The 56,907-nt window shown below is 59.5% G+C and carries 55 protein-coding genes and 1 pseudogene (2 of these 56 cut by a window edge); 29 read left to right on the top strand and 27 right to left on the bottom strand.

Going from position 1 to position 56,907, the window contains the following annotated elements; genetic code table 11:
- Together E6W33_RS09020 and E6W33_RS09015 are read left to right on the top strand one after the other, a co-directional pair.
- Nucleotides 1-34, top strand: the final stretch of a protein-coding gene (locus tag E6W33_RS09020) for a hypothetical protein (RefSeq protein ID WP_136416583.1). It extends 230 nt beyond the left edge of the window; only the last 34 of its 264 coding nucleotides appear in the window; the start codon falls outside the window, past its left edge; it ends in the stop codon at nt 32-34.
- Between the two features lie 354 nt (nt 35-388).
- Nucleotides 389-589 (top strand): hypothetical protein, encoded by a 201-nt coding sequence (locus tag E6W33_RS09015; RefSeq protein ID WP_136416581.1) that lies wholly within the window; start codon nt 389-391, stop codon nt 587-589.
- Between the two features lie 40 nt (nt 590-629).
- On the opposite strand, the gene sodC is transcribed toward E6W33_RS09015, so the two are convergent.
- Nucleotides 630-1,172 (bottom strand): superoxide dismutase family protein, encoded by a 543-nt coding sequence (gene sodC, locus E6W33_RS09010; RefSeq protein ID WP_211097272.1) that lies wholly within the window; start codon nt 1,170-1,172, stop codon nt 630-632.
- Nucleotides 1,173-1,609: 437 nt separating this feature from the next.
- Here sodC and E6W33_RS09005 point away from each other — a divergent pair, with 437 nt between their 5' ends.
- The 8 genes from E6W33_RS09005 (at nt 1,610) to E6W33_RS26990 (ending at nt 8,203) form a co-directional block, all read left to right on the top strand.
- Nucleotides 1,610-1,891 carry a hypothetical protein gene (locus tag E6W33_RS09005; protein ID WP_136416578.1) on the top strand — a complete coding sequence of 94 codons (282 nt, stop codon included), beginning with the start codon at nt 1,610-1,612 and terminating at the stop codon, nt 1,889-1,891.
- 70 nt (nt 1,892-1,961) lie between these two features.
- Nucleotides 1,962-2,225, top strand: a complete 264-nt coding sequence (locus E6W33_RS09000) for a hypothetical protein (protein WP_136416576.1) — start codon at nt 1,962-1,964, stop codon at nt 2,223-2,225.
- A gap of 103 nt (nt 2,226-2,328) precedes the next feature.
- Nucleotides 2,329-2,607: a hypothetical protein gene (locus E6W33_RS08995; RefSeq protein WP_136416574.1), complete on the top strand. Its 279-nt coding sequence runs from the start codon at nt 2,329-2,331 to the stop codon at nt 2,605-2,607.
- Between the two features lie 26 nt (nt 2,608-2,633).
- On the top strand, nt 2,634-3,404 hold the full coding sequence (locus E6W33_RS08990; protein WP_136416571.1) for a protein phosphatase 2C domain-containing protein: 771 nt from the start codon (nt 2,634-2,636) through the stop codon (nt 3,402-3,404).
- Nucleotides 3,405-3,644: 240 nt separating this feature from the next.
- Entirely contained in the window at nt 3,645-3,854 is a 210-nt protein-coding gene (locus E6W33_RS08985; RefSeq protein ID WP_136416569.1) for a hypothetical protein, read from the top strand.
- Between the two features lie 126 nt (nt 3,855-3,980).
- The gene (locus E6W33_RS08980; protein ID WP_136416567.1) at nt 3,981-6,719 is read left to right on the top strand and encodes a serine/threonine-protein kinase; all 2,739 of its coding nucleotides are present in this window, start codon (nt 3,981-3,983) and stop codon (nt 6,717-6,719) included.
- A 164-nt stretch (nt 6,720-6,883) separates the two neighbouring features.
- Nucleotides 6,884-7,933 (top strand): nitronate monooxygenase, encoded by a 1,050-nt coding sequence (locus E6W33_RS08975; RefSeq protein WP_136416565.1) that lies wholly within the window; start codon nt 6,884-6,886, stop codon nt 7,931-7,933.
- 102 nt (nt 7,934-8,035) lie between these two features.
- On the top strand, nt 8,036-8,203 hold the full coding sequence (locus E6W33_RS26990; RefSeq protein ID WP_168798581.1) for a hypothetical protein: 168 nt from the start codon (nt 8,036-8,038) through the stop codon (nt 8,201-8,203).
- A gap of 387 nt (nt 8,204-8,590) precedes the next feature.
- On the opposite strand, the gene E6W33_RS08970 is transcribed toward E6W33_RS26990, so the two are convergent.
- The 4 genes and pseudogenes from E6W33_RS08970 to E6W33_RS08955 all read right to left on the bottom strand — a co-directional run bounded on the left by E6W33_RS08970 (nt 8,591) and on the right by E6W33_RS08955 (nt 13,410).
- Nucleotides 8,591-10,294, bottom strand: coding sequence for an EAL domain-containing protein (locus E6W33_RS08970; protein WP_247869584.1), 1,704 nt, complete (start codon nt 10,292-10,294; stop codon nt 8,591-8,593).
- Between the two features lie 511 nt (nt 10,295-10,805).
- Nucleotides 10,806-11,256 (bottom strand): annotated as a pseudogene (locus E6W33_RS08965) (tyrosine-type recombinase/integrase); the annotation flags it as partial.
- A 63-nt stretch (nt 11,257-11,319) separates the two neighbouring features.
- Nucleotides 11,320-12,147, bottom strand: a complete 828-nt coding sequence (locus E6W33_RS08960) for a class I SAM-dependent methyltransferase (protein ID WP_136416562.1) — start codon at nt 12,145-12,147, stop codon at nt 11,320-11,322.
- A gap of 42 nt (nt 12,148-12,189) precedes the next feature.
- A complete protein-coding gene (locus tag E6W33_RS08955; RefSeq protein WP_168798580.1) occupies nt 12,190-13,410 on the bottom strand; it encodes an acyltransferase in 1,221 nt (406 codons plus the stop codon).
- Nucleotides 13,411-13,685: 275 nt separating this feature from the next.
- Between E6W33_RS08955 and E6W33_RS08950 the strand changes: the two genes are divergently transcribed.
- From E6W33_RS08950 to E6W33_RS08935, 4 genes are all read left to right on the top strand, one after another.
- Complete coding sequence (locus E6W33_RS08950; RefSeq protein ID WP_136416558.1) at nt 13,686-14,705, top strand: histidine kinase; 1,020 nt, start codon at nt 13,686-13,688, stop codon at nt 14,703-14,705.
- Complete coding sequence (locus tag E6W33_RS08945; protein ID WP_136416555.1) at nt 14,702-15,502, top strand: LytTR family DNA-binding domain-containing protein; 801 nt, start codon at nt 14,702-14,704, stop codon at nt 15,500-15,502. The genes E6W33_RS08950 and E6W33_RS08945 overlap by 4 nt, the downstream gene beginning before the upstream one ends.
- A 129-nt stretch (nt 15,503-15,631) precedes the next feature.
- On the top strand, nt 15,632-16,993 hold the full coding sequence (locus E6W33_RS08940; protein ID WP_136416553.1) for a transposase: 1,362 nt from the start codon (nt 15,632-15,634) through the stop codon (nt 16,991-16,993).
- A 279-nt stretch (nt 16,994-17,272) separates the two neighbouring features.
- Nucleotides 17,273-17,635 carry a hypothetical protein gene (locus E6W33_RS08935; protein ID WP_136416551.1) on the top strand — a complete coding sequence of 121 codons (363 nt, stop codon included), beginning with the start codon at nt 17,273-17,275 and terminating at the stop codon, nt 17,633-17,635.
- A 353-nt stretch (nt 17,636-17,988) separates the two neighbouring features.
- On the opposite strand, the gene E6W33_RS08930 is transcribed toward E6W33_RS08935, so the two are convergent.
- The 8 genes from E6W33_RS08930 to E6W33_RS08895 form a co-directional block, all read right to left on the bottom strand.
- On the bottom strand, nt 17,989-19,455 hold the full coding sequence (locus tag E6W33_RS08930) for an IS66 family transposase (RefSeq protein WP_168798579.1): 1,467 nt from the start codon (nt 19,453-19,455) through the stop codon (nt 17,989-17,991).
- A gap of 188 nt (nt 19,456-19,643) precedes the next feature.
- Complete coding sequence (locus tag E6W33_RS08925) at nt 19,644-22,646, bottom strand: sensor domain-containing diguanylate cyclase (protein WP_136416547.1); 3,003 nt, start codon at nt 22,644-22,646, stop codon at nt 19,644-19,646.
- A 133-nt stretch (nt 22,647-22,779) separates the two neighbouring features.
- On the bottom strand, nt 22,780-22,992 hold the full coding sequence (locus tag E6W33_RS08920) for a DUF6444 domain-containing protein (RefSeq protein ID WP_136416545.1): 213 nt from the start codon (nt 22,990-22,992) through the stop codon (nt 22,780-22,782).
- A gap of 314 nt (nt 22,993-23,306) precedes the next feature.
- A complete protein-coding gene (locus tag E6W33_RS08915) occupies nt 23,307-23,873 on the bottom strand; it encodes a dihydrofolate reductase family protein (protein WP_136416543.1) in 567 nt (188 codons plus the stop codon).
- 527 nt (nt 23,874-24,400) lie between these two features.
- The gene (locus tag E6W33_RS08910) at nt 24,401-25,090 is read right to left on the bottom strand and encodes an ABC transporter ATP-binding protein (protein ID WP_136416541.1); all 690 of its coding nucleotides are present in this window, start codon (nt 25,088-25,090) and stop codon (nt 24,401-24,403) included.
- Nucleotides 25,083-26,312, bottom strand: coding sequence for an ABC transporter permease (locus E6W33_RS08905; protein WP_136416539.1), 1,230 nt, complete (start codon nt 26,310-26,312; stop codon nt 25,083-25,085). Before E6W33_RS08905 ends, E6W33_RS08910 begins: the two co-directional genes overlap by 8 nt.
- Complete coding sequence (locus tag E6W33_RS08900) at nt 26,309-27,556, bottom strand: efflux RND transporter periplasmic adaptor subunit (protein ID WP_247869583.1); 1,248 nt, start codon at nt 27,554-27,556, stop codon at nt 26,309-26,311. The genes E6W33_RS08905 and E6W33_RS08900 overlap by 4 nt, the downstream gene beginning before the upstream one ends.
- Nucleotides 27,557-27,729: 173 nt before the next feature.
- On the bottom strand, nt 27,730-28,434 hold the full coding sequence (locus E6W33_RS08895; RefSeq protein ID WP_136416536.1) for a hypothetical protein: 705 nt from the start codon (nt 28,432-28,434) through the stop codon (nt 27,730-27,732).
- Nucleotides 28,435-28,705: 271 nt separating this feature from the next.
- Between E6W33_RS08895 and E6W33_RS08890 the strand changes: the two genes are divergently transcribed.
- The 3 genes from E6W33_RS08890 (at nt 28,706) to E6W33_RS08880 (ending at nt 30,864) form a co-directional block, all read left to right on the top strand.
- Nucleotides 28,706-29,116, top strand: coding sequence for a hemerythrin domain-containing protein (locus E6W33_RS08890; RefSeq protein WP_136416534.1), 411 nt, complete (start codon nt 28,706-28,708; stop codon nt 29,114-29,116).
- 67 nt (nt 29,117-29,183) lie between these two features.
- A complete protein-coding gene (locus tag E6W33_RS08885; RefSeq protein ID WP_136416532.1) occupies nt 29,184-29,525 on the top strand; it encodes a zinc ribbon domain-containing protein YjdM in 342 nt (113 codons plus the stop codon).
- A gap of 229 nt (nt 29,526-29,754) precedes the next feature.
- The gene (locus E6W33_RS08880; RefSeq protein WP_136416530.1) at nt 29,755-30,864 is read left to right on the top strand and encodes an ATP-dependent 6-phosphofructokinase; all 1,110 of its coding nucleotides are present in this window, start codon (nt 29,755-29,757) and stop codon (nt 30,862-30,864) included.
- A gap of 16 nt (nt 30,865-30,880) precedes the next feature.
- Here E6W33_RS08880 and E6W33_RS08875 read toward each other — a convergent pair whose 3' ends face one another.
- Complete coding sequence (locus E6W33_RS08875) at nt 30,881-31,321, bottom strand: TlpA disulfide reductase family protein (RefSeq protein WP_168798578.1); 441 nt, start codon at nt 31,319-31,321, stop codon at nt 30,881-30,883.
- A gap of 23 nt (nt 31,322-31,344) precedes the next feature.
- Nucleotides 31,345-32,304 (bottom strand): transporter, encoded by a 960-nt coding sequence (locus E6W33_RS08870; RefSeq protein ID WP_211097271.1) that lies wholly within the window; start codon nt 32,302-32,304, stop codon nt 31,345-31,347.
- Between the two features lie 553 nt (nt 32,305-32,857).
- On the opposite strand from E6W33_RS08870, the gene E6W33_RS08865 reads away from it, so the two are divergent.
- The 4 genes from E6W33_RS08865 to E6W33_RS08850 all read left to right on the top strand — a co-directional run bounded on the left by E6W33_RS08865 (nt 32,858) and on the right by E6W33_RS08850 (nt 37,782).
- Nucleotides 32,858-34,015: an ABC transporter substrate-binding protein gene (locus E6W33_RS08865; protein ID WP_136416525.1), complete on the top strand. Its 1,158-nt coding sequence runs from the start codon at nt 32,858-32,860 to the stop codon at nt 34,013-34,015.
- A 181-nt stretch (nt 34,016-34,196) separates the two neighbouring features.
- Nucleotides 34,197-35,087: a branched-chain amino acid ABC transporter permease gene (locus tag E6W33_RS08860; protein ID WP_136416523.1), complete on the top strand. Its 891-nt coding sequence runs from the start codon at nt 34,197-34,199 to the stop codon at nt 35,085-35,087.
- A 2-nt stretch (nt 35,088-35,089) separates the two neighbouring features.
- A complete protein-coding gene (locus E6W33_RS08855) occupies nt 35,090-37,042 on the top strand; it encodes a branched-chain amino acid ABC transporter ATP-binding protein/permease (RefSeq protein WP_136416521.1) in 1,953 nt (650 codons plus the stop codon).
- Nucleotides 37,043-37,053: 11 nt separating this feature from the next.
- Entirely contained in the window at nt 37,054-37,782 is a 729-nt protein-coding gene (locus tag E6W33_RS08850; protein ID WP_136416518.1) for an ABC transporter ATP-binding protein, read from the top strand.
- 464 nt (nt 37,783-38,246) lie between these two features.
- Here E6W33_RS08850 and E6W33_RS08845 read toward each other — a convergent pair whose 3' ends face one another.
- The 5 genes from E6W33_RS08845 to E6W33_RS08825 all read right to left on the bottom strand — a co-directional run bounded on the left by E6W33_RS08845 (nt 38,247) and on the right by E6W33_RS08825 (nt 45,247).
- The gene (locus tag E6W33_RS08845) at nt 38,247-38,879 is read right to left on the bottom strand and encodes a hypothetical protein (protein ID WP_136416516.1); all 633 of its coding nucleotides are present in this window, start codon (nt 38,877-38,879) and stop codon (nt 38,247-38,249) included.
- An 87-nt stretch (nt 38,880-38,966) separates the two neighbouring features.
- A complete protein-coding gene (locus E6W33_RS08840) occupies nt 38,967-39,488 on the bottom strand; it encodes a hypothetical protein (RefSeq protein ID WP_136416514.1) in 522 nt (173 codons plus the stop codon).
- A 576-nt stretch (nt 39,489-40,064) separates the two neighbouring features.
- A complete protein-coding gene (locus E6W33_RS08835) occupies nt 40,065-41,351 on the bottom strand; it encodes a sigma 54-interacting transcriptional regulator (RefSeq protein WP_136416512.1) in 1,287 nt (428 codons plus the stop codon).
- The gene (locus E6W33_RS08830; protein ID WP_136416510.1) at nt 41,348-44,407 is read right to left on the bottom strand and encodes a peptidase domain-containing ABC transporter; all 3,060 of its coding nucleotides are present in this window, start codon (nt 44,405-44,407) and stop codon (nt 41,348-41,350) included. Before E6W33_RS08830 ends, E6W33_RS08835 begins: the two co-directional genes overlap by 4 nt.
- An 87-nt stretch (nt 44,408-44,494) precedes the next feature.
- Entirely contained in the window at nt 44,495-45,247 is a 753-nt protein-coding gene (locus E6W33_RS08825; protein WP_136416508.1) for a peptidylprolyl isomerase, read from the bottom strand.
- A 352-nt stretch (nt 45,248-45,599) separates the two neighbouring features.
- On the opposite strand from E6W33_RS08825, the gene petA reads away from it, so the two are divergent.
- The 5 genes from petA (at nt 45,600) to E6W33_RS08805 (ending at nt 49,227) form a co-directional block, all read left to right on the top strand.
- On the top strand, nt 45,600-46,196 hold the full coding sequence (gene petA / locus E6W33_RS08820; RefSeq protein ID WP_136416506.1) for a ubiquinol-cytochrome c reductase iron-sulfur subunit: 597 nt from the start codon (nt 45,600-45,602) through the stop codon (nt 46,194-46,196).
- Between the two features lie 86 nt (nt 46,197-46,282).
- Entirely contained in the window at nt 46,283-46,687 is a 405-nt protein-coding gene (locus tag E6W33_RS08815) for a four-helix bundle copper-binding protein (RefSeq protein ID WP_247869582.1), read from the top strand.
- A gap of 2 nt (nt 46,688-46,689) precedes the next feature.
- Nucleotides 46,690-46,914: a hypothetical protein gene (locus E6W33_RS26985; protein ID WP_168798577.1), complete on the top strand. Its 225-nt coding sequence runs from the start codon at nt 46,690-46,692 to the stop codon at nt 46,912-46,914.
- A gap of 106 nt (nt 46,915-47,020) precedes the next feature.
- A complete protein-coding gene (locus E6W33_RS08810; RefSeq protein ID WP_136416504.1) occupies nt 47,021-48,463 on the top strand; it encodes a nodulation protein NfeD in 1,443 nt (480 codons plus the stop codon).
- Nucleotides 48,463-49,227, top strand: a complete 765-nt coding sequence (locus tag E6W33_RS08805) for a slipin family protein (protein WP_136416803.1) — start codon at nt 48,463-48,465, stop codon at nt 49,225-49,227. The genes E6W33_RS08810 and E6W33_RS08805 overlap by 1 nt, the downstream gene beginning before the upstream one ends.
- Here E6W33_RS08805 and E6W33_RS08800 read toward each other — a convergent pair whose 3' ends face one another.
- Both E6W33_RS08800 and phaZ read right to left on the bottom strand, forming a co-directional pair.
- Nucleotides 49,228-49,674 (bottom strand): bacteriohemerythrin, encoded by a 447-nt coding sequence (locus E6W33_RS08800; protein WP_136416502.1) that lies wholly within the window; start codon nt 49,672-49,674, stop codon nt 49,228-49,230.
- Between the two features lie 166 nt (nt 49,675-49,840).
- Complete coding sequence (gene phaZ / locus E6W33_RS08795; protein WP_136416801.1) at nt 49,841-51,079, bottom strand: polyhydroxyalkanoate depolymerase; 1,239 nt, start codon at nt 51,077-51,079, stop codon at nt 49,841-49,843.
- 211 nt (nt 51,080-51,290) lie between these two features.
- On the opposite strand from phaZ, the gene E6W33_RS08790 reads away from it, so the two are divergent.
- Nucleotides 51,291-52,073, top strand: a complete 783-nt coding sequence (locus E6W33_RS08790; protein ID WP_136416500.1) for a lysophospholipid acyltransferase family protein — start codon at nt 51,291-51,293, stop codon at nt 52,071-52,073.
- On the opposite strand, the gene E6W33_RS08785 is transcribed toward E6W33_RS08790, so the two are convergent.
- Nucleotides 52,047-52,808 carry an alpha/beta hydrolase gene (locus tag E6W33_RS08785; RefSeq protein WP_136416498.1) on the bottom strand — a complete coding sequence of 254 codons (762 nt, stop codon included), beginning with the start codon at nt 52,806-52,808 and terminating at the stop codon, nt 52,047-52,049. The genes E6W33_RS08790 and E6W33_RS08785 overlap by 27 nt on opposite strands.
- A 209-nt stretch (nt 52,809-53,017) precedes the next feature.
- On the opposite strand from E6W33_RS08785, the gene E6W33_RS08780 reads away from it, so the two are divergent.
- Both E6W33_RS08780 and E6W33_RS08775 read left to right on the top strand, forming a co-directional pair.
- Nucleotides 53,018-53,584: a GNAT family protein gene (locus E6W33_RS08780; protein WP_136416495.1), complete on the top strand. Its 567-nt coding sequence runs from the start codon at nt 53,018-53,020 to the stop codon at nt 53,582-53,584.
- A 106-nt stretch (nt 53,585-53,690) separates the two neighbouring features.
- The gene (locus tag E6W33_RS08775; RefSeq protein WP_168798576.1) at nt 53,691-54,152 is read left to right on the top strand and encodes a CBS domain-containing protein; all 462 of its coding nucleotides are present in this window, start codon (nt 53,691-53,693) and stop codon (nt 54,150-54,152) included.
- 21 nt (nt 54,153-54,173) lie between these two features.
- Here the strand turns inward: E6W33_RS08775 and E6W33_RS08770 are convergent, their stop codons facing one another.
- The 4 genes in view from E6W33_RS08770 to E6W33_RS08755 are tightly spaced (each overlapping or abutting the next) and all read right to left on the bottom strand, a layout consistent with a single transcriptional unit that may run on beyond the window.
- On the bottom strand, nt 54,174-54,686 hold the full coding sequence (locus E6W33_RS08770; RefSeq protein WP_136416490.1) for a hydrogenase maturation protease: 513 nt from the start codon (nt 54,684-54,686) through the stop codon (nt 54,174-54,176).
- The gene (locus tag E6W33_RS08765; protein ID WP_136416488.1) at nt 54,683-55,993 is read right to left on the bottom strand and encodes a nickel-dependent hydrogenase large subunit; all 1,311 of its coding nucleotides are present in this window, start codon (nt 55,991-55,993) and stop codon (nt 54,683-54,685) included. Before E6W33_RS08765 ends, E6W33_RS08770 begins: the two co-directional genes overlap by 4 nt.
- Entirely contained in the window at nt 55,986-56,771 is a 786-nt protein-coding gene (locus E6W33_RS08760; RefSeq protein WP_136416486.1) for a sulfhydrogenase subunit delta, read from the bottom strand. The genes E6W33_RS08765 and E6W33_RS08760 overlap by 8 nt, the downstream gene beginning before the upstream one ends.
- Nucleotides 56,771-56,907, bottom strand: partial view of an FAD/NAD(P)-binding protein gene (locus E6W33_RS08755; RefSeq protein WP_136416484.1) — the 3' portion only. It continues 694 nt past the right edge of the window; 137 of the gene's 831 nt are visible here — the last part of the coding sequence; its start codon lies beyond the right edge, outside the window — the gene reads right to left on this strand; it ends in the stop codon at nt 56,771-56,773. The genes E6W33_RS08760 and E6W33_RS08755 overlap by 1 nt, the downstream gene beginning before the upstream one ends.

The following is a 56,907-nucleotide window of genomic DNA, read 5'->3' as shown; positions in this document are numbered from 1 at the left end:
GACACAACTCGCAAGCGCTCAGGCAATCCTGTAGGCAAGAGCCTATCCCGGCAGGAAACAACCCCGTGCCGAGACCCATTGGGGCACAGGGATAGGCTCTAAGTACCTGCTCATAAAAAACTGTGAGATGGATGTGGTCCATGTCGGATGCGATGCAAGGCGCCTGACCCGACGCAGTGCGAGCACTGCCAGGGGCGGGCAACGCAGTAGCGCGCCGACCTGGGCCATAGGCAATCACAGTTTTTTATGAGCAGGTTCTTAGCAGCCTGCGAGGCGGAGACATTGCGATCTCCGCTGTCGTAGCTCAAGTGTGCGAACTGAACAAGGCAGCCCTGCGCTTGTCTTAGGTTGGATACCTTTCGTCCGTTTTCACCTTGAGGAAAAAATCATGGCCCACATCGTTATCAAAGACCTGCCGGACAGCATGGAACTCGATCGCAAGGCAATGGTTGCGATCGTCGGCGGCGCGCGCACGCGCGGCCGTCAGCAATCGCTTGGCCGGACGATATTCCGCACGACACGCATCGTCAACTTCCCGACCGGGTTCGCGCAAGGCGCGCTGACGCAAAAGAATTCGTCCGCCAAATAAGAAATGCAGGCATGGATGACATCGCATCCATGCCGCCGCATCATTGAATCACACCGCATACAATGCGCGGTCCGCCACCACCGAGAGGAGCCGGCTGGTCCGCGTGATTGTCCCCGCCTGAATGAATCATCAGCGATCGCCCTTTCAGATCGGCAAGCTTCAATCTCGGCGCGAGTTCCGGGTTGTTCGCGTTGCCCGCAGCATCGACGTATAGCGCGGGCAGATCGCCAAGATGGCCGTCGCCCCAGGGCAGGCCGTGACGCTTGGTGGACGCCGGGTCGTAGTGCCCTCCCGCTGCCAATGCCGTCACCATCTTCCCGTCCTGCTCCTTGGGCTCGCAACTCGGGTTCTCATGAACATGGAAGCCATGCAGGCCGGAGGGAAGCCCGCTAAGCGCGGGCGTAAAGACCACGCCGTACTGGGTCTGGGTAACCGTGACTTGCCCGGCAGATGCGCCGATGCCTTTCTCGTCGACGATATTCATTTGCACAACCAGCTCGGTTGGCGCCGCACCTTCGGCGTGCGCCAGGCTGCCCAGCAGGAGCATGGCCGCTCCCGTCAACATCTTCCATCGCGCTTGCATGATCTTTCCTTTCTTGTTTATTCAAACCATTGTGGATTCAGTCCGTCACGTACAGATGGCGCGTCCCGGTGCGGACATGTAGGCGTGTTAGCGGACGACTTTAGCAGCGACGTTCCTTGTCTGTTTGATGAAGCTCAGCGCAAGGCCGTGCTTACACCCGGCAAGACTCTCACGCCGGGAAATGAGTGTCGCGCCAGAACAAACAGTTCCGTTTCGTACTGTTGGAAATGCACAGTCACCTGATGCATGAACGGTCTTCAACATTCATCGCAAAACACGTGGCGATCTTCAATTTTCTCTATTGCTTTCAATGACTTGCGAGTCATCCCTCGCATCTTGAACGGACCTGGCACAGTCCCTGCGATATCCCTGTCGAGTGCAACAAAACGCTCACCAACCAATCCGAACCCGAATCACTTTTTTAAAGGAACATCACCATGAAAACCCTGACCATCAAAGACCTGTCCCGCACCGAAGAACTCGACCGCGACGCCATGGCAAGCGTGCACGGCGGCACCGGCAAGGGCTCCTATCCCTCCTACTGGGGCGGCCCCTCCTACAGCGTCGACAAGAACGATTTCTCCTTCGACGCCAGCCAGTTGCTGTCGCAGAGCCAGAACACCGTCGTCAACAACGGCAACAACGTCGCCTTCGCCGACAACATCACGGCCAACGTCAACCCGACGCAAACCGGTACCAACAAGATCAACTTCGGCTAATCGATGCGCGGTGGGGGCACTGCAAATCTGATGCCTCCACCCGATTTCAGAGAATTTAAGGAGAACTCGCATGTCCAATATCGTGATACATGACCTGGCTGGAAGCCGGGAACTCGACGGCAAGGCGCTGTCGGGCATCCGCGGCGGAAATTCCTGGATGAAAGGGCTGGGGCCTGTCGCCAATGTGAATGTCGACGTCAACCAGAACATCGCGCAGCTGCAGAACATCAACGTCAATGCACTGAACAATGTGGGTGTGATCGGCGCCGGCTTCGGACCGCTCAAGCTCGATGTCAGCCCGACGCAATTCGCAAGCGCTCAGGCAATGTTGTAAGCAGTCAGCAGCGACGGTTCAAGGATCGCCGCTGCATTTGCCTTGCAGCGTTTTGAAAACGACAGGGTCGAACCAACTCGACGAAACATTTTGGAGACAGGACATGGCTGCAATCACCATCAAGGACCTCCGCACCGACCGGACGCTGGATCGTGGAGCGATGTCATTCATCCGCGGCGGCGGCGCATCGTGGGTCTATGGCTGGATCCGGCCCTATGTCAACGCCACGCCCAGTTTCGGCCCGGTGATCAACTTCTACCAGATCAACAACTTCGCGGATCAGATGATCAACCAGATCCAGGTCGTCGATGTCAACAATTCCGCGCCCAACTCGAATATCAACATCGGCCTGGACGAGAAGAGCACCAACAACAAATCTTGACCAGCATTGAACCGCAGAGGTTTTTTGTGTCCTGTGAAGCCGAATTTGGATGGACCTCATTCTCATGCTCGCATACGGGCATGGTCCGTCAGATCAACGAGGATGCCTGCCTCGACGAGCCGGCGCGCGGCCTCTGGGTCGTGGCCGACGGCATGGGTGGCCATACCCTGGGCGATCTCGCCAGCCGCATGGTGGTCGAATCCCTGGTCACCATCCCGCCGCCCGACAGTCTGGAGGACTTCGTCGCCCGCGCGCGCGAACGCCTGCAATCGGTCAACCGCAACCTGCGCGCGGAGGCGGCCATGCGCGACGTGCAAATCATCGGCAGCACGGTTGTGGTACTCCTCGCCTGCGGGCGTGAATGCGCCTGCCTGTGGGCCGGCGACAGCCGGATTTATCTCTGCCGCGCCGGCCGCCTGCAGCCGCTCACGCGCGACCACAGCCAGGTGGAAGAGCTGAAGCTGAGCGGCACGCTGAGCGCCGAAGAGGCGCTGCATCATCCCGCACGCAACCTGATCACGCGCGCCATCGGCGCAGCCGATACGCTCGACCTCGATGAAGAAATGCTGGAAGTCATGGACGGCGACATGTTCCTGCTGTGCAGCGACGGCTTGAGCAATGAGGTCAGCGAACAGGACATGCGCAGCGCGCTGGTGACCCGAAATTGTCGGCAGGCAGCGGAGACGCTGCTGCAACTCGCGCTCGACCACGGCGGCAACGACAATGTATCCGTGGTCGTCGTGCGCGCCGAAGACTTGTACAGCACCGAAAAGACCGTTCTCAATCCGGCGCTCTGATGCCTTGTGGCCCACGCGCCGACAAATCGCTCAAATTGCGATTCAGATCAATCCCTGTCCGCATAATCCGACGATCATGTCAGAGCCTGACCAGTGTCCTTTTGGCGCACGCCAAAAGGACACTGGTCAGGCTCCCTCAGGGGCACATGGCATGTACGCGCAGACAGGCAATCCCATTGCCCGCAAGACGGGCGCAGATTCTTTCCAACAATGCGATCTGGATGGATGCCGGCAAGCGGCATGTCGCGCGTTTTCCAACACTCTGATAAACAAGCGTTCGGCAGTGTCGTGCAAAAACCGGCACTCGCCGGCCAGCTGCGCCGGATCGGCAGCGCCGCATACGCGACCAAAGTATGTGAAAAACCCGTCCACCCTGCTATTTCGCGGCGCGGCGCGCATCGGAATCCGTTCACGCTTCGCGGCTCGATGGATTTCACGCTCTGGCACTAAAGCTGCTAGAAACGGCGGTGCTTCTGCAAGCCGCGTTCGCCGCTGCGGCAATCCGGCAGGGCATGCGGCAGTACATGCTTTAGCGGCCGCGGCCGAATGCAGCGCCTTAAAAATCGGTAGATTCCTATGACGAAAGAAGACAATGACAAGACGATGGTGCGCACGCGGAGAATGCCGTTCAGGCCGGCTCCGAACAGCGACCCGGACCAGAGCGTCAACGTTCTGCCGGTCGGGACGCACCTCGGCGAATTCGAAATTCTCGACCTGATCGGCGAAGGCGGTTTCGGTATCGTGTACCTGGCCTATGACCATTCGCTGGAACGTCATGTCGCGCTGAAGGAATACATGCCGTCCGGCCTGGCAACGCGCACCACCAGCATGGCCGTCACCGTCCGTTCGCAGCATAACGCCGCCACGTTTACGGCCGGTCTGAAGAGCTTCATCAACGAAGCGCGCATGCTGGCGCAATTCGATTCGCCGTCGCTGGTCAAGGTGCATCGCTTCTGGGAAGGCAACGGCACCGCCTACATGGTGATGCCGTTCTACGAAGGCATCACCCTCAAGCGCGCCCTGAAGGAACGCCGCATCACGCCAAGCGAGCCGTGGATCCGGCTGCTGCTGGCCGACCTGTTCGATGCGATCGACACCATCCACCGCGCGCAATGCCTGCATCGCGACATCGCGCCCGACAACATCCTGCTGCTGAAAGACGGCCGTCCGCTGCTGCTCGACTTCGGCGCTGCGCGCCGCGTGATCGGCGACCTGACCCAATGCCTGACCGTGATCCTGAAACCCGGCTTCGCACCAATCGAGCAGTATGCGGACATTGCCGGCCTGCGCCAGGGCGCGTGGACCGACATTTATGCACTCGCCGCCGTGGTCTACTTCCTGATCACCGGCAAGGCACCGCCACCGGCGGTTGCGCGCATGGTGCATGATGAACTGGTGCCGGCGCGCGAAGCCGGCAAAGGCCGTTACAGCCCCGGCTTCCTCGCCGTGCTGGACAAGGCCTTGTCGGTGAAGCCGGAACAGCGCTTCCGCTCGATCGAGGAATTGCGCCGCGCGCTCGACATCATGGAAACCGTGCCGCGCACCCTGCCCCGCGTGACGTCGCAATGGGACACGACCGCGGTGCGCACGACGCGCATCGCCGAACAAAAGCCAAACCCGCCACCGGCAGCCAGGGCCGAGGAAAAACACGCCACGGAACCGCCCGTCGCGCCAGGCATCAGATCCGGCAACAGACCGAGGACGGAGCCGCGCCTCGATCCCGCACCGGAGCCGGAACGGGAAGCCGACCCTGCCCCCGCCGCGCCGTCCGATGGCAAATGGCAGCAAGCCTGGGGCCTGAACCGGACGGTGGAAAGCGGGCCGCAGCGCGACAAGCCCGCATGGCTGGTGCTCGGATTGCTGCTCACCGCCGGAATCGCGTCGGGCGTCTATCTGGGCACGCATCAGCCCTGGCGCGAACTGTCCGGCCCGACCACCGCTGCATCGTCCGGCACGACGATGCAATCCTCGGGCGCCAGCGAAGTCCCTGAGGAAGAACCGGCAAGCCAGGCAAGCGCGAATGCATCGCCGCTACCGTCGGCATCATCGCCACCGTCGGCGTCGCCGATATCACCTGCACCGACGGCCAGAACACCGGCGCGCGCTCCGCAGATCGCCGCGACAGATTCGGGAAGAAAAGAAGCGGAGTTGCCTGCATCGAGCCGCGCGCCAGCCGCGCCCCCACGCCCGCCGTCCGAGCGGGAACTCTGGCAGGAAGCCGATGCATCCGACACATCGAGCGCCTATGAAAAGTATCTCGACGCCTACCCGAAAGGCCGCCATGCCGCCGCCGCGCGACGCCGGCTGGAGAGCAGGCAGCCGAAAGTCGCATTGAGCGAACCGTCGAACACATCGCCTGCCCCGGAGCAGGCAAAGCCGAAGGAGACGCCGGCAACGTCGGACGCAGTCGCGCCATCCAGCGCCAAATCAGGTTCTTCCCCGGCCGAGGAAGATCTCTGGAAGACAGCGACGGGCATCAACGCCGCGCCCGCCTACGAAGCCTATCTGAACGTTTATCCAGCGGGACGCTACGCGCCAGCCGCAAGGGACAAGCTGGCCAGCATCAAGCGTGCCGAACAAGTCGAGGAGTCCGCCGCCACGCCACCTCCGGCCATGCCGAAACCGCAAGCGACGGAGCAAGCGAAAGCGCCTGAGAAGGCAGACAAGCTGGCCAGCATCAAGCCGTCGGAATCGAGCGTTACTGCGCCGCCGAGGCAGGCGCCCGAGGCGGCACCAAAACCCGAGCCGCGCAGTTCCGGCAAGAAGACGCTCACGATGGATGACAAGACCGTGCTGACCGGCGATTTCACCTCCGACCCGAAGACCGGCGTCGTGTCCGGCACCGGCAAGGTAGTCTGGACCAACGGCAATCAATACGAGGGCACGCTGGTGCGCGGCAAGAAGGAAGGACAAGGCAAATTCATCTGGACCAACGGCCAGCGCTACAGCGGCGAATGGGCGCGCGACATGCCGAACGGCAAAGGCACCATCGTGTTTGCCGATGGCAGCCGCTATGAAGGCGAGGTCAAGGACGGTGTTCCGCACGGCCATGGCACCACCCGTTTCAAGAGCGGCGACGTCTACAGCGGCGAATGGGTGCGCGGCAAGAGCCAGGGCCAGGGTCGTTACACCTGGGCCAACGGCAGCTACTGGGAAGGCGAGTTCCGCGACGACAAGCGCACCGACAACGGCAAACTGGTGTTTTCCGAGAACGCCTTGCGCGCTGCCAGAGATGCGGCAGCAGCACGCTCGCGCGGCGCGGAAGAAAAGCAAGGTGGATCGTCTGCCTCACCGATGGTCAGCGAAACGCGATAAGCGCAGCGATAAGCGCAGCGACAAGCGGGCTTGACGTCGAAAGGCGTGCACCGGTGCGGGCGCGCACGCCTCTCTTGCAAAAGCGATATCATCGACAAGGATGAACGCTGCGCCGCACCTCCTGCGCGAAACAATCCTCCTGAACACTTCACAAGGACTGTCAGATGAATCTGCAAACGCTCCTGGGCATCGCCCTGCCGATCATTCAAGCCCCGATGGCCGGTTCGCAAGGCAGCGCACTGGCCGCCGCCGTTTCCGGCGCGGGCGGCCTCGGCTCCCTGCCCTGCGCATTGCTGAGCACGGATGCGATGCGCAAGGAAATCGCCGCCATCCGGGCGCAGACCGACAAGCCGTTCAATGTCAATTTTTTCTGTCATACGCCGCCCGAAGCCAGGCCGGAATACGAGACACGCTGGCGCGCCCGGCTTGCGCCCTATTACAAGGAATTCGGCATCGATCCCGACAGCATTCCGACGGGCCCCGGCCGACAGCCATTCAGCGAAGCCGCAGCCGAGGTGCTGGATGAATGCAAGCCGGCGGTGGTGAGTTTCCATTTCGGCCTGCCGACGGATGCACTGCTCGAACGCGCGCGGCGCTGCGGCGCAAAGATTCTTTCCTCCGCAACGACGGTGGAAGAAGCGCGCTGGCTGGAGGCACGCGGCGTGGATGCCATCATCGCGCAGGGCCTGGAAGCCGGCGGGCATCGCGGCATGTTCCTCACCGAGGATATGACGACGCAGATGGGAACCTTCGCATTGCTGCGCCAGCTGGTGCGAGCGGTCCGATTGCCAGTGATCGCGGCCGGCGGAATCGCGGATGCCGAAGGCGTTGCGGCAGCCATGGCGATGGGCGCCGCCGGCGTGCAGCTTGGGACGGCCTACCTGCTTTGTCCCGAAGCAACGACCAGTGAAGTTTATCGCGCCGCCTTGTCCAGCGAAGCGGCGCGCCACACCGCAGTGACCAACATCTTCAGCGGACGCCCGGCGCGCGGCATCGTGAATCGCATCATCCGGGAAGTGGGACCGATGGCCCCCGAAGCACCGCCGTTTCCACTTGCAACTTCCGCCGTTGCACCTTTGCGCGCCAAGGCGGAAGGCCAGGGATCGGGTGATTTTTCTCCGCTGTGGAGCGGACAGAATGCTACTGGATGCAAGGCAATTCCCGCGGCGGAACTGACGCGCCAGCTTGCCGCAAAGCTGGCCTTGCCAGTCTGACATACGGTGCTATATCAAGCTTTCGTGGCGCCAAGCTTGTGCTCGAAAAACGTGCTCCTATACTCAAGTTGCAGACAGGAATAAAGCAACGGGAGCAAGGCCATGAAACTGCATCTGTTCAGTCCGGGACATCACGCTCACCCTCGCCACACGGACGAAGGACGAAATCAGGATCGCTTCTACGCGCTCATGTTCGTGATCGGCGCTCCATCGGCGGTAATCGGCTCGATGTATCTCGTCGACCTAGTGTTCAACCTCGTCTGGCGATGAGCAGCATCACGTAACAAGACAGAAGGTCATCAAACCGAGTGCGCGACGCACACAGGGCGCCAAAGTAATGACGACTGGCGCGACAAATGTGCAACAGGTTGGCGCTAGCTAATGCAGCTGTCCTTAAGAGCCGGACGAGAGAAAGGGTTAATTGATGATTAGCCTTTTTTATGGCACCTTTGTGAAATAAGGGCTTTGAACAACGGCTGCTTCTGTTGCACTATCAGCCGGAGTTAGAACTTCCACTATTTCTTCAGTCGACCCAAAGCGGCCTCTCAAGTCACCAAATTGAATGACCGCTTTCCATAGGTCGACGAGACTGGTGGCAATTCACTTTGTCGGCGCTCACTGCCGACTGCGCGCGAACATAATTTCCGTTTGACACTATTACAGACGCAGCATGAATTCCGCAAAGGCGCCCGATTCAAGTGGGCGGCTGATTAGATAGCCCTGAATGACATCGCATCCGACGTCCTTCAGCTCTGCGACCTGGGGCTGGCTCTCAACGCCTTCCGCGACCGTTTTCATGCCCAGCGAACGGGCGAGACCGACAATGCCCCGGATGACCGCCGATGCCTTCTCTGAATCGGCCAGCGCCTGGACAAACGACCTGTCGATCTTCAGTGTGTCGATAGGCAATCGGACCAAGTAGCCGAGACTGGAGTATCCAGAGCCGAAGTCGTCCAGCGATGTGGATATGCCAGCTTGCTTCAGCGCGGCAAGAACCGACGTTGCCTTTTCGATATTGCTAACCAAGGAGTCCTCCGTGACTTCAATGTCGAGCATTGCGGGGGAGACGCCATGTGCCCTCGCGATACGGAGAATTTTATCTACAAGTCCCACACCCAGAAGTTGTCGAGCCGACAAATTGAGGCTGATCCGCGGAATGGGCACCCCCAGGCGTCGCCATGCGTCGATATGCTTGCAAACTGCATTGAGCAGCCAGTCGACGAGGGCTTCTTCGAAGGGCGACTCAAGTAACACATCCAGGAATGCGAACGGCGTGAGCAAGCCTCGTTCAGGATGACGCCAGCGAAGTAGCGCCTCGGCGCCGACCGGGGAAGCGTCCGCGAGTGCTATCTGGGGCTGAAAATGAAGCTCGAACTGGTTCGCGGCAAACGCCTCACCAAGATCCATGCGCAAAGCAAGGCGGTCACGCATGCCCCGGTCGAGTGCTTCATCATACATGCGCACCTGAAACCGACCAGATGCCTTCGCTGCGTACATGGCCGTGTCGGCGTGACTCAGCAGCGTCTCGGCCGATTCCGGTGCTTCTCTCAGCAGCGCGATACCAATGCTGGCGGACAGGGAGACGGATCTTCCGCATGCTTCGAATGGCGTTGCGAACTCCCTGAGCACCGCGCGCGCGAACGCTTCTGCTGCGCTTTCGGTCGTATTGCGTAACAAGAGAACAAACTTGTCGCCCCCGACACGCGCCGCGAAAATAGCAGGTTCGAGAATTGCGAGCAGCCTTTTCGCAAAGTCGCGCAGCAGCCCATCGCCGACCGCATGACCGCAGGCGTCGTTGACTTCCTTGAAATGGTCCAGGTCGATAAACAGCACCGCCAGGGAAGCGCCACGCGTAACGCCCGGGGAAGCAGCCTCGGCGACCTCGCGTGGCAGCACTTCCATGCACTTGCGCCGGTTGGCCAATCCGGTCAGGTAGTCGTGACTGGCTTCAAATTCCAGCTGCACCTCGTGCTCGTGTTCGCTTGAGACGTCGCGGAAGAGTACGGTGATGCCATCGTCGTGGGCAAATGAGCGCACCTCAAACCAGGTGAGGAGCGGTGCGTAATAGTCAGTGTGCCGGCCGGGCCGTCCAGTTGCCGCCGTCTGCCGATAAACGCGAGCGTAGTCGGAGCCTACCAGGTCCGGGAAACACTGCCATATCTCGCGTCCGAGCAGGTTTTCCCGCTTCTGCTGCAAGTATTGTTCAGCTGTATGGTTGAGATAGGTGAAGCGCCACGACCTGTCTATGGACATGAATCCATCGCTCAAGCTATCAAGCATGTCGCCAAGGTGAGCGGGAGCAGGTTGTCCGGCGCCGGCATCCGTCGGGCGGGGAGGACGAGAGTCAGTCTTGTGTTCCATCTTTAACCTTCCATTCACGTCGGCCCTAAAGGTACCGCTCGTGCGCAAACGGTGGGTTCACCCCATTCTAGAGCGGCTTTCATATTAGTGCAGGGGGCGCGTTCGAGCCAGAAGGGATGCAGCGCAAGGCGCGGCGCGCCGCTCAGGGTGAGCCCCTGAGCAAGCGACGCAACGCCGCGATGCGCCCTTCCGGCTCGAACCCTTCGGGCAGCCCCGGGAACCGGCCGCCTGCGGTGTTGCGTCTCCTTGCCGTAGTCACGGGGGCGCCGAGCCCGCTACGTCGCGTCGCCGCGCCTTGCACTCGACCGGTTCCCGGGGCTGCGCGCCCCCTGCACTAATATGAAAGCCGCTCTAGGTCGCTGAAGTATGAGATTCATCGGCTTTTTGCCTAAACAAATTTGTGCCCCGAATCGCTAGCTCCGCAACCTGAGGTTTTCGATATTGATCGGAGGATTTTTCAACACTATCGACCGTTAAGCGTCCATTACCCTCGGAGCCTACCGGCAGTACGTTAGACCTCGACGCCTTCGGCGATTTCAAGCGCATCGTCGACTTCGATGCCAAGGTATCTCACTGTACTCTCCAGCTTCATGTGGCCCAACAGAAGTTGGACTGCGCGCAGATTCTTTGTTTTCCTGTAAATGAGCGTGGTCTTTGTCCGGCGCATGCTAATGGGTGCCATACAGCCCTGGGGCCAGCCCGATGGACACCACCCACGATTCGACAATCCTCGCGTATTGGCATGTCGACAGATGGGGTGATTTTTATATTCGACTGGGAAACAGGAACTGATCGCCCGTCAGGTGAGCGTGGTCGATCCACGCTGTGACCGCGTTGCGTGTCTGTTCTGTAATCTCGAACTGCACCGGACGCTTCGTCTTCTGCTGCATGACGATTGCCCGAGGCAGCACTCGTCCACCCTGCGAGATGTCACCGACGTGCAGGGAAACCAGGTCGCAGCCTCCTAAATAAACGACTCGTTACATTACGGCTGGCACTCGCCGAGATACCTGCATTTTTTCGATCTAAGCCGAAGCCGGTTCGAATACGTACACCCCTATTCCTCGTATTAACTTCGGCAGTAACAACCTTGCTAGAAAACGTTCGATACGACCCGCCTTTTTGAAGTCCAGAATCTTCTCAATGACCAGTATCGATGATCGTAGCCGATAGCCGGCTCTCTCAATTGTGTGAACAGGCTCATTCGGCGTGGAAAGCCATTTCGCCCCAAGTTTCTCAATATCATGACGGATTTCTTTCGAATAGCGAGTTGCGACAGTGCGATCCATCAAATCGCAAACAAGCGTATGTTTCGGATATTTCTTTCGCAAAGCCGATAACGTGGCGTTTGTTTGAGCGTCCGTAAGATAGTAAAAAACGCCTTCGACGATGACCACGATATTGAGCGAGCCATCAATTGATGGCAGGCGGCTCTCCAAAGACTCGCTTGAGAATCCGACACCGATGCGTCGCAAGGTATTCCCGCACTCCGAAGTCGGAAGTATCTTATTCTTAAGATCAATGACAGGTGATTCGTCGATCTCATGCCACTGTCCGCCAGGGATGCGGTAGGCACGGGTATCGAAACCGCAACCTACGATAACGACGGCAGTGTTAGGATCGGCTTTCAGCGTATCTCGCAACAGGTCATCGATAATCCTGTGCCGAGCGGTTGTTCCTGACTGCGATCCTGGCGATGCGGTAATCCGGGCCGAGATGGCCTTTCCCTCCTCGGTCATAAAGCGCGCAGCGTAAGTGTCATTACAGATAGGATTCGGCCTAAGGGTATCCAGGACACGAAGAGCGCATGTGTAATAGGCAGTTTTCGATATAGCGTTCAATTGATCGGTCATAGCGGCATGCTCATTTACATTGGAAACTCTGGAAAGAATTTACTAACCGATCCGTGACGGCTCAAATTTGGCCGCCATTGCTCCATTCGTCAGAATCCGATTGGCAATCGGAATACATCGTACGCCTTCCACAGTTATCCAGCTTAGGACGGCAGTCGACCCGAAAACGAAGGCTGCTTTTAATGCTACAGGCATATCTTTTCCGACAAACAGGAATTGGGTCCAGGTCACGAAAACATAATGGACGAGATACATGCCGTATGCATTGGATGCGACACGATCGGCAATAGCGTTGCCGCGCTTTACATACCGAAGAAACAGCGCAAGCAGCATGAAGATGGCGCTGGTACAGCAAAAGGTGAATGCCACGCTTGTCAATAAGGCTGTCAATGGCGATACATGACCAAGACTCTTCTTCACTTGAATCAAGCCATAAATCAGGGAAGTAAATGATGCAGCTGTCAGGAAAATCCAAATCAGCCAATTGCGAGTGAGTTGGCTTGCGGAATCAAGTATTCCTCTTTGAATTCCAGACATGCCGACCGCCACACCGACGAAGAACCAGAAAGGATAGAGAAGTGATCTGGCAGCCGTAATCTGAACAGGGCCGAGCGTAAACCAGCGTAATGGACCAAACGCGGCTGCCATTGGAAAGTAAAGCAGAAATGAGATTACAGAGAGCGCCAGGAACAAAGTAAGGGGCATGGACTGCGTTTTGAGAAGTATTTTCCCAATGACCTCCATTTGCTTAAGGGCTGCACTGAAAATGAAGGCGGCAAGAACTTCAAGCGCCAACAGCACACCGATAAACCAACAGGGGCCAAGCGGCCATGCCGGAAGCGTCATATACCGGGATAGGTAATCCCCCACCGAGGTCGGGGAGCCGCCGAGAAGATAGGATGGATAGTAGGACAATGGAATGATGAAAAGCGTCGCTACGACGAACGGGATGCCCAATCTGATAAAACGGTCGCGAAGGTATTGACGTGCGCATTTGCGTTCGATGCTTCCCCATACGAAGATGCCCGATATGAAGAACATCATCGACATGAAGAAAGCGTCGTTAAACAGAAAGAACAAATCAAAGCCGACCCACCGCGCTGAATCGACGACAGGGAAGGCCAGCCAGGAATAAGCATGCGGAGAAAACGTGTTGGCTTTAGGAGCAAACGTGATGTAAGCAGCTATCGAATGGAAGGCAAGCACGAGAATCGTGATAAAGGCGCGAAGATAGCTTAGCGAGATGCTGTTCTTGGTCATCATTGACTCCCCAAATAGGTCTGGCCAGGCACTGTCCTTTACGGACAGGTCGGTTAGAGATTCCGGCGGAATAGTACTGAACATCGTCATTAAATTTTGATTGATGTCGTGAGCAGTACGTTAGTGGGCGCGAACGGTAAAGCCAATCGCTTAAACGGTCCGAACCTTGGTTTCCTCCATTCGCGCCGCAGCTGGCACGGATTGCGACGTAGTTGGCTCGCCTTGCTCTTCAGGGGTTACACTGCATTCTCCTATACCCATAAAACTGCTCCAAGCCAATGCCCGAGACACGTTATCAAGAACCCTCATGGCGCGCCCGTATCGTCGTTACGCTTCTCATTAGCGCTATAGCCGGGGCATTTTCATTGCCGTCCAAGGCAAGCGTGCAGGCATTCTGGATTGTGCAGCTTTATGCGCAATGCACGGGGTTCTCGATACTGGCCATTTATACGGCAGTTCGCTATTTCTTTCCCCAAAGCGATACTTTCTCATGGATGCGTTTAGTCATCCTGATGGCAGCAATACCTGTCGGCTATGAATGTGGCATGGCGTTGGCGGCGTTTTTGCACGGCGACCCGATAAAAGTTGGTGCAATCTTTCGTGTCTCTCGGCTCGGCTTGTTGACCCTATTAACGGTGGTCATATTCATCATGATCCTGGGAGGCTCTCGACTGCAGGTCTTCCAGCTCGCAGCCGAAAAATCGGAAGCACAGCGCCTCGCCGCCGAGGCGAAACTGCGTTTGCTTCAGGCGCAACTTGAGCCCCATATGCTGTTCAATACGCTTGCAAATCTCCATTCGTTAATTGAGGTGGATGCGCCGCGGGCGCAGCTGATGGTAGAGCACTTGATTGAATTCATGCGCTTCATGCTGTCTGCATCCCGAAAAGAAAAAGCAAGTCTGCAGGAAGAGTTTCGCCTTATTACCGCTTACCTCAAATTGATGTCAGTTCGAATGGACAGCCGATTGACTTACGAGCTGAGCCTGCCTGATGATCTCGAGTCCGCTTCTGTTCCAGCCATGCTTCTGCAGCCCTTGGTGGAAAACGCGATCAAGCATGGATTAGCGCCTAAGGTCGGCGGTGGTACGATACGTATCGCTGCAGAGCGGCAAGGGAAAGACTTGACTCTTTCAGTCATTGATAATGGCGTTGGAATCGAAAACAGTATGGACGGTGAACGGTACGGCACCTCGCATGTGGTTGAGCGTTTGCGCATCCTTTACGGAGATCGCGCGCAATTGACCCTGGAAGCATTGCCGGGCGGCGGCGTGTGCGCGCGGGTGCGGCTGCCGCTATGACGCGCTTCCCGACCGCCATTCTGGCTGAAGATGAACCTTTGCTGACGAAGGCACTCAGGAAACGGTTGCACGAACAATGGCCGGAACTCACGATTGTCGGTGAGCCGACCGATGGCATTTCGGCGACGGTCATGGCGCTTCAGGATACGCCGGACATCCTGTTTCTTGATATTGCCATGCCCGGGCGCAACGGCATCGAGGTGGCGAAGGCCGTTATCGGAGACTGGCCTGAAGGCATCGATCAGCCACTAATCGTTTTCGTCACTGCCTTTGACGAGTTCGCCATTGATGCATTTGAATGCGAAGCGGTCGATTTCCTGCAAAAGCCGGTGACGCGGGAACGTCTTTCGAAAACCGTTAGCCGGCTAAAGAGCAGGTTGTCCAACCGAAGCTCGGCCGACATCCAGGCTGGTTTGCAAGCACTTCTTCAGTCATTGAACGCATCAAGGACTTCTTCAACGCGAACGAAAGAGCATCTTGCTGTGCTTCAGGTAGGATTCGGCAATACCGTTCATATGGTTCGCGTCCAGGATGTTCTTTATTTTGAATCGTCCGACAAATACGTTAACGTAGTAACTGCCGATAATGAAGGCCTTATTCGTATTTCGATGCGAGAGTTGATGAGTCGAATTGACGGCTCGCTATTCATGCAGGTTCATAGGAGGTTGGTAGTCAATAAGGATTTCATCGCCTCTGCGCACCGGGATGAGGACGGCCATGTAAGCTTACGGTTGCACGGCACGAACAAGATCGTTCAAGTCAGCCGCGCTTATGCCCACCTTTTTCGACCCATGTAATTGCTCGCTAAAGCGATAGTCTGCTATTGGCCCGATGTTGTTGAAAAAAGCCCATTGACCTCTTACGGGGAGGTCCTATTGTGTCAAGACGACATCGTCGTGGAGGCCATCATGATGGGGTAGCAACTTATTCCTCGGCAACGTACTGAACTCATTAATTTGGAGGAATTCGTCCCGCAGGATCATCTGCTGCGGGCAATTGACCGTTATCTCGATCTAACAGAATTCCGCGCGCATCTAAAGAATTTCTATAGCCATATTGGCCGTCCCTCTGTTGATCCAGAGCTGATCATTCGCATGCTGATCATTGGCTATTGCTACGGCATTCGGTCCGAGCGCCGGTTGTGCGAGGAAGTGCATCTGAATTTGGCGTGCCGCTGGTTCTGTCATCTTGGCATCCATGACAGGGTGCCGGATCACTCGACGTTCTCCAAGAACCGTCATGGTCGGTTTCGCGACAGCGATGCTTTCCGTGAATTGTTCGAATCAGTGTTGCGGTGCTGTATTGCCGAAGGTCTGGTCGGCGGTGAAGGCTTTGCCACGGATGCGAGCGTGATCAAGGCCGATGTCCGGCGCCAGCATGCGGTACGAGGTACACAAGAGATTGATTGGGGCGATCCCGCGCAATGGACCCGCCCGGTCAGAGAATATCTTGCGGCATTGGATGCTGCCAACCCTCCCGCCGATCTGCCGAAGTCCATCTCGCTGACGGATCCGGGGTCTTCCTGGACAGCTACTGCCGGCCCCGCTTTCTTTGCCTACTCAACCAATTATCTCGTCGATGTAAAGGCTGGCATCATTGTCGATGTCGAGCCATCGTCCACCAATCATGCCGCACAAACACAGGCGACACGCGTCATGATTGACCGAGTCGAGCAGCAATTCCAAGTTAAGCCACAACGGTTGATCGGTGACACGGGCTACGGGTCTGCTGCCATGCTGGGCTGGCTGGTCAAGCACAAGGGCATCGAGCCGCATGTTCCAGTATGGGATAAAAGCGAGCGCAAGGATGGAACGTTCACCACTAGTGCGTTCATCTGGGATGAGCAGGCTAATGAATATCGCTGCCCCGGAGGATATGTCTTGCGCAGCCAATGGCGCGCTTTTACCAACCCGCGGTCACACATTACCAAAGCGGGCAAGATTCTCTATCACTCCAGTCAGCGGGATTGCCAGCACTGCAGCCTGAAAGCGCAATGCTGTCCCAATACCCCAACCCGCAAGATTGCGCGCAGCATCCATGAGGATGATCGGGACGCTGCCCGCCGCATCATGGACACGCCGCGGTATCAGCAATCGCGCTGCGAGCGCAAGAAAGTGGAGATGTTGTTCGCGCATCTAAAACGCATCGTGAAGCTAGACCGCTTAAGATTGCGTGGATTCTCCGCGGCACATGATGAGTTCTTGCTGGCGGCGACGGCACAAAACCTAAGGCGCTTGGCAATACGGTTGACTGGCGGAGCGCTTGTTGGGGCAGCGTCGGCCTCGTGAATACACATGAGACATGCGCGGGCATTCTAATGTGCAGCATCCGAAGGAAAAGACGGATCTGAGATTCGAGGCTGCACCGTATTGCATGCAGACTATTTCAACACCATCGGCCGCGTAGCGACCCTTACCGAACGACTGCATTGCGGCCCAAGGCGGGCGTTCGCCACAGGGTCGGCATCGACTTGTAGAACCCGACACGCATACGTTATCAGATCCGATACTGACGTTCGGTGCCTCTGATAAAGTGGAAACTCAGCCAAAACTTCAGCAAATTCGCAGATGAATCAGCAGCAACTTTGGGTAGAACCTGTAGGCGAGATTATCCTAGCTCGTCTCCGCGGAAGATGCGACGAGAACGTATTGAAGGAGTGTCAGGATCGTGTCCTGACACTTCTGAAGGACACGCAGCAGATCAAAGTATTGTATGACGCACTGGAGTTGGAAGAACCCACGGTCGAGATGGCTCTGCTGCAACAGAAAATGGACTTAGAAGCCTGGAAACAACTAGGCCCTGTTCCGCTGCGGAGAGCCATTTTGGTCCCAAATACTCGTATTGCGTATTTAGCCCGAATCGCGTTCGGGCAGTTCGGTGAAGGTGCGTACCGGGTCTTCTATAACGACATGGCACAGGCAATCTTGTGACTTGAAGAGAAGATTTAGGCGCGTAGCCTTCCGGGGTCGCAACATCCGCTCCTGGCCGGCAGTACGCATCGCCTGAGAAGTCTGGAAGGTCTGGAATTGCACGCTTACTCGCCGGTCCTGCGCCAGCGACGAAATACGCCTGTCGACCCTAAGCTGCCGGATGGCATTCTCCGAAACGGACGTTCAACGACTCAATTCACCTACGCCAACGGCGTGAGTGTGCAAACGCGAGTTAGAAGCTATAAGACTATTCCACACGAAACGTTCCCTTATACAAAAACATCAGTAATGGAGATGTAATCGCTCACCCCGCGACGACGGCGAGTGACACATGATGAACCATGCCGGATGAGTTATGCCGGGACCAGCGAAGGTGCGTTGCCGTGCCCCCAGCGCGCCTGAATTGCCTGCGTGAGGAAGTCGAGGATATTGCGGCCTTGCAGCTTGCAGCTGCCGGCGACCGTCATGATGCGCTCGACATAGCGCGATCCGCGCGTCGATTGGGTGCCGAAACTGATCTTGCGCCAGATGACGAAGCTGCGTAGCGTGCGCTCGGCATGGTTGTTTGTTGGCTCCACGCCGGGCGTATCGAGGAACGTCCACAGCGCATGGCGCTGCTTCAGAATATGCCGGCAAGTGCGCGCCGTCTGGGGATGGCGGCAATCCGCCCCCTCCTGCAGCAGCGTTTCGATGCGATGACGCAGGAACGGCATTTCGTAGCCGAACACTTTGCGGCTCAAGGTCCCGTCCCGCACCCGGTGCCAGCAGGCGAACATGTGCCGGGTGCAAGCGAGCAGTTCATCGCCGCTGCGCCCCGAATCGCCGCTGCGCTCGGCCATCTTCGTGAAGTCGCGCAACAGGTGGGCCCAGCACAGTTGGCGGCGCTGTGCCTCGACCCAGGCATAGGCGGCGTAACGGTCCGATACCAGGATTCCGGCAAAGCCTTCGCCCAGCGCCGCCCTGGCCGCTTGCGCACTGCGCGTGGCCGCTGCCAGGAACACGGCCACGCAGCGGGTCGCCACCAGCCATAGCCAGTGACGGGCGCCGCACTCCTTGTGCCCGGTCTCGTCGGCATGCACCACCGCCGCGCTCTGCACATAGGCGTGCGCGTCAGTGACGATGCCGCCGAGCGCATCCCCGATCTCGGCCTCGCCTTCGCTGATGGCGCCGACCGACAGGTCGATACCGAACAGGTCGGCCAGCAAGCCCTGCGTCTGCCGCTTGCTCAAGTGATAGACGCAGGTGAGCGCGCCGATGGCCGCCAGCGGGCGCGGCCCGGTCACGCGAGAGGACACGCCGGGCGGAAGGCTCGCTTCACACACTTGACCGCAGCAGCGACAGCTGCCGGCGAACAGTCGGTACTCGGTCACCATCGCCTTCATGGGCGGCAGATCGATGACCTGATGCCGTGCGCACAAGCCGGTGATGCGCACCGCGCCGCCGCAGGCCGGACATGCCCCGGGCCGACAGTCGTGCGCGTGCGTGACCTGGTCGGACGGCAACAGCGTTCTGGCTTTGCCGGGATGGCCAGGTTGGGCGCCACGCTTCTTGCCTGTGGAGAGCTGCTTCGATGGTCGACGATGAGGATCGGTCGAGGGCGGCGCGGAGGAATTGCGCGAGTTGGTGCCCAGCCGCTCTTCGAGAGCGGCGATGCGCTGGTTCAACACATCGATTTGTCGCGCCTGCTGCTCGATTTGCCGCGCTTGTTCTTCGAGTCTGCGGGCCTGTGTCTGCGCCAGCGCCCACAGCGCATCGATCAGCGCTTGCGCCTCTTCGAGGGTGCGCACGCGCGGCGCCGGTTGTGACAAGTCGATGTTCATGCGCGTAAGATGCATCGCACCACATTCAGGTTGCAGGCAACGCGCACAAACTCGTTATCTATTGCCCCAGGTCAGGCGCGCGGCGCATCATTACACTTGACTCCCGCAACTCTCCGTGGGGTGAACGATTACATCAGATCAACGAAGCAAAGACACCACTTAGAGCCTATCCCTACCGGGATAGGCTCTTATCCTACTGTCCGAATTTCCGAGGCCACCGCTCTTTGTTCTTCCTTTTCTCCGGCGTAGCAGACCCTGTTGCGGCCGCTTTGCTTCGCCGCATAAAGCGCATGATCTGCCGCGCCGATCAGTTCCTCGGCCGTCTTGCCGTGGGTGGGGTAGCTCGATACGCCGATGGACAAGGTGGCAACGATTTCGGCTTCACCGAAGGCAATATGTAAGTCCTCAACATCCCGCCGCACAAGTTCCGCGCGCGCTTGCGCCGCTTCCGGCGGCATATCCGGCAGCACCACGACAAACTCCTCGCCACCATAACGGCAGGGAATGTCGCTGCTACGGGCGTGATGCTGTAGCAGACGGCCCAGCGTTCGCAATACCTCGTCACCAGCCAGGTGGCCATAGGTGTCGTTCAGCCGCTTGAAATGGTCGACGTCGCCTATGAGGATGCTGAGCGGATGCCCCTCACGTCCGGCGCGGGCCAACTCGCGCCACAGGGTCTCTTCAAGGTAACGGCGATTGTAGAGGCCGGTCAGCGGGTCGCGGAACGCCTGCTCGCGGAGCTGGTTTTGGAGCGCCTGCAGATCCTCTTCGGCTCGTTTGCGTTCAGTGATGTCGGCAAAGGAGGCCACCACGGCATAGGGCTTGGCGTCGCCTGGGCGGTACAACGGCTGGGAGTTGGTCGACATCCACGTCAGCGTGCCGTCCGGCTTGTGTACCCCCATGATCACATTGTGGCAGGGCTCGCCGGTCTGGAGCGTCACCCAGGTCGGGTGCGCCTCTCCGGGGAACGGCGAGCCGTCTTCGTGCATGGCCCGCCACCTCGGATCGAAGGGCGTGCGTCCCGCCAACTGGTCCAAGGTGAGCCCCAGCATGCGCTCAGCGCTGGGGTTAGAGGCTAGGATCGCTCCGTCGGCGTCCAGCAGGAGGATACCCTCGAACAGCGCGGCGATCACCGAGCGATAACGCTCTTCGCTCTCCTGCAAGGCCTTCTGTGCCTGCTTGCGCTCACTGATATCCCGTACCGACACCAGTAGGCGATCCTGGCCGTCCAGCCTGGCGGACCGGATCGCGACCTCGACCCAAAACAGCCTGCCGGTTTTGTCCTTTGCCAGCCATTCGAAGGTCTGAGGCTCGCCGCGGGCGGCGCTCGCCAACCTCCGCAAAGCGTCTTCCTGTGTGTAAGGCGGAGTGCCGGCGGAAAGGGTCCCGACGTCAAGCTTTAGGGCCTCGTCATGGCTGTAACCGTACATCTCAGTCATCCGCCGGTTTACGTCCAGTAAGGTGCCGGTAGCCATGTCGTGAATGAAGATGGCGTCGTTCACCCAATCAAAAATGGCGTGGAAGCGTTCCTCGCTCTCCCGCAGCGCCTCCTCCGCCCGTTTGCGTTCGGTGATGTCACGTGCTGCGGCAAATAACCCAATGACGTCACCTTTCTCGTTGCGGTACACGCTGGCGTTGTACAACACCTCCATCACCCACCCGGACACATGGCGCAGGGCAAGCGGATAGTCTGTGACAAACCCCTTGGCAAATGCTTTCTGGTAGCCGTCGCGTGCCTTGTCCTGCTCGGTGAAATAGTTAGAGAAGTCGCTGCCCAGCAGCGCCTCGCGGGAAACACCGGTGGCCCGTACTGTCGCCTCATTCACGTCGGTGATTTTGCCTTCGACGCTGATGGTAACGAGCGGATCCAGGCTCGCCTCAATCAGGCTGCGGGTGTAGGCCGAGGCCTGCTTCAGGGCGTCCTCGGCGCGCTTTAGCTCGATAATCTGTCCAAGCCGTTCCGCGATGGCATTGATGAGCCGTCTCTCTTCCTTGAGGAATGGCCCTTCGTCCTCCTCCGGCTTCTGCTCAAGGTAACCAACCTCGATCTGCCCGACGACTGCTCCATGAACCTTGATCGGTGCCGCTTGCATCCACTCGGATAGTCCAAAATTGGCCGTACGGATTTCACTCTCGCCCATTACGATCCTGGCGCAGGCGATTTCAGGATATTGCCAGCTTTCTGGAAGAACATTTGCCAACTCCTGGTAGAGGCTGTCCAGAGCAAAATCCTTCCGTTTTGCCAGCGCAGAAAGATGAAAGAATGCCTCTAGCTCTTTAATCCGTTCACTGATGTGCTTTTCCGCCAGCCTGCGAAGGGCCTCTGCCTGGTACAGCCGAACAGAATTCCACTGGATTATTGCGCTGAGGCCGCCGATGTTCGCCACCACGAACAGCGCCAAGCCCACGGCCGCGCTGAGATAACCGGCCTGGAGGCCTTTCATCAGCAGCCATCCCATCGCAAGTTGCATCCCGATGGCGGTCGGCAACAGCCGGCGCGCCATGTTGCCCGCTACGCTGTCGCTGGTCAGAATGTGCCGGAAGGGATAGTAGGGCCGCGCACTGATGATCCCCAGGCCAAGCACCACGAAGACCGCTGCCGTGTGTAGCGCCATCGGGGTGTAATTCAGGTTGATGCGCAAGAATGCCTCGAGGTCATAGCCATAGCTGACCAGGGCAGCCCCTGCGACGAGGATGGGCACGCTCGCCAGGGCATGCACGACCAGGACGAAGCCGCCCTTCTCCCAAGTTAGCAGCAACAGAGCCGTGCCAAGGGCCGCAAAACAGGCGGCTGTGCTGAGGGCGAATCGGCCCGGAATGTCGCCTGGCAGAGTGGTGATGTCACGAACCAGTAGTTGGTCAATGTTGAAGTCCAGGCCAGTGAGGTGTTCGGCCAGAACCAGCAGGCCGAGAAGCAGCATGGCCCCTCCGCAGAACCGCGCAACCATCAGGGGCCGGCGTCCAGGGGCGCGAGAAATGGTGGCCGCCCACAGGGAAGCTCCGGCCAGGATAAAGCCCAGCGCGGTGTTGGCCTTCATAACCACTAAGCCGGAAAAAACGCTCTTGAGCGGAGCGAGGTCGAAGGCCCAGCCAAGCAGTACCAGGACACCGACGGCGATCGCGACTGCGGAAGCCCCGTGCGCGGCATGCTCGAACAGCCGGGAAATGCGTTTTTGTTCCAAACCTGTCATGGCCCGTCCTTAGTGATCATGCAGAACTTGTTGCGCTGATTTGCAAACGGACGGGGCAGTATGAATGTGAATGACCCCGCACCCCTGTCTCCTCTTGCCTGAACTGAGCCAAACCGGATCATGCCGAGCAACTTCAACAGGCAGGGGGCGTCGACGGCGGCCTCGATGAATTGCGGGAGTTGCCGCGCAACTGCTCTTCCAGTGTTTCAATTCGCCGAGGCTGTTCTTCGATTAGTCTGGACTGCGGCTCGATCAGCTTTGCCTGTCTTTCAATTTGCGCTGTTTGTTCGCGCAACAGCGGCCACAACGCCTCGATGAGCGCTTGTGCTTCCTCCAGCGTCTTCACCTGTGGCGGCGCTTTCGATAGACCGATTTTCATACCTCTTGGATGATTCGCATTCGATCCAGTTCAACACTGCGGGGTGGACGGTTACACCGTTTGTTCAGAACCCTTGTTTACTGCACCTAGCCTCCAGCAATAAGCTGTGGATTGATCCAGCATTAAATTGCTGAGGAAAGCAGATAGTTTCCATGGATGCTTCCACGCCAATGTTGGCAAAGCAATATCACTTAGAGGAAACTGTCTAATGGCAGGAAATGGCCGAGTGTCGCGGGTCCTTGCGGCTTCTCATTCGGCCGCTTGGAGGCCTAGAGCTGCCTTCAAAAGGACTGTTGTGCTCGCCGGTAGTGCATGGCGACCGCGCCGTTGCGAAGTGGCGTCGCCGAGACCAACTCGAGCCGTCGCGTGCTGTGAAGTCCGCTCTGGTAGAGGGTTGGGCCGTGACCTGCGATCCTGGGGTGTACGAGCAACTTGTACTCGTCGATCAGATCCAGCCGGTCCAGTTCGGTCGCCAGCTTGTCGCTACCGAGGAGCACGCCGGCCGGGGTAGCGTCCTTGAGCTTTTGCACACCTGTGCGCAAGTCACCGACAATATGGTGGCTGTTGGTCCACGGGAAGTCCGTTCGCGTCGACGACACTACGTACTTCGGCTTCGCTTCCAACTTGGCCGCCCATTCGCGCATCGCTGGCGGCGCCTCTTCGCCGCCACGGGCAATCGCCGGCCAGTAGCTCTCCATCATCTCGTAGGTGACGCGCCCCCAAAGCATCGCCCCTCCCTCGTCCATGAGGCGAGTGAAGAAAGCGTGTGTCTCGTCGTCGGCGACTCCCTCCCGGTGGTCGATGCAACCGTCGAGGGTGACGTTGATGCTGAAGGTCAAGAGTCCCATAGGGGTGAGTCTACTCCGAGTTGGGTGGACCGCTGGGCTGTCACTCATCGACGAGCACCTGGCAGCGCCGAACATCAAATAGGGTGAAAAATTTTATGCCTATCCCGACTTGGTCTGCTATAGAAATTTGTAGCCGGTCGACGAGGTAGTTTACCGGATCAGAGAGAGCCTGGTTTTGCCACGGTGTATGGAGGAATCAATTGACTGCTTTGGGGTAATACGTTGCTGCGGTGAACGTCTCGAATTGGCCGGCAACGGCCCCTGCCCTGCTTCATTCGATGGTCCTGTATCCCGCAGAAAGCAGACATGAAAAAGCCCGGTACTACGTAAATGGGCAATGCACGGCAACAATGACATTGGGCCACCTGTCGCAATGGCTGTGGAGGGAAGTAGGCCAATCGCAACACCTTAGCCCAAGCAACTAGACGCCTATGGCGCTGGTGACGCTAGCCTGTCAATTTCCATAAGCCGCCAATTGCAATTGACGTGGCGCCCTACGGCGCAAGCTGCGATGCCCTCCCCGCGACTTATTTTTCCCCAACGATACGTCCGTCCACCAATTCCACGGTCCGGTCGCACATCTTTGCCAGGCTCATGTTGTGGGTGACGAACAGGAAGGTCGTTCCGCTGGTCGCGCCCACATGCCGCATCAGCTCGAACACCGCATTGGCGGACTTGGTATCGAGGTTTCCGGTCGGCTCGTCGGCCAGCACGAGCGATGGCTGCAATGCCAGCGCGCGTGCGATGGCGACGCGCTGCTGCTGGCCGCCAGACATGTTGGTGGCGAGATGGTCCTGCCATTGCGTGAGGCCGACGTTTTCCAGCAGCTCGCGCGCCTTGATGCGCATCGCCGCATTGGGCCGCCCGTTCTCCAGCAGCATCGGCATCATCACGTTTTCGAGCGCGGTGAAGGCGGAAATCAGATGGTGATACTGGAACACGAAGCCGATGCTGTGGCCGCGCAGGCGGGTCAGCGCTGCCTCGTCCAGCGTCGTTGTGTCCTCTCCTTCGAGATAGAGCTTGCCGCTGGTAGGACGGTCCAGCAGCCCGACGATATTGAGCAGCGTGCTCTTGCCTGAACCGGAAGGTCCGATCAAGGCGCAGAACTCGCCCTTCTTTAAGCTCAGATCGATACCATGCAGAACCTCGGTTTCGGCAGGCGTGCCGATAGCGTAGGATTTGCTGATGTTCTCCAGTCGCAGGACTTCGTCAGCCACGGATCGCCTCCACCGGTTCCAGGCGCGCAGCGCGCAATGCGGGCGTCACGGCGGCAAGCAGCCCCGTCAGCGTAGCCACGACCGCGGCCCAGACGAACAGCGAGGGCTGCACGGTGATCGCGAACATGGGCGTGCCGTCCGGATTCTTGGCTACCAGCCGCCATACCGCCAGCAGGCCGACAGCGATCGTTGAACCCAGCAACGAACCGAGCAGGCCGACCAGCGCTCCCTGGATCAGGAACACGCGCATGATCTGGCCGCGCGAGCCGCCCATGGCGCGCAGGATGCCGATTTCCTTCGAGCGCTGCACCACCGACACCACCAGCACGCTGGCAATGCCGGCAGCGACCGACAGCCCGACGAACAGCCGGATCATCTGGCTGGAAAACTTCTGCGCATTCAGGCCGAGGAAAAACTGATTGTTCGACTTGATCCAGGACAGCGCATCCAGTCCGGTCTGTGCGGCGATCGACTGCGCAATCTCTTCGGCCTGGAAAGGATCGTGGACCGTGAGGTCGATGCTGGATACGCCGCCGATCAGGTTGATCAGGTTTTGCGCGGTGGACAAGAGCACATACACATTGCGCAGGTTGGCGCCGCGACTACCGAGATCGAAGATGCCGGCGATGGTCAGCGTGAGGTTGCCGCCGGATGCGGTGGCCACGCGCAATTTGTCGCCGACCTGCAGGCCGAGGTCATCCGACAACTGACTGCCGATCAGGATATCGGTATTCGTCAGGCGAAACGCACCCTTGATGATTTTTTCAGGCAGCGGCACGATCTTGGTGTACTGCTCGGGATCGATGCCGATCAGCGAAATCGCCTGGCTGGCATCGCCGCGCACCGCGAAGGCCGGCCCGGCGACGGTTGGCGATACCGCCGCGATGTCGGGACGCGCGCTCATTTCGTCGCGCACCTTTTGCCATTGATCGATGGAACTCATGCGCTGCGAGGGCTTCTGGATGGTCGCCAGCGCGGAACGGCCCGGTTCCTGCGGACGCAGCGGACGCGCCACCTGTTTCGGCCGCTCCAGCACGATGTGCGCCTGCGAACTGAGCACGCGACGAAAGATGTTGGCCTGCATCCCGTCGAGCAGCGCCGACATGAACACGATCACGGCGACGCCGATGGCCGCGCCGCAGATGATGAACAAGGACTGCAGACGCCCTTCGCGCAGGAAGCGGATCGCCGCAATCCATTCGAACGGCAAGAGATCGTTCATGGTCGCGGCTGATGGTTCGCAGGCTGGACCACCGCACGCACCCGCTCGCCTTCGGAAATATCGGTTTGGGTCGCGGCGAGCAGCACATCGCCCGCTTGCACGCCGTCGAGAATTTCGACCACGCCGCTTCCGCGCGCACCGAGGCTGACCGCCTGGCGCCTTGTGCGGCTGCCGTTGACCTTCATCACCCACGGCGCCTTGCCGCCGAAGTCATGCACCGCGACGGCCGGCGCAACAATGGCATTGGAGCGCCGCGCAACCTCGATGTCGACCGATACCGTCATATCCTGCCGCAGGTAGGCCGGCGGCTGCGGGACGTTCAGCTTGACTTCGACCGATCCGCGCTGCGGATCCACTGCGGGATTGATGTAGGCCAGTTCGGCATTGAAGCGTTGCTCCGGATACGCGTCCGCCGAGCCGAGCGCATGCTGCCCGAGGTGCAGGGAGGCGAGATTCTTTTCGTCGATCTGCAGCACGAGCTGCGTCTGCCCTGCAGGTGACAGTACCATCAGCGTTTTGCCGGGCTGCACCACGTCGCCACGTTCGACATTGCGTGCGATCAGGGTGCCTTCAGCCGGCGCCTTGATGCTGGTGTAATCCAGACGCGCGAGCGCCATGCGCAGGCTGGCTTGCGCCTGTTCCAGTGCCGCCTTTGCCATCTGATAATCGCTGCCCTGGGGCTTGTTGGTTTCTACCTGCAGCTGCGCGGTCCGCAACTGGCTTTGCGCCATGTCGAGCGCGCGTTGCGCCTCGTCAAGCTGCGCCTCGCCGACGAAGCCTTTGCTGCGCAATTCCCTGGTCCTGTCGTATTGACGTTGCGCATTGCGCAGCCCGATCTCTGCCTGCCGCAGCCCCTGCTGCGCCGTGGGCAGGCCAACTTCCTGCAACTGGTTGAGCCGTCTTTGCGCCTGCGTCACGGCGGCGCGCGCCTGCATCACGGCGGCATTCGCTTCGCTGTTTTCCAGGGCAATGAGCAATTCGCCGGCACGCACCGACTGCCCTTCGGCCACCGGGATGGCGGCCACGGTGCCGGTAATCTGGCTGCCGATGTCGACGCGCAAGGGTGTCTCGACGCGGCCGCTGGCGACGACGGTCTGCACGATATCGCTGCGGGTGACGGCATAGGCATTCACTTCCGGCCCGAGGACCTCGCGCACGATGAAGAACGCGGCCGCCAGCAAGGCGATGGCCAGCACGACAAACATCCCGCGATGCTTGTGCCACGATTCGGAAAGTCCTGACATGCCCAACGTACACTCCTGCATTGGTGGCCGGAGAGGTCCGGCGAACTCCGTTATCGAGAGGTGTCTCCGGAAAATCGTTGACTCATGTCAATCTTGTCCCTGCCTTCACCATCTACGGTACGACGAAATGCACTGTCGGAGAAGAATCTGGATCAAGGCATAGCCATGTATCGTCAGTAATACTGCTCGATCGCGCGCATGGAGAGCGAATAGGTATGGCGGATCTGTTCATCGCAATAACGATGCGTGCTGCCGACCGGGCAACTCATGCGAGCGAGGCAGGTTTCCTTGCAGCGCGAGTCGGCCTGCTTGCGGTAGCCGATGCACTTTTCCAGGCTGAATTGGCCGCCGTCGAGAGCGGATGCGGGGCAGCGGGCAATGCAAGGCTTGTCATGGCAGCGCATGCAAGGATGCTCGCTCGCGATCGCCCTGGTCGGCGCAAACGCGGTATCGGCGACAATCACCGCGCGATACGCATACCAGGTTCCCCACTCTTGGTCGATTCCCACCATGAAGGGCGTGGCATGGTGCCATCCGGCCAGTTGGCCGAGTCGCTGCAAGCCGATGTTTGTCGTTCCGGGATAGAGGATTTCGTAAACGCTTTGCGGTTGGTGTTGCGCGAACCAGTCCTGCACGGTGCGCACGCTGAAATCATCGATCGGATGCTCCGTATCAACGTCCGAAGCCTTGACCGATTCCCAGAGCTGCCTTCCGGCGTGACCGAGCAGAATGAGCTGGCGATAGCGCTGTGCGTCCGCGCAGTCCGCCCGCACCGCTGTGGCAAGGTCCGCGGGCAGCGCATCCAGATCGAAAATCGCGTGCCGGTTCAAGCCGACGCGATCGAAAAGGCGGGTATCGAAGGTCTGAGAGTTTTCCATGCTTGTGTTGAAAGCCCATCCGAAAAGACTGAGTGGAATCACCTACGTATTATCACCCATGCATTCCAAACTCCGCGTCGCCCTAACTATTTTCAAGAGTGAAAACACATGAAAAATGCCGCATCGAGGATGAAAATTTAAAGATATATTCTATTTGCATCTTTTAGCAGATCTCTTTAAAATTGCTTTACGTCAACGCTTGCAAGCGATACACAAACTGGACGCCGGCCCCGTCCCCACTGCACTTTTGTTAGATCGCTAAGGAGAAGTCATGAACATCGACAAGTTCAAGCAGCAGCATGTTGAAATCCTGTCAGGCATCACGGGACTGAGAGCACTGGTCAAGAGCGGCATTCGCACCAACGCGGATGAAATCGCACGCATGATCATCTCGATGAGTTCCACCATCAAGCTGCATCTGGCCGTCGAGGACAAGATTCTTTATCCCGCACTGAAAGAAACCGGCGACGCATCGCTTGCGCAGATGGGCAAGAAGTTCCAGGACGAGATGACCAGCATCGCGCACGCCTATCTCAGTTTCGCGCGCAGATGGAACACCCCGGCGACGCTGACCAGCAAGCCCGAGGAATTCCGCACCGATGCCAATAATGTATTGCGCGTCCTGTGGGATCGCATGCGCAAGGAAGACACGGATTTCTATCCGGCCATCGAGGCTTATTGATTTCTCGATTCCATTACAAACGGTTATACTTCCAAGCCTTTGAACCGCCTGTAATTTGAAGGAAATCATGTCCGCACTCCCACCCTGCCCGCAATGTTCCATGGAAAACACTTACCCGGACGGCAGCAACTATGTTTGCGCCGACTGCGGGCATGAGTGGCCCATGGTGGAAACCGCCAAGACCGACGACAGTTCGGATGCGGTGGTGAAAGATGCCAACGGCAATGTGTTGAGCGACGGCGATTCCGTGGTGCTCATCAAGGACCTGAAAGTCAAGGGATCCTCCATCACGCTGAAGATGGGCACCAAGGTCAAGAGCATCCGCCTGGTCGGCGGCGATCATGAAGTCGATTGCAAGATGGACGCAGGCAGCTTCATGCTGAAGGCCTGCTACCTGCGGAAAGCCTGAGAGCGCGTTTCCCATCCTGCTGCACGGCGATTGCACGTAGCCACTACTCGGTCCACGGAAAACACGAAAAACACGGAAGGCGCTTTTTGCTTTTTTTCCGTGTCTTCCGTGTTTTCCGTGGACGATGGTTTTGACCTTCATGCAATCGCACTGGGCGCTGGCGGCGGACCATTGACTTGCCCATGCCCGCCGGGGATACTTTCCCACTCATCTCGCCGCAGGAGTTTCCGTGTCCAATCCGATCCGACGCATTGCCATCAATACGGGAGGCGGTGACGCACCCGGCCTCAACGCCGTCATTCGCGCGGTCGTCGTCTCCGCCATCAAGCGCGGCTGGGAATGCGTCGGCATCCGCGACGGCTTCAACGGCATACTTTGTCCGGAACGCTATCCCGAAGGCGGCGTGGTCCGCCTCACGCTCGACAAGGTGCGCGGCATTGCGCATCTGGGCGGCACCATCCTCGGCACCACCAACAAGGGCAATCCGCTCAAGTTCCCGGTCACGATGCCCGACGGTACAACCCAGGAGATCGACCGCTCGGAAGATGTGCTGCAGTTCTTTGCGAAGGAAGGGCTGGACGCGCTGGTGTCGGTTGGCGGCGACGGCTCGCTGACCATTGCCAACGCGCTGCATCGCAAGGGCTTGCGCGTGGTGGGCGTGCCCAAGACCATCGACAACGATCTCGACAAGACCTTCACCACCTTCGGCTTCGATACCGCGGTGGATTTCGCCACCGAGTGCCTCGACCGCCTGCACAGCACCGCCGAAAGCCATCAGCGCATCATGGTGGTGGAAGTGATGGGCCGCTATGCCGGCTGGATCGCGCTGCATTCCGGCATTTCCGGCGGCGCGCACAGCATCCTGATTCCGGAAATCCCCTTCGACATCGACAAGGTCGCCGCCAAGGTGCGCGGCCGCGACAAGCTGGGACGCATGTATTCGATCGTGGTGGTGGCCGAAGGCGCGCAACCGGTGGACGGCCACCGCGAAGTGCTCGCGCCTGCCGAAGTCGGCCACGCCGAACGTCTGGGCGGCATGGGCGAACGCGTGGCCAAGGCATTGCAGGAGCGCACCGGCAAGGATGCGCGCGTGGTGGTGCTGGGCCATCTGCTGCGCGGCGGCAGCCCGACTTCCTTCGACCGGCTGGCGGCCCTGCGTTTCGGCGCGGCCGCCGTGCGCGGGCTCGACAACGGATTGTCGGGGGTGATGGTGTCGCTGGCCTTCCCTAACGTGGATTATGTTTCGCTCGAAGAAGTCGCCGGCCGCATGAAGGCCGTGCCGATGGACAGCGATACGCTGCAGACCGGACGCGACCTGGGGATTTGTTTCGGGGATTGATTTCCGGGATCCGCTCTCAGCGCAGGACGTTTTCGATTTCCTTGCGGGTGATCGCGCCTTCCTTGAGCAGCACCGGATTGCCGGCACGGTCGTACAGGATGCTGGTCGGGAATCCGCGCGGCTTGAACTGCTTCGCCATTTCCTCGTCGCCGGCGATGATCGGATAAGTCACGCGCATTTTCTCGGCGAATTGCGCCACCCTGCGCGGGTTTTGCCCATCGACCGCGAGGCCGAGAACGACGAGATCGTCGCGCGACTTGCTCAGCGCTTCCAGTTCCGGCATTTCGCTCAAGCAGGGTACGCACCAAGTCGCCCATAGATTGACCAGCACCCATTTGCCCTGGTGCGCCGCCAGCGTGTGCGTTTTCCCCTGCATGTCGACCAGTGAAAACGTGGACGAGGCTGCCTGCGCGAGGAGCGGCATTGCCAGCAGCAAGATCAAGATCCGTTTCAGCATCGCGTTCCTCATTGTTTCCGTATTCAGAACCGCCCGCTCAGGCCGAGTACGAACGCGCGCTTCGCCGTCAGCTGAACGCCGTTGACGTTCTGGTAGATCGGATGCTGGTAGAAGCCATACAGCTGCAGGTTGCTCGCCACCGCATAGCTGAGCCCGGGACTGATGAATACCGAGCGGCTGCCGCTGTCGGCCGGTTCGGCGTCGGTACCGCTGTCGCGATGCTTGACGACGGCATTGAGCTGAACCAGCGCGCCGAGATTGTCGCTCACGCCATAACGATAGCCGAGGTCCGCGCCGAACTGCGCGCCGGGCTTGAATCCGTCGTGTTCATTCAGCGCATGCTGATACTGGACCTGCGCGAACCAGGACGAATTGCTGAGCGGGAGTTTCTGGTGGTAGTAGGCACCTGCGATCAGATCGGTGGTGCCTGATCCCGGCTGCAGGCTGCGCTCGGCCACGTCGCCATCGGCATTCGCCACATCGGTCCTGCCGGTCGGCAGCTTCAATCCGAAGGTGAAGCCGGCGGTGCTGGCGTTGATCGGATCGCCGATCATCGGCAACTGGTAGCGGCCAATGACGCGCATGTCGCCGAGCTCGCTGAAATTCCATTGCTCCACCACTTGCACGCCGCGATGATTGTGAATGTGCGTGTGGTCACGATCGACCATCGGCGCGATCACCGACACGCCCCAGCCGGAGCCAAAGCTGCGGCTGTAGCTGGCGACGAGATTGCGGTTGTAGGTGCTGACCTCATCATGGTGATGCGGGATCTGGCCGACCGCAATGTTGTCGGTTCCGGTACGCGGCTGGTCCTGCTTGATGAATTCATAACGCAAATCGAAGGACGAGGTCGCGTCCACCATCGCGCTTTCCGATGTCCAGTTGGAATTGACCGTGCAAAAGGCGGCGCCGCAGCTGGCGAAGCTCAGTGAGGGAATGGCGCTGACGGCAGCGGCGAGGAGCAACAGCTTCGGAGTCTTCATGTTCAAGTGTCGAGTGAGTAGTGTGTCAATTGCGGCAACAATGCGTCGGGTCAAAATGCAAGTCGAAGCGCGTGGCAGTCCCTATTCGGACGGCTGTCTTTCCGCACGGAATAAATCATATATTTGGAAAGAATCTTTAAAGTTAATCTGGATCAATTTTTCCAGAAAACCTCCAGCATGATCGACATCCTTTCCGGCCGTGTCACGAACATGCAACGTGTCCGTGAAATGAGTGGTACAGGAGCGACAAAAGAGCCCGGATCTGCCATCCGGCCGTTATTGAATCGATATCCTGTCTTTCCCTTATTCATCGGGACATATTCTTTTAATCCGTCTCAACGGCAGCATTGCCATCCAGACAAGCCCGCTCTCTAATTGTGTCTATAACTACGTAGTTATACGGTTTGCGCATATGCGCAACTCGTAATACCCTTCTTGCGTTACGGATAAGGCCGTCGGTGCCAGTCAAATGGCGTCGTCGTCGATACGTAACATTCGATGTCGGAATCATCCGGCACGTTTCCAAAAATGAAGATAAAAGTTAGAGGAAGACATGACATACAAAGCGAAAACGCTGATTGCTGCTGCATTGGTAAGCTGGTCCGTCGCGGGCATCGCCGCAGATCCCGTCAAGATCGGTGTGTCCGGGCCGTTCACGGGCGGTTCTTCTCCCATGGGTGTTTCGATGCGTGACGGCGTGAAGCTGGCCGTCGCCGAAATCAACAAGAACGGCGGCGTGCTCGGCCGCCAGATCCAGCTCGTGGAACGCGACGACGAAGCGAAGAACGAGCGCGGCGTGCAAGTGGCGCAGGAACTGATCAACAAGGAAAAAGTCGTCGCCACCGTCGGCTTCATCAACACCGGCGTGTCGCTCGCCTCCCAGCGCTTCTATCAGGAAGCCAAGATTCCCGTCATGAACAATGTGGCAACCGGCACGCTGGTCACGCACCAGTTTGATGACCAGCCCGAGAACTACATTTTCCGCAACGCTGCACACGACACCATCCAGTCCGCGATGATCGTCGATGAAGCCATCGGCAAGCGCAAGCTGACCAAGGTCGCGATCCTGGCCGACTCCACCAACTACGGCCAGCTCGGCCGCGAGGACCTGGAAAAGGCGCTCGACAAGAAAGGTGTCAAGCCGGTCGCCGTCGAAAAGTTCAACATCAAGGACGTCGACATGACGGCGCAACTGCTGAAGGCCAAGGCAGCCGGCGCGCAAGCCATCCTGACCTACGGCATCGGCCCCGAGCTGGCCCAGATCGCCAACGGCATGGAAAAGCTGAGCTGGAAGGTGCCGATGATCGGCAGCTGGACTCTCTCCATGGGCAACTTCATCGACAACGCCGGCAAGAACGGCGAAGGCGCGCTGATGCCGCAGACCTTCATCCAGGAAGCGAACACGCCGAAGCGCAAGGCCTTCATCGATGCCTATGTCGCCACCTACAAGCCGGCCAACGGCCGCATCCCCTCGCCGGTGTCCGCCGCGCAGGGATATGACTCGGTCTACCTGCTCGCCGCCGCCATCAAGCAGGCCGGCTCGACCGAAGGCCCGAAGGTACGTGCTGCGCTGGAAAGCCTGCAGACCAAGGTTGACGGCGTCGTCACGACCTACGACAAGCCGTTCACCAAGGCTGACCATGAAGCCGTCAAGATGGGCATGCCGGTCATGGGCATGGTCAAGGGCGGCCACGTGGTGCGCGCGCAGTAAGTTCACTTACATCCTCTCGAAGTATTAAATAACTCCGCTCATGAGAGAACGCTCCCTCCCCTTCAAGGGGAGGGTTGGGGTGGGGATGGGTTTTTGGCTGCACGGCGCAAACCCATCCCCCTTCCAACCTCCCCCTTGAAGGGGGAGGAGCGCTATTCCGCGCTCAGCTTCCAAGGCAATCATGGATATTCTTCTTCAACTCGCATTCAGCGGTATCGCGCTGGGCATGATCTACGCCGTCATCGCATTCGGCTATCAGCTCACCTTCGCGACTTCCGGCACGCTCAATTTCGGCCAGGGCGAAGCGCTCATGCTCGGCGCACTGGTCGGCCTCAGCCTGGTGGGCAACATCCACGGCGGGCCTTATCTCAACTACTGGCTGATGATTCCGCTGGTGATCCTGTTCGGTGCGCTGCAAGGCGCCATCGTCGAATGGATCGGCGTGCGGCCGGCCATCAAGATCAAGTCGGAATTCGGCTGGATCATGTCGACCATCGCGCTGGCGATCATTTTCAAGAACGTCGCCGAAAACATCTGGGGCAAGGATGACCTGACCTTCCCCTCGCCGCTGTCGGCCGCGCCGCTGCAGGTCTTCGGCGCCAATGTGCAGCCGATGCAGATCGTGGTGGTGATCGGCGCGCTGGCGATGATGTTCGCGGTCGAGATGTTCAACCGCAAGTCGATCTACGGCAAGGCAGTGGTCGCCACCTCCAACGACCGTGACGCGGCCGGCCTGATGGGCATCAACACCAGCATGGTGATCACCTTCTCTTATGCCCTGTCTTCCGCGACCGCCGCCTTTGCCGGCGTGCTGGTCGCGCCGCTGACGCTGACCGGCGCGACCATGGGTTCGGCGCTCGGTCTGAAAGCCTTCGCGGTGGCCATCATCGGCGGCCTGACCTCGGGCATCGGCGTGATCGTCGGCGGGCTGATCCTGGGCGTCGCCGAAACGCTGACCGGCTTCTACATTTCGACCGGCTACAAGGAAGTGCCGGGCCTGCTGCTGTTGCTGCTGGTGCTGGCCGTCAAACCTGCCGGCCTGTTCGGCAAAGCTGCGATCAAGAAGGTGTAAACATGCTCAACAAAAATCGCATTCTTGCCCTGCTCGGCATCGCCGCGCTCGCGCTGTTTCCGCAGGTCTTCCACAATCCGTATTACATCCATCTCGCGGAAACCATCCTGATCTACGCGATCCTGCTGTTCGGGCTGGATATCGTGGTGGGATATACGGGACAGGTGTCGCTCGGCCATGCAGCGCTGTTTGGCATCGGCTCGTACACCACCGGCGTCCTGGTATTCAAGCTCGGCATGCCGTTCTTCATCGCGGTGCCGGCAAGCATCGCCGTGACGGCCGTGTTCGGCGCGCTGCTGGCTCTGCCCGCGCTGCGCGTGACGGGGCCCTACCTCGCCATGGTGACGCTCGCCTTCGGCACCATCGTGCAGATCCTCATCAATGAAATGACCTTCCTCACCGAAGGCCCGCTCGGCATCAAGGTGCCGAAGCCGTCCTTTTTCGGCGTCAAGCTGGGCGAGGTTGCGTATTTCTATGTGGTCGCCGTGCTGATGGTGCTGTCCCTGATCGTGGTCCATCGCATCCTCAAGTCACACCTGGGCCGGGCCTTCCAGGCCTTGCGCGACAGTCCGGTCGCCTCGGACTGCATGGGCGTGTCGGTGTATCGCTACAAGGTCTACGCCTTCGTGATCAGCGCCGGACTGGCAGGACTGGCGGGCGGGCTCTACACGTATTCGGAAGAGTACATTTCGCCGAATACCTACAACTTTGAACTGACCATCCTGTTCCTGCTGGCAGTCATCATGGGCGGCCGCAAGACCCGCTCCGGTGCCCTGCTCGGTGCGCTCATCGTGGTGATGCTGCCCAGCCTGCTGTCGGACATCGAACTGTTCCGCAAGATTGCCGTAACCGCCGCCGTCGTGGTGGTGGCAAGCTGCGCCTTCATGCTGAGCAAGAAGACAAGGTCGATTCGCGACGTGATGGTTCCGATGGCATCGACCATCGGCATGGCGGTGTTCTCCTATCGCCTTGAAAACATCACCGACTGGCGTCTGACCATCTTCGGCCTGATGACGCTCTTCGTCGTGTATTACCTGCAGGACGGCATCGTCGGCTATCTGCGCGGCGTCGTCGAGAAGATTCGCCCGCAGGCTGTGCATCGTCATCAGGAATACCACGAGCAAGGCGACGAGAAACATGCATGGGCGGCGCCGGATCAAAGCGTGAAGATCGGCGGCACCCTGCTCGCCGCGCGCCAGGTGCTGATGCAGTTCGGCGGCCTGAAAGCGCTCAACCAGGTCAACCTGAACGTGGTCACCGGTTCCATCCACGGGCTGATCGGCCCCAACGGTTCCGGCAAGAGCACCATGATGAACGTGCTCACCGGCATCTATCAGCCGACGGCGGGCGCGGTGGAATTCAACAGCCGCGTGATCTCGGGCGCGACGCCGTCGGCGATTGCCCTGGGCGGCGTGGCGCGCACCTTCCAGAATGTGCAGTTGTTCGGGGAAATGACGGCGACCGAAAACGTGCTGGTGGGCCTGCATCACACTTTCAAGTCGAACATTCTCGACGTGATGCTGCAGACCCGCCGCTATCGCGAGGAGGAGCACAGCGCGCGCATTCGCGCAGCCAGCATCCTGAAGTTCGTCGGCCTGCCCGAGCTTGCCAACGAGGAGGCGCGCAATCTGCCCTACGGCAAGCAGCGCCTGCTGGAAATCGGCCGTGCGCTGGGCCTCAATCCGAACCTGCTGCTGCTCGACGAACCGGCCGCGGGACTCACCGCGCCCGACATCAAGGAGCTGGTCTCGATCATCCGGAAGATCCGCGAGCACGGCATCACCCTGATCCTGATCGAACATCACATGGATGTGGTGATGTCGATCTGCGATACGGTCACGGTGCTCGACTTCGGTCAGAAGATCGCGGAAGGCAAGCCCGCCATGGTGCAAGCCGATCCGCGCGTGATTGAAGCGTATCTGGGTGGCGGCGCCGACAGTGCCGCGGCAGCTTAAGAGAGGTCCACATGCTTACCATTCAAAATCTGCACGCCGCCTACGGCAAGGTCGAGGTGCTGCACGGTATTTCCCTCGACGTACCCAAGGGAAAAGTAGTCACCCTGATCGGCTCCAATGGCGCCGGCAAGACCACGACCATGCGCGCCATCTCCGGCATGCTCAAGCCGAAAGGCGGCAACGTCCTCTTTGACGGCAAGGACGTGACGGGCATGGATTCGTACCGCATTGCCCGCGCCGGCCTGGCCCACTCGCCGGAAGGACGGCGCGTGTTTTCCACCATGAGCGTGAAGGACAACCTGCTGCTCGGCGCATTCCCGCGCTTCACACGTTCGCGCACACGCGGCGATATCGACACCGACCTGGGCCAGGCGCTGGAGCTGTTCCCGCGCCTGAAGGAACGCCAGAACCAGCTGGCCGGCACGCTCTCCGGCGGCGAGCAGCAGATGCTCGCCATGGCGCGCGCCATCATGCTCAATCCGGAAGTGGTGCTGCTGGACGAACCGTCGATGGGCCTGGCACCCATTCTGGTCGACGAGGTGTTTCGCATCATCTCCCGCCTGAAAGAACGCGGCGTGACCATGCTGCTGGTCGAGCAATTCGCGGCTGCTGCATTGAACGTGGCGGATTACGGCTATGTGCTGGAGAACGGACGGATTTCGGTGCATGGTCCCGCAGAAAGCCTGAAGAACGATCCGGCAGTAAAGGCCGCCTACCTCGGCGGCGCGCATCAGCACTGATGGGTGGATGCGCTTGTACGGGCGTGTGGGTGCGACCGGCGAGGGGAAGCGGCATGCAGCATCGGCGCCAATGTATCTCTTTCTTGAGATTTATCTCGTTGAGCAACTCAGTTTTTCTAAAGCCTAAACAACTACATTGACTGGCGCCGAGAGGCGTCAGTGTCGAATTGCAGTAGTGTGCATTAGTGATGCAGTTTATATAGTGCAGCTGCCTCAGCCGCCACCGATGACCAAGTGTGACCACAACACTCACACACGCATTTAAATGAACCATTTTTATTTTGGCTCACAACGCTAACACGTCTAAAAATATCCGCGCCAGTCTTACCTCTCGCGATCTTCTGGCTGTTGGCGTCGCGGCATTTACTGCAATATATAGATTTTGTGTCCATTAATGGACTCCAGCTTGTTTTACGGTCCTAGGCCGCGACAACGGGCATGAGACATCTCGCCTGATTTTTGAGTTAGGTGCCGCATTTCGCGCTAAGGTACCCGACAACGAATGCAATAACGCCTGCGGTAACTGCCTTAGCCCATTCGTTCCGCATGGCGAGTAATGACCTATAAAGTTCATGCCGGCTCCGGAGTTCGCGGAAATACAGCCATACAAGCACAATTCGCTCGGACCAAGTTAGAGCATCTTCAGTACCCAAAAAGCTGCTGTCTTGCAGCACGATCAGATAGCGCCTTAGGACCTTCTTTATCAGACAGGGTGTCACCTCGACGGGATCAAATGGATGGAAGAGTATTAGCTCCTTCTTCTCTGGGTTGAGTCGATCCGACCTACGTGGATAAGCAATGAAACAGACATCTCCGGTGATTGACTGAGAGGCAACCAATTCACCCCCGGTCTCAAATACCGGACTATCGGTTTGACTCGGCTCAACCAAAGGTGAACTGTACTTGCGATCGACAACACCTGTATTGGCGCGAGACACGGCGATTTGAATCGTCTCTTCGTTTGGCGCACCCTCTCGGGAAACGCGCAATGTAAATGGGAGATCCAATTCTCTGCCCAAAAGAATGAAATCTTCAAACTCGCGCCAAATCCTCGCGCTTGTCTCCACCTTCCAATTGAGGCGGCGATACTCAAGCAACTGAGCTGATCGGCGAAGTTGCTGAGTTGCCCGAGCTATAGCAGGACGCATTGCGGTACCGTGATAATGGGTTATTGAGTTAGACGTTTACAACAAAATCAGCAACAAATCATCTTTTGTCTGCTCCTGAGTTAGCTTTACGAATAGGTAGTCCGCCACCGGGTCAGCCTTGACGTCGGCCACTTCAGCCACAATTTCTGCAGCACGCGCGCGCAGCTTTCCGGGAAACGCCGATTCGTTAGTCGAGAGGAGCGGCAAGTTTTGTTTTAGAAAATTAATCGCCTTGTCCGACTCGACTTGAAATGCCGCTTTTGCCCATTCTCGACTTTCACACCAATCCTCAATTTCCTCTCGTGTGAATTTAAGAGAACGCGCCATAAGATTTTCAACAGACTGAAGATGATGAAGTTCAGTACCGTTCTTACCCTCATGAAGCTCACGCACGATTTTTTGTGCAGCGGAGAAATACGCCTTCTTTACGAAAGCGTCCGCATTGGGCAAATTCTTAAACGTAGTCCAATCAAACTCTGGAACGGCATGTTCAAGAGTTTGACCGCCAAGTCGGCCGCCTTTGCGATGGACGGTGAAGCGGATGTTCGTGGTGGTCATCTATTTATCCTTTTCACTACGGCCAAGAAAATACCCTAGCATGGTTTGCCCAAGTATTGGGAATATCCGATTCAGAGTTCGTTCAGGCGTCAGAAACAACACCATATCAACTGAGGCTCTCTAATGTCAGCGCACTCCGGTAGGCATAACCTAGCACCTGTATAGCCCCGATCTCCTGTAAAACGGCTTTCCGCCGCATTTACCTCACAATTATCGCTCGTGCGCACGGCATTAATACACTCGCAAAACGCGGCAGGCCGATTCTACAGCCGCCTGGCCGACAGAATCAATCACAAGAAACTATTCGCTCCATCCGCGATCGATGGCAGTCAGAACCAGCAAACGACGATTCGCGATGTTGAATCTTCCAACCTCATGGCTTACAACATCTGGCGCATTTAGGCGGGACCGCGGCGCCCGCAGGTCTTGCAGCGATGATGATTGAACGGAGAGCGACGCTTCGCGGAGACAGGCAATGTAGCGCCTCCCGCCACGGGTGAATATGCCATGGATCGAATTGCTCGTCCTTGTGAGAACGCCTACGCTTATTAGGCATCGCCGCATCAGCACTGCCGCCTACACCGCACTCCCGCTCTGCGTCGCTCCGCGCTTTCTGAAATCCTTCGAGTGAATGCCGTGCTTCTTCAGCAGCATTTGCAGGTGCGAGCGGTTCATGTCGCATCGCCGGGCCAACTCTGCCACCGTGCCGCCGACTTCGCGCAATCCCTGCTCCAGAAATGCCCGCTCCGCTTCGTCGCTGGCGGCGCGCTTGGCGTCGCTCAGCGAGGCAAAGCTCGGTACGCTGGTTGCGGGAAGTTCGACCGGCACGGACGACCGTGGGCGGATGGCCTCAGGCAGATGGCTCAGGTCGGCAGTGTCGCCGGCCAGGCAGGACAGGCGGTAGATCAGGTTGCGCAGTTCGCGGATGTTGCCGGGATAGCCATAATTCAGCAGAAAATCGCGCAGGCGCGGCGTCATCTTGATCGGTGGCCGTTTCAGCGCTTCGGCCGCTTCGTCGCCGAAGTAGGCAAACAATAGAGGGATCTCGTCCTTGCGTTCGCGCAGCGGCGGCAGGGTCACATGGATGACGCTGAGCCGGTAGAACAGGTCTTCGCGGAAGGTTCCCTCCTCGATCAGCTTGCGCAGGTTCTTGTTGGTAGCGGCGACGATGCGCGCATCGACGGAGATGAGTTCATCGGAACCTACGCGCTGGATCTCGTGCGATTGCAGCACGCGCAGCAGCTTGACCTGACCGGGCAGCGGCAGCTCGCCGATTTCGTCGAGGAAGATGGTGCCCTTGTGCGCGCTTTCGAACTTGCCCTTGCGGTCGTTGGAGGCACCGGTGAAGGCGCCCTTCTTGTGGCCGAACAATTCGGATTCGAGCAGGTTGTCGGGAATCGCGCCGCAGTTGACGGAGATGTAAGGCTTGTCGGCGCGCGAGCCGTTGGCGTGGATGACTTTCGCCATCAGTTCCTTGCCGGTTCCGCTTTCGCCGTCGATGAGCACCGGCAGGTCGGTGGGCGCGGCCTTTTCGGCGATTTCCAGCGATTCGAGCAGTTTCGGGTTGTCGCCGAAGGTGCCCTCGAAGACAAAACTGCGGTCCAGCAGCGCCTGCCGGCGCTCGCCAGGTGTCTGTTCCTGCGGCAGCGGTTCGGCCGATGCCGCCTGCACGAAGCGCTCCTTGTGCGACAACTGCATCACTTCATCGCGCAAGGCGTTGGATTGCCGCAGCAGCTTTTCAATATCCGAACGTTCCAGCTTCGACGCCCAGCGCAGCGTGGTGCGCAGGATTTCGATTTTTTCGATCAGCCCCGCGTACGAGACGGCGGAGCTGGCATGTCCGAGAGGGTTGTACAGTTTCATGCCGCGCTCAGTTGCTTCTGGACGAGCTGGTAGTACATCCCCTTCCGGTCCACCAGTTCCTCATGCCGCCCCTGTTCCACGATCGCTCCCTCGTACAGCACCAGGATCTTGTCGGCCCGCATGATGGTGCTGAGACGGTGTGCAATGATCACGGCGGTGCGCCCTTTGAGGATTTCGCTCATGTTGCCGATGATGTTGCTTTCCGACTGGGTATCCAGTGCGGAAGTGGCTTCGTCGAATACCAGCAGACGCGGATCATGGTAGAGCGCGCGCGCGATGCACAGACGCTGGACCTGTCCGCCCGACAGGCCCATGCCGCGTTCGCCGACGACTTGTTCGTAACCCAGCGGCATCTTGGCGATGAAGGCGTGCGCATCGGCCATCTTCGCCACTTCTTCGATGCGGCGTCGATCCGGGCTTTCGTCGCCGCTGGCGATGTTCTCTGCGATGGTGCCGGAGAACACCAGGTTGCTCTGCATCACATAGCCAACCTGGGCACGGTAATACTCCTTGTCGATCACGCTCATGTCGTAGCCGTCCACCATGATCTTGCCGTCGGTGGGCGGATAGAAGCCGACCAGCAATTTGGCCAGCGTGGTCTTGCCCGAGCCGCTGCGGCCGACGATGGCAACCAGCTCGCCCGGCTTGATGTCGAGGCTGATGTTTTCCAGCACATAGGGGGTGTCGCTTTCGCCGTAGCGGAAATAGATGCTGTCCAGCTTGATCTCGCCCTGCAGGTCGGGCAGCACCACGCGCGAAGGCAGGTCTTCCGGCCTCTGCTCCGGCTCCATGTCCAGCACATCACCGAGGCGTTCCATTGCCACGCCGGCATCGTTGAGCCGGCTCCAGAGCCCGACCAGTCCCATCAGGGGCGACAACACGCTGCCCATCAAGGCGTTGAAGGCCATCAACTGGCCGATGGAGAGTTCGCGCGCCAGCACCAGGTTGGCGCCGACCCAGAGGATGGCGATCGTGGTGGCGGCGTTCAGCACCTGGCTGACCAGCGAGATCCAGATGTTGAAGGTTTGCGCGCGGTATTGCGTCTCCAGCGACTTGGCGTATTTCTTCTCCCACTTCAGCCGTACCGGCCGCTCGATGCCCATGCCCTTGACCGTCTCGACGCCGCCGAGCGCTTCCATCAGGAAGGCTTGCGCATCGGTCGATGCGGTGAACACTTCGCGCGCATAGTTCTTCACCTTCGGCGTCGCCAGCACGGTCAGCGCAATGATCGGAATGACGAAGGCGATCAGCACCAGCGTCATCTTCACGTTGTACATGAACATGATGGTGAAGTAGAGGAAGACCATCAGCAGGTTGAGGATGGTGGTGACGGTCGATTCCGTCAGAAAGGCGCGGATGGTGATGTTCTCCTGGAAGCGCGCGAGGATGTCGCCCGTCTTGCGCTTGGCGAAGAAGGAGAACGGCAGCGACATGGTGTGCTTGAAGAACTGCGACATCATCGCGAAATCCATGTTGCGCACCATGAAGTTGGCGAGGAAAGAACGGATGGTCGACATCAGCTGCGTGAACACATTGGAAATGATCAGGCCCGCGATCAGCAAGTGCAGCAGACTGAAGTTCTGGTGCACGATCACGCCGTCCAGAATGTTCTGGATGATCATCGGCGGCACGATGCCCAGCACCTGGATCACGAAGGTGGCCAGGAACAGGTGCGCGAGTATCTTTCTGTAGGGTTGCAGATAACCGACGAAGCGTATCCATGGCGAACGCGCCGCCGCCAGCTTCACCTGGTTCTGGCCGGGCGTGAAAACAAGGCAGGTGCCACTCCAGCCGCGCTCGAATTCCTCCACGCTCATTTTCCGGAAGCCGATCGCCGGGTCGGCCATCCAGACCTGTTGTTTGGAAATGCCGTACACCACCACGTAGTGGTAGCCCTCCCAGTGGATGATGAAGGGCAGCTCGAAACCGAGCAAAGCTTCGTAGGTGCATTGCACGCCGCGCGTGGTGAAGCCGAGCGATTCGCCGGCGCGTGCGAGGCTGTCCATGGTGGCGCCAGCGGTGGTGACATTCGCCAGTTCGCGCAATTTGCCGAGCGTCATCGGAATGCCGTAGTGCTTGCACAGCATCGCAAGACAGGCCGCGCCGCAATCCATCTCTTCGGCCTGTTCCACCCAGGCGAAGCGCTTGATGATCTTCTCGCCGAATTCAGGCTTGGACTGCAGATCGAGGACCACCGGACGCTTGCGCCGCTCCGCCAGTTTCTTTTGCCGATGCAGTTCGCGCTCGATGATGCGGATGCGGTCTTCCAATACTTCACCGAGTTTCGGATTGCGCTCCAGAATCACGTGGATGGTTTTTTCGGGAATCACCAGTAGCGTGACTTCGGTATTGGTGACGACCGAGGCCAATTGTTCCTGCCGCATCAGGCACGCCTTTTCGCCGAAGATCTCGCCCTGCCGCAGCGTCGCCAGCGTGTATTCCTCGCCCTCCTCGCTGCGCACGATGCGCACTTCGCCCTGGCGGATCACATACAGGCGGCGGTCGTCGCGCGAGTTCTGTTTCAGGATTTCCTTGCCGGCGGCGACGCGCTTGACGCCGACGCTGCGGATGAATTCCTCCAGTTCGCTCTTGTTGACCTTGCCGCGCAGATCGAACAGGCGCGTCACGAAGCCGCCCGCCGAACTGATCGCGACATAGCTCGTCACGAAGGCATACGCGGCCGGATTGCGGTTGATGATGGGCTCGATGATTTCGCGCGGAATGAACAGCAGCTCGGTCTTGGCCGACGCGCGCACCGAGGATTCGTGGCGGTAATCGCGCAGCATCGCAATGTCGGCGAACACCTCGCCGGCTTTGCGCACACCCATGCTGATTTCCTTGCCGTGCTCCTCGGTGAACATGCGCACCGAGCCGGACTTGATCACATACAAGCCCTTGGCTGGTTCGCCGGCATTGCAGACAGTGTCGCCGAAGGAAAAGAAGCGCGATTCGGCATGCTCGGAAAGTTGCTCCAGCTCTTCGCGAGCAAAGGGGGACAGGATTTCCACCGAGGACAGGAAATCGGCGAGGGATTGGGGTTGGGCGGAGGCTTCCATGAGTTTGCGCAGGGAACGACTTGAACATGATTGCCGGCTGTTCCCTTCCCCCATGCAGGGGAGAGAACGCGGCCTTGCGAATAAGACTTACCTCGCTTCGATAATATGTTCCTGCGCCCGCGCCATCAGCCATTCCTCGCGCAGCAAGCGCCGCACCTCGGCGCCCGTCTCCTCATCCAGCATGGCCGGATGTTTCGCGTTGACCATGAAAATCTCGTAGAACGATTTGTCCGGCGACGGGAACGGCCCGAGCAAATCGCCGACCGAGGCATTGAACACCTTGGCCTCGATATCAGTCTTGAGCGATCCGCGCAGCACCTTGCCGATCAGCCCGCCCTTCTCGCGCGTGTCGGCGATGGAATGCTCGCGCGCCATTTCCTCGAAGCTCTCCGGATCGTCGCGCAGGACGGAAATCATTTCCTTGGCCTGGCCTTCCGTGCTCATCACGATGTGGCTCACCTCGATGCTGTCGAACTTGGGCGAATTCAGCTTGAAGTACGCCTCCACCGCCTTGTCGTTGCACACCTCGGCCATCATCTTTTCCTGGTACAGGCTGTCGGTGATGAATTCCTCGAATTCATCCAGGCTGACGCCGAGCGCATCCATGTAATGATTCATGTCGGCCGCCCGATGCAGGCCCTGCACGCGTCGGAACTGGTCGGCCCTTTCCTGTATCTCGTCGGGCGATACCGGAATGCCCTTTTTCTTCGCCGCACGAACGGTGAGCTTGTCCCGCACCAGTTGCTCGACCAGCCCCTCGAACTGTCCTGTCAGCTTCAATATCCTGACAAAGTCGTCAACCTCAATGACCTCGTCATCGATGCGTACAATCGCTGTCATGTCATCTGCTCCTTCACCTCGGAATGCGCCGCCTGGGGAATGTTTTTAGAGAAGTGGAAAATGCATGCAGTTCGGGCCGCGCAATCACGCAATTGGAGAATGCGCAAAAGCGCGCGATTTCCTGTTGCCGCCGATTGCAGCGCTCATGCATGGGAAGCAAGGAAACCGTGCATTTCTTGCATGAAGCAGCGCACGTCAGTCGAGCGGATTACACAGGCTTTGTAAGAATTTACAAAACAGGCCGCTTCCGGCCGGGGCTGCGCGATGGAACACGGGCTGGTATGGAAGATGCAATCCGCAGCTCCGGAAATACCCGTCATCTTCCCTCCATGCCTTCCGAAAGGAGAACGTCATGACAGATTCCGTTGCCGACCCCGACCGGCGCAACGCCCTTCTCACCGCAACAAGTGTGGTGGGTGGCGCTGGCGTCGTCGCAGCCATTTATCCATTTCTCTCCAGCATGCAGCCCAGCGAGGCGGCCCGCGCCGCCGGCGCACCCGTCGAGGTCGATATCAGCACGCTCGGACCAGGCAAGCTGACCACCGCCGAGTGGCGCGGCAAGCCGATCTGGATACTGCACCGGACCGATGAGATGGTGGCCGAGCTGAGCAAGCACAACAATCTGCTGGCCGATCCGAACTCGACAGCGCCGCAGCAGCCGCCCTATGCCGCCAATCCGGCGCGCGCGATTCGTCCGCCCTACCTGGTGCTGATCGGGATCTGCACCCATCTCGGTTGCGTTCCGGTATTCCGTCCCGAGCGCGGCGCATCGGATCTCGGCAGCGATTGGCCCGGCGGGTTCTACTGTCCCTGCCACGGCTCCAAGTTCGATCTGGCCGGACGCGTGTTCAAGAACGTGCCGGCACCGCGCAACCTGGAAGTGCCGGCCTACACCTTCCTCAGCGATACCAAGTTGCTGATCGGCGAGGACAAGAAGAAGTCTGGATGAGCTGCACTGGACGGCGCGAGGTGTTCCGACCGATGGCATGAATGCTGCGTAGCCTGCTGCCCCTTTCCACTTTCGAGGAGAACAAGATGCTGTCCACCTCCGCCAACATGGACATGAAGCAATGCATCGACGATTGCTTGAACTGTTACCGTGTCTGCACGCAGACGGCGATGAATCACTGCCTTGAGAGCGGCGGTCGTCATGTGGCGCCGGAACATTTCCGGCTGATGATGAATTGCGCCGATATCTGCCGCACCAGCGCCGACTTCATGATGAGCAGCTCGGCGCTGCATGCACGCATCTGCGCTGCCTGCGCCGAGGTGTGCGATGCCTGCGCCGACAGCTGCGAACAGATCGGCGACATGGACGAGTGCGTACAGGCATGCCGGGCGTGCGCCCAAAGCTGCCAGCAAATGGCAGGCGGGCAGACCGGCATGCCGCTTTCCGGCAAATCGGCACAGACGGGCGCCGGCATGGCAGGCCCGATGTAAATATGACTGTGAATACAGGACCATCGGATCAGCTAGCACCTCACACGCCGCCGGAAATTCCGGCGGTTCCCAACCCGGAGCCGGAAATCAACCCGGGCTACCGGCCTGAGCCTGAGGTGCCCGAGCCGCCGCCCGACCCCGGCATCCCGCCCGGCCCGGCGCGACCGGAAATCATTCCTGAGCATTCGCCTCCGGAGGCGCCGCCGCCCGAGCCCGACCATGTATAGGGAAACCTCGACCGCACCAAGCTACCCGAACTGATCGCGCACAATACCGGCCCGATCTTGCAAGTGCATGATCGGCAACATGGGCAGACGGGTGCGAGGCGATGCCATGCCGGGTCGGAAGAATGTTGCCATTGACGCCGCGCGGACAGGCCGGCAAGAAAGGACTGTCCGCCGCGCGTTCTTGCTCGCCCTGCTCGCGCTGACGCTGGGGCTTTTCCGCCTTCCCGCCTTCGCCGCCGCGCCGGTGACTGTGCTGACCATCGATGATGCGATCGGCCCGGCCAGCGCCGATTATGTCGTGCGCGGAATCGCACGCGCCGCCAGGGACCGTAGCCAGCTCGTGATCCTGAAGATGGACACGCCAGGCGGGCTGGACACATCGATGCGTTCGATCATCAAGGCGATCCTCGCCTCGCCGGTTCCGGTGGCCAGCTTTGTGGCGCCCAGCGGTGCGCGCGCGGCGAGTGCCGGCACTTATATCCTTTACGCGAGCCATATTGCCGCAATGGCGCCCGGCACCAATCTGGGTGCCGCAACGCCTGTCCAGCTCGGCGCGCCGATGCAGCCCGCGCCGGACGGCAAGAACGACGAGCGCGACAAGAAAAGCGGCAAGCCCGCTTCGCCAGACGATGCCACGACCTCGCCAATGACGCACAAGCAGGTCAATGATGCGGCGGCCTATATCCGCGGGCTGGCGCAATTGCGCGGCCGTAATACGGAATGGGCCGAACGGGCCGTGCGCCAGGCAGTCAGCCTTCCGGCGGACGAGGCGCTGCAGATGCATGTCGTCGATCTCGTCGCCGCCGACGTGCCGGCGCTGATGGCGCGGCTCGATGGAAAGAGAATCCAGGTGGCGGGCACGGACAGACTGCTGCAGACACGCGATGCGCCGGTCATCGATCTGGCACCCGACTGGCGCTCGAAGTTTCTGTCCACGATCACCAATCCGGGCATCGCCTTGCTGCTGATGACGATCGGCATCTACGGCCTGCTTTTCGAGTTCATGAGTCCCGGCTTTGGCGTGCCGGGCGTGGTCGGCGCCATTTGCCTGCTGCTCGCGCTGTATGCGCTCCAACTGCTGCCGGTGAACTACGCGGGATTGGCGCTGATCCTTCTCGGCCTGTCGTTCATGGTGGCGGAAGCCTTCCTGCCCAGCTTCGGGATCATCGGCCTGGGCGGCGTGGCGGCCTTCGTGGCGGGCGCGCTGATGCTGATCGACACCGAACTGCCCGGATTCGGCATTCCGCTTGCGCTGATCGCGGCCGTTGCGGTACTGAGCGCGCTGGTGATCGGCGCGATCGTCGGCATCGCGCTGAAGACCCGGCGGCGCGCCCTCGTCGGCGGGCCGAGCGATCTGATCGGCGCCATCGCGGAGGTCGTGGACGATACGCCGGACGACGCCTGGGCTCGCCTGCATGGCGAAACCTGGCACGTCGTCAGCAAGACACCGTTGCATCGCAAGCAGAAAGTCCGCGTTGTGGCGCGCAAGGGCTTGGCACTGGAGGTCGTTCCCGTCGGCAATCACGCACAAGGAGAACAAGCATGTTGATCGATTTCGGATTCAGCTTCGGCGGCCTCGCCATCCTGCTCATTCTGCTGCTCGTGTCGTCGGTTCGCATCCTGCGCGAATACGAGCGCGGCGTCGTTTTCCAGCTCGGCCGTTTCTGGAAGGTAAAAGGTCCGGGGCTGGTACTCATCATCCCGGCGGTGCAGCAGATGATTCGCGTCGACCTGCGCACCATCGTGCTCGATGTGCCGACACAGGACGTGATCTCCCGCGACAATGTCTCGGTCAAGGTCAACGCCGTCATCTACTTCCGCGTGGTCGAACCCGACAAGGCCATCATCCAGGTCGCCAATTTCTTCGAAGCGACCAGCCAGCTCGCGCAAACCACATTGCGGTCGGTGCTCGGCAAGCACGAACTCGACGACATGCTGGCCGAGCGCGAGCGCCTCAATCTGGACATTCAGCAAGTGCTCGACGCCCAGACCGACGCGTGGGGCATCAAGGTGTCAAACGTGGAGATCAAGCATGTCGACCTCGATGAGTCGATGATACGCGCCATTGCGCGACAGGCCGAGGCGGAACGCGAGCGCCGGGCAAAGGTGATTCATGCCGAGGGAGAACTGCAGGCTTCGGAAAAGCTCATGCAGGCAGCGCACGTGCTTGCGCAGCAGCCGGGCGCGATGCAACTGCGCTACATGCAAACCCTGAACAGCATCGCCGGCGACAAGTCCTCGACCATCGTGTTTCCCTTGCCGATCGAGATGCTTTCCGGTCTGACGGACGGACTGCGGGGTGAAGGGAAGTAGTTATTCGTGCGCGCGCACGCTGCGTCCCAGCTCCATGTCGGAATTGAAAATATGGCGGACCAGCCATTTGCGCAGGAATTCGGAGACTTCAAGGGCAAGATTGTTCTGGCCATCCATGAACTGCCGATGAAGATGGTTCACCTTTTCCATCAGCATGTCATGTTCGCGCTTGTGCGCTTCGTAGAGGGGATACCCGATCGTCTGCATGAGCGCTTCCTCACGCATGAAATGCCCGCCGGTGTGCTCGATCAGCTCCACCAGGACTTCACCGACGATCGAATATTCCGGCGGCTCGGCGGTTTCCGCATCCGAAATTTCAGCCTGCAGCCGGTTCGCAATATCGAAGATGTGCTGGTGGTCCGCATCGATCAGCGCATGCCCAATGGCCAGCTCATTCGTCCAGGTGAGATAAGGCGAATCGGATTCCTTGGTCGTCGTGTTCAGCATCGGAAAGCCTCGGCAAAAATGTTCTCGTTAAAACGATTTAATCACGGAATCTTTACACCTTACGCCGGCAGATCGGAATCCATTGACTGAGGTCAAGATTTCGCGCGCGCATGCAACGGCGCAATCGTGCCCACTTGCCCTTTACGCAACTCGGCCACACGCGAAGTCAAGCATGTGCCTTGATGAATTGCGCGATCTTGGGACACACCCTTTCATACCAGCGGCGGCCGGAAAAAATGCCGAAGTGTCCCACCTCCGGCACCACGTAATGCTCCCGCTTCGCGCGCGGGATGCCCGGGCAAAGATGATGCGCCGCCTTGGTCTGGCCGCGCCCGGTGATGTCGTCCCACTCGCCTTCGATGGTGAGCAGCGCGACGCTCTTGATGTCCATCGGACGCACCGGCTTGCCTTCCACTTTCCATGTTCCGTTGGCCAGTCGCGTTTCCTGGAAGACGATCTTGACCGTTTCGAGATAAAACTCGGCCGGTATGTCGAGTACGGCGTTGTATTCGTCGTAAAAGCGGCGATGATGCTCGGTCACCATGTCGCCGCCGCTTTGCGCGAGGTGTTCGTAAAACTCCTGGTAGCTGCGGGCGTGGCGCGCGGCGTTCATCGCGATGAAGCTGAAATGCTGCACGAAGCCGGGATACACGCGACGGCCATGGCCGGGATAATTGGGCGGGACCTTGTGGATCACGGTTCGCTCGAACCATTCCAGGTCGCGCTCGGTCGCGAGCTGATCCACCACGGTGGGCGACTTGCGCGTGTCGATCGGCCCGCCCATCATGGTCATCGAGCGCGGCAGGTCGGGGTCCTTCGCGGTCGCCATCAGGGACACCGCCGCGAGCACCGGCACGGAAGGCTGGCAAACCGAGATCACATGCAGCCCCGGCGCGAGCAGATGCAGGAATTCCTGTATGTAGTACACATAATCGTGCAGATGGAATTCGCCTTGCGACAAGGGCACCATCTTCGCGTCTATCCAGTCGGTGATGTAGACATCATGCGCCGGCAGCAAGGCCATGACGGTGTCGCGCAGCAGGGTCGCATGATGGCCCGACAGCGGCGCCATGAGCAGCACCCTGAGCTGCTTCAGCCTCGGTTCTTTGAGCGCTCCCCATTCCTTCTTGAAGTGCAGCAAATGACAGAACGGCTTGGCAAGCACCGTTTCCTTCGTGACCGCAACATCGTTGTTGCCGACCATGACTGACGCGATTTCAAACCGCGGCTTTTCGTATTCCTTGCCAAGACGGTACAACAGCTCGAAACCGGCCGCGAGCCGCTGCGAGAACGGGCTGTAGGCAAATGGAGAAGCCGGATTGCTCAGGAACAGGTAGGACAGATGCGCGGCGTTGACGAAAGGTGCCATCCATGCACGGTTGTTTTCGTGGATCTGATAGAGCATGGACATGTCTCCCTGCGCGAAGGCGCGTCGGCACCGGATGAATTGTTTCCTGTTTGGAAATGCTACCCGCGCCTTGCCTGTTTTCAAGTGCGCAGATCAAGACTTCAGGCGAAATGCGAGGAAACGAGGATCGGAAGAACTTGAGCTGTCTCAATCAAGTGCCTGCGGTGTCTCTCTAGTATGAAGTGATGCCGATTGAACAAGATCGGCCATGACACTCATCTCACAACCTATGACAGTAACCCGGCGTATCGGCGAATGGATTTATGGCGTCTATGCCTGGGTGGTGGGTGGCTTGCTTGTGCTGCTCTTCGGCAGCCTGATCGCCCTCCTCGGACTGCCACGCGGGCGACGCATTGCCCGCTTCGCAACACGGCTGATCTTCCGTCTTGTCCGCATGCCATTGTCGGTCGGCGGCATCGAACGTCTTCCGCCCTCTCCCCATATGCTGGTGGTCAATCACACCAGTTTTCTTGACGGCCTCGTGTTGAGCGCGCTGCTTCCCTGCGATCCGGGCTATGCCTTCATCGTCCGGCAACAGTATCGAAGCCAGAGCCTGCTGTGGCCCCTGTTGAAAGGCATAGGAACGATCGTCCTGCAGCATTCCAAACCGGGGCACAAGACAGCGAACGTGGAGATCCTCGTTGCTGCCTTGCTCAAAGGGGGCAATATCGTGGTGTTTCCGGAGGGAGGTTTCGTGCCGGAGCCGGGGCTGCGGCCCTTCCACTCCGGAGCATTCCGCGCTGCGGTGCGGGCACGGGTACCGATTGTGGTAGCAGGATTGGACGGTGTGCGGGAAGCCTTGCGGCCCGGAACATGGTGGCCGCGCCGGCGTGCGATTCATCTGGAAATCGGCTTGACGATCGTGCCCTCAAGCGATGACCCAGCGACCGTTCCGGAACTGGCTGCCGCGGCGCATCGGGCCATGCTGGCCATCACGAAAGAAGGCGATGCATCACAGGCTGGCTTACAGGCTGGTCTTCCAGTTCGGTAGCAGCATCTGCCATAGCTCCTTCCAGGTACGCCAATTGTGCCCGCCGGGAATCGACAGGACGCGGTCTTCCGGCAAGGCATCGGCAAGCAGGCCGTTGGCCCGCTGGAACATGTCGCGTTTGCCATAGCTAAGATAGATCGGCAATGCCGGATCGGCACTGGAAAATTGGTCCTTGAACCAGCGCCACAATGCACGCTGGTAATCGTCGTCATGCACGCCGCCCGGCTCCCAGTTCCTGAGGCCGCCGGCTGCGGCGATCTCCCGGATCAATGGTCCGCCGCCGAGGTAAGGCGCGAACAGCAACAAGCCTGAAATATGCGATGCATGCCGCGCCGCATAGGACGCAGCGCCGAAGCCGCCGAGAGACATTCCTGCCAGCCAGATCTGCTCGTAACCGGCCGAACGTGCCGAATCGATGACATCGCTGGTGATGCGCTCGTGTATCGTGCGCGACGCGTAGTAACCGTAATGCGCATCGATCGCCACCGCATCGGCCGTAATGCCATGGCGCCGCATGTCGTCGATGAATCCCCTGCGCTCGAAATCCTCCGCGAGGTCGTCGATGCCGGGCAGAAAAATAACCAGGTTCCTGCTCTGTTCCTCGCCTGCATACTCCATCCTGGCGAGGGGAACATCATGTCGAAGCAAGGGGCTGACGCGCGAGGACAGCAATGCTGTCTTGGCAAGCACGCTGCGCTTCAAGCGTCTGAATCGGTATGCGAGAGAAGATGGCATGTCTGGTTGATATCCACAAATTACAGCGGCGACGGGAGTAAACGCAAATGCATTCCTTCAGGCACGGCCGGGTTCAGCGCACCTTTGATATAGGTGGCGCTTGCGGCGGGGATTATCAAGAGCTGCGGCACCGGTTTTTAGGGCTGGGTGCGTCGTCTTTCATGAAATCGCCGTGTTAAATTGGCACTCTTTTGCACTTTGACATTTCTATGCGACACGACATAGTACGCAGCGACGGCCGGATCGTGGTTCGCCCATTTGTGACGGAAGACGCACAGAGCTTCTTTGCGGCCGTTCGGGAATCGGTGGAATCCCTGAGCTATTGGTTTCCGTGGTGCTATCCCGGCTACTCCCAGACAGACGCGGAAAGCTGGATCAGGTACTGCCTGCAGAGTTGGGAAAGCAATGCCGAGTACCCGATGGGGATCTTCGACGCCGCCACGGGCAACTGTCTTGGCGGGACTGGCATCAACCATCTTAGTCGCGCTTACAACTTCGGCAACCTCGGGTACTGGGTGCGCGAGAGCCGTCGCGCCAATGGCATCGCAAGCGCGGCTGCGCGCTTCGCAACCGATATCGCATTTACGGAGCTAACGCTGACCCGGCTTGAAATATTCGTCCTGCCGCACAACGTGAGCAGCCAGCACGTCGCCGAGAAGCTCGGTGCGACCCGCGAAGGCATGGCCAGAAATCGCCTGCTTTTCCAGGGACGACCCAGCGATGCCATTGCCTATTCGCTGATTCCCTCCGATCTTTTTGCAAACGAGGGGCGTTGAGCTCACGTCTTCCCGGCCTCCTACCGCGCCGTTGAGTTATCTCAACCCCTCCCTGCCGCCTGGGACCACACTTGAATCTGACCCCGCATCAAGCATGGAGGAAAGCATGGGAGAGAAAATGGATATCGGCGAAGTCTGCAATCGCTCCGTCGTTTTTGTCACTGAAGAGATGAGTGTGAAGACAGGCGCGCAGTTGATGCGCGACGAGCATGTCGGCAGCCTGGTGGTGGTGCGGGAAGCGCCGATCGGTCGTGTTGTCACGGGCATCGTCACCGACCGCGACATCGCGGTCATTGCGGTGGCACGCGATTTCGATCCGCAGTCCTTGCGCATCGCCGACATCATGACCGCCGATCCGGTCACCGCCCGTCCATCCGATTCGATCAGCGATGTGCTGGGCATCATGCGCCAGCGTGGCATCCGGCGCGTTCCGGTGACGGATGAGCAAAGCGTGCTGATCGGCATCGTGACGCTCGACGATCTGCTGGAAGTCGTGGCGGAAGAAATGCAGGCCTTTGTGCAGGCGATCACGAATGCGCACAAGCGCGAGGTGCGTGTGCGCGGGTAAAACGCATTGCATTGATATCTGTTATCCGTCGTTCCCGTTTGCGCGGGAACGATGCTGCGCTGGAGCCCGCTCATCCAGTCGGACAAGCACATCCAGCTCGTTGGCGATCGCGCGTAGCAATTCCGCCATCTGCGCAGTCGCATCGTCGTCCGTCCCATCCTCGCGGATCTCCACGCCATACAGCAGCACCGTCTTCGGCAGCACCCCCAGGCTGTTGCCCAGCGCGAGGCATTCGGGCACACCCAGCGCGTGGCTCGACAAATTTGCCGTTTCGATCATCATTTCGCTCGCATCGATTTTGCGCACCGTCCCCGGAAGCGCTCCGCTGATCACCGTGTCGATCAGGATGGCAGCCTTCGCGCCGCTCATCATCGGCAGCAGGTCGGTCGCCGGGGCACCAGTGCAGAAGATTTGCACGATGCCCTTCGGGAAGCGATCGAGCATGCCGCTGCGCGCAATCGCATCGACCGCATCCCATGCCATGCGGTCACCGCTGAACGGCGAACCGATGCCGATGATCCTGATCGGGTTCATGAACGCCGGACCTTGAGTTTGAGGAAATGCGTTGCACAGGAAATGCAGGGGTCGTAATTGCGAATCACGCGTTCGCCGACCATGCGCAATTCATCCTCGCTGTGGTGCAGGCCGTAACTTTCGAGAGACAGCCGCAGATCCTGCTCGATGCGCGCCTGATTCTGGCTGGTCGGCGGCACGATGCGCGCGCTCCTGATGCTGCCGTCGTCGCCGGTTTCATAGCGATGCCAGAGCAGGCCACGCGGCGCTTCCGTGCAGCCAAAGCCGATCCCGGCGCCCGGCACGACTTCGACAAACGGCGAATCCGGCACAACGTACACATCCAGTATCCGTAGCGCTTCCCAAAGCGCGTAGCAGACTTCGGCGGCGCGAGCGACGATGCTGTGATGCGGATTGTGGCTGGGAAAATCGATGGACGTGGCGCGCAGCACGTCCGTCACGACACTCGGCAGCCTGTCCCGGTTCAGGTTGATGCGCGCCAGCGGGCCGACCAGATAGGGTTCGCCCGCCAGTTCGCAATGCAAAGCGGTCGAGTGCGGCACCTGCCGCTCCGTGAACACCTGGTCGAACTGCGCTATCCCGATGTCCAGGCCGCGATCGGAGACGATGCGGCCTTCGTTCATCGGGTACTCGTTATAGTGCGCGCTATCATGCCGCATCGCCACGCAGGTGAATGGCTGCTCGTGGTCCGTCATCGACAGACTCGCGGCCCAGACGATCAGCGCCTGCGCTTCCGGCAGCGCAGCGCGCAGACGCTCGCGCAGCCGCTCCACCTCGTCCATGGCCGGTGCCTTGTGAAAACCGCCGACACGCACCCCGACCGGATGCACGGAACGCGCGCCCAGCAGGCGGATCAGCTCGTTTCCGAGTGCCTGCAGCGCCATGCCGCGGCGCACTTCCAGCGGATGGTCGCGCGCCATTTCGATCGCGTTGGCATAGCCGAGAAAGTCCGGTGCCGCGAGCAGGTGGATGTGCAGGCTGTGGCTTTCGATCCACTCGCCGCAATACATGAGGCGCCGCATGACGCGCACCCATTTCCCCGGGTCGACGCCGAAGATGCTTTCCAGCGCGTGGACCGCGCTCATCTGGTAGGCCACCGGGCAGATGCCGCAGATGCGCGCCACCATGTCCGGCACTTCGTGGAAGGCGCGCCCTTCGAGGAATTTTTCAAAGAAGCGCGGCGGCTCGAAGATGCGCAGCCGCAGTCCGGCAAGCGCGCCGTCCTGGATGTCCATCTCCAGCGCCCCCTCGCCTTCCACCCGCGCCAGCAAGGGCACACGTATGCTCATGCTGCGCTGTTCAGCCATCGCCCGAATCCTTCACGGCCAGCCCGGCGCGTCGGAATGCCGGCGCGCCGTTATTGATGAACAGATAGCGACGGGCGATTTCTTCCCGCACCAGCCCCAATCCCTCCAGCCGGCGCGACAGCGAGCGCGTATTCACGTTTTCCGCCGGCCCGTAGCATCCGTAGCAATCGCGCCCGAAGGATGGGCACAGCGCACCGCAGCCGGTGCGAGTAACCGGCCCCATGCACGGCAGGTTCTTCGCCACCACCACGCAAACATTCTGGCGGCGCTTGCATTCGAGGCACACCTTGTCTTCCTCGTCGGGCGGCATCACGCCGGACAGCAGTGCGCGGAGCGCGCCCAGCACCTGCCGGCTGTTCACCGGGCAGCCCCACAATTCAAGGTCGACCTTGACGTGATCGGCAATCGGCGTGGAGGTAGCAAGCGAATCGATGTATTCAGGACTTGCGTAGATTTCCGATACCCATATCTTGGCATCGGCAAGGCCGCGCAGGGCCTGCACGCCCCCGGCGGTGGCGCAGGCGCCAATGGTGACGAGCCAGGTGCAGTTGTCGCGCACCTGCCGGATGCGTTCCAGGTCGTGCGCGGTGCTGATGCTGCCTTCGACGAAGGCGACATCGACATGCGCGTCGGCTGCAACCGGCCCGGCCTCGGCGAAATGCACGATGTCCACCAGTTCCGCCAGTTGCACCAGGGTTTCCCCGAGATTGAGGAACGCCAGCTGACAGCCGTCGCAGGACGAGAACTTGTGGACGGCAATGCGTGGTTTCGGCGACATCAGAATCCCTTTACATTGAACAGCGCCTTGACCTCGGGATAGGCGAACACCGGCCCTTGCCTGCACACGAATGCGGCGCCGTACTGGCAATGCCCGCAGTGGCCGACCGCGCATTGCATGTTGCGCTCCATGTTGA

This window comes from Herbaspirillum sp. ST 5-3 (genome assembly GCF_004804275.1).
GTDB lineage: Bacteria > Pseudomonadota > Gammaproteobacteria > Burkholderiales > Burkholderiaceae_D > Noviherbaspirillum.
The sequence above is the reverse complement of the archived record's forward strand: the minus strand, read 5'-3'. Positions and strand labels throughout refer to the sequence as shown.

Coding starts and splice junctions, on each gene's coding strand:
- phaZ (WP_136416801.1), bottom strand. CDS start 51,079: ATGCTCTATCAGATCCACGAAAACAACCGTGCATGGATGGCACCTTTC.
- E6W33_RS08930 (WP_168798579.1), bottom strand. CDS start 19,455: ATGAACATCGACTTGTCACAACCGGCGCCGCGCGTGCGCACCCTCGAA.
- E6W33_RS08790 (WP_136416500.1), top strand. CDS start 51,291: ATGACACTCATCTCACAACCTATGACAGTAACCCGGCGTATCGGCGAA.
- E6W33_RS08830 (WP_136416510.1), bottom strand. CDS start 44,407: ATGGAAGCCTCCGCCCAACCCCAATCCCTCGCCGATTTCCTGTCCTCG.
- E6W33_RS08995 (WP_136416574.1), top strand. CDS start 2,329: ATGGCTGCAATCACCATCAAGGACCTCCGCACCGACCGGACGCTGGAT.
- E6W33_RS08950 (WP_136416558.1), top strand. CDS start 13,686: ATGCCCGAGACACGTTATCAAGAACCCTCATGGCGCGCCCGTATCGTC.
- E6W33_RS08935 (WP_136416551.1), top strand. CDS start 17,273: ATGAATCAGCAGCAACTTTGGGTAGAACCTGTAGGCGAGATTATCCTA.
- E6W33_RS08785 (WP_136416498.1), bottom strand. CDS start 52,808: ATGCCATCTTCTCTCGCATACCGATTCAGACGCTTGAAGCGCAGCGTG.
- E6W33_RS08955 (WP_168798580.1), bottom strand. CDS start 13,410: ATGATGACCAAGAACAGCATCTCGCTAAGCTATCTTCGCGCCTTTATC.
- E6W33_RS08800 (WP_136416502.1), bottom strand. CDS start 49,674: ATGCTGAACACGACGACCAAGGAATCCGATTCGCCTTATCTCACCTGG.
- E6W33_RS08835 (WP_136416512.1), bottom strand. CDS start 41,351: ATGAAACTGTACAACCCTCTCGGACATGCCAGCTCCGCCGTCTCGTAC.
- E6W33_RS08840 (WP_136416514.1), bottom strand. CDS start 39,488: ATGACCACCACGAACATCCGCTTCACCGTCCATCGCAAAGGCGGCCGA.
- E6W33_RS08905 (WP_136416539.1), bottom strand. CDS start 26,312: ATGAACGATCTCTTGCCGTTCGAATGGATTGCGGCGATCCGCTTCCTG.
- E6W33_RS08765 (WP_136416488.1), bottom strand. CDS start 55,993: ATGGCTGAACAGCGCAGCATGAGCATACGTGTGCCCTTGCTGGCGCGG.
- sodC (WP_211097272.1), bottom strand. CDS start 1,172: ATGCAAGCGCGATGGAAGATGTTGACGGGAGCGGCCATGCTCCTGCTG.
- E6W33_RS08775 (WP_168798576.1), top strand. CDS start 53,691: ATGGGAGAGAAAATGGATATCGGCGAAGTCTGCAATCGCTCCGTCGTT.
- E6W33_RS08870 (WP_211097271.1), bottom strand. CDS start 32,304: ATGAAGACTCCGAAGCTGTTGCTCCTCGCCGCTGCCGTCAGCGCCATT.
- E6W33_RS26985 (WP_168798577.1), top strand. CDS start 46,690: ATGACTGTGAATACAGGACCATCGGATCAGCTAGCACCTCACACGCCG.
- E6W33_RS08855 (WP_136416521.1), top strand. CDS start 35,090: ATGCTCAACAAAAATCGCATTCTTGCCCTGCTCGGCATCGCCGCGCTC.
- E6W33_RS08780 (WP_136416495.1), top strand. CDS start 53,018: ATGCGACACGACATAGTACGCAGCGACGGCCGGATCGTGGTTCGCCCA.
- E6W33_RS08850 (WP_136416518.1), top strand. CDS start 37,054: ATGCTTACCATTCAAAATCTGCACGCCGCCTACGGCAAGGTCGAGGTG.
- E6W33_RS08890 (WP_136416534.1), top strand. CDS start 28,706: ATGAACATCGACAAGTTCAAGCAGCAGCATGTTGAAATCCTGTCAGGC.
- E6W33_RS08860 (WP_136416523.1), top strand. CDS start 34,197: ATGGATATTCTTCTTCAACTCGCATTCAGCGGTATCGCGCTGGGCATG.
- E6W33_RS08885 (WP_136416532.1), top strand. CDS start 29,184: ATGTCCGCACTCCCACCCTGCCCGCAATGTTCCATGGAAAACACTTAC.
- E6W33_RS08925 (WP_136416547.1), bottom strand. CDS start 22,646: ATGACAGGTTTGGAACAAAAACGCATTTCCCGGCTGTTCGAGCATGCC.
- E6W33_RS08810 (WP_136416504.1), top strand. CDS start 47,021: ATGCCGGGTCGGAAGAATGTTGCCATTGACGCCGCGCGGACAGGCCGG.
- E6W33_RS08945 (WP_136416555.1), top strand. CDS start 14,702: ATGACGCGCTTCCCGACCGCCATTCTGGCTGAAGATGAACCTTTGCTG.
- E6W33_RS08980 (WP_136416567.1), top strand. CDS start 3,981: ATGACGAAAGAAGACAATGACAAGACGATGGTGCGCACGCGGAGAATG.
- E6W33_RS08865 (WP_136416525.1), top strand. CDS start 32,858: ATGACATACAAAGCGAAAACGCTGATTGCTGCTGCATTGGTAAGCTGG.
- E6W33_RS08825 (WP_136416508.1), bottom strand. CDS start 45,247: ATGACAGCGATTGTACGCATCGATGACGAGGTCATTGAGGTTGACGAC.
- E6W33_RS08960 (WP_136416562.1), bottom strand. CDS start 12,147: ATGACCGATCAATTGAACGCTATATCGAAAACTGCCTATTACACATGC.
- E6W33_RS08815 (WP_247869582.1), top strand. CDS start 46,283: ATGCTGTCCACCTCCGCCAACATGGACATGAAGCAATGCATCGACGAT.
- E6W33_RS09000 (WP_136416576.1), top strand. CDS start 1,962: ATGTCCAATATCGTGATACATGACCTGGCTGGAAGCCGGGAACTCGAC.
- E6W33_RS08875 (WP_168798578.1), bottom strand. CDS start 31,321: ATGCTGAAACGGATCTTGATCTTGCTGCTGGCAATGCCGCTCCTCGCG.
- E6W33_RS08770 (WP_136416490.1), bottom strand. CDS start 54,686: ATGAACCCGATCAGGATCATCGGCATCGGTTCGCCGTTCAGCGGTGAC.
- petA (WP_136416506.1), top strand. CDS start 45,600: ATGACAGATTCCGTTGCCGACCCCGACCGGCGCAACGCCCTTCTCACC.
- E6W33_RS09015 (WP_136416581.1), top strand. CDS start 389: ATGGCCCACATCGTTATCAAAGACCTGCCGGACAGCATGGAACTCGAT.
- E6W33_RS08915 (WP_136416543.1), bottom strand. CDS start 23,873: ATGGGACTCTTGACCTTCAGCATCAACGTCACCCTCGACGGTTGCATC.
- E6W33_RS08970 (WP_247869584.1), bottom strand. CDS start 10,294: ATGGAACACAAGACTGACTCTCGTCCTCCCCGCCCGACGGATGCCGGC.
- E6W33_RS08760 (WP_136416486.1), bottom strand. CDS start 56,771: ATGTCGCCGAAACCACGCATTGCCGTCCACAAGTTCTCGTCCTGCGAC.
- E6W33_RS08985 (WP_136416569.1), top strand. CDS start 3,645: ATGTCGCGCGTTTTCCAACACTCTGATAAACAAGCGTTCGGCAGTGTC.
- E6W33_RS08900 (WP_247869583.1), bottom strand. CDS start 27,556: ATGTCAGGACTTTCCGAATCGTGGCACAAGCATCGCGGGATGTTTGTC.
- E6W33_RS26990 (WP_168798581.1), top strand. CDS start 8,036: ATGAAACTGCATCTGTTCAGTCCGGGACATCACGCTCACCCTCGCCAC.
- E6W33_RS08975 (WP_136416565.1), top strand. CDS start 6,884: ATGAATCTGCAAACGCTCCTGGGCATCGCCCTGCCGATCATTCAAGCC.
- E6W33_RS08895 (WP_136416536.1), bottom strand. CDS start 28,434: ATGGAAAACTCTCAGACCTTCGATACCCGCCTTTTCGATCGCGTCGGC.
- E6W33_RS09005 (WP_136416578.1), top strand. CDS start 1,610: ATGAAAACCCTGACCATCAAAGACCTGTCCCGCACCGAAGAACTCGAC.